General features: G+C 38.1%; 39 protein-coding genes, 1 tRNA gene, 1 riboswitch and 1 other annotated feature. Of the genes, 13 read left to right on the top strand and 27 right to left on the bottom strand.

The features are described 5' to 3' along the window. Positions 1-252: 252 nt before the first annotated feature. Positions 253-1,077, top strand: a complete 825-nt coding sequence (locus tag JEM49_RS02075; RefSeq protein ID WP_098036432.1) for an aminoglycoside N(3)-acetyltransferase — start codon at positions 253-255, stop codon at positions 1,075-1,077. 213 nt (positions 1,078-1,290) lie between these two features. On the opposite strand, the gene JEM49_RS02070 is transcribed toward JEM49_RS02075, so the two are convergent. Both JEM49_RS02070 and JEM49_RS02065 read right to left on the bottom strand, forming a co-directional pair. Continuing rightward, complete coding sequence (locus JEM49_RS02070) at positions 1,291-1,509, bottom strand: DUF3923 family protein (RefSeq protein ID WP_098036433.1); 219 nt, start codon at positions 1,507-1,509, stop codon at positions 1,291-1,293. 99 nt (positions 1,510-1,608) lie between these two features. Continuing rightward, positions 1,609-1,681, bottom strand: a tRNA-Thr gene (locus JEM49_RS02065). Between the two features lie 163 nt (positions 1,682-1,844). Here JEM49_RS02065 and JEM49_RS02060 point away from each other — a divergent pair. Together JEM49_RS02060 and JEM49_RS02055 are read left to right on the top strand one after the other, a co-directional pair. Next, positions 1,845-2,549, top strand: a complete 705-nt coding sequence (locus JEM49_RS02060) for an MgtC/SapB family protein (protein ID WP_201873420.1) — start codon at positions 1,845-1,847, stop codon at positions 2,547-2,549. 83 nt (positions 2,550-2,632) lie between these two features. After that, positions 2,633-3,862: a DUF2974 domain-containing protein gene (locus tag JEM49_RS02055; RefSeq protein ID WP_098036444.1), complete on the top strand. Its 1,230-nt coding sequence runs from the start codon at positions 2,633-2,635 to the stop codon at positions 3,860-3,862. A 61-nt stretch (positions 3,863-3,923) separates the two neighbouring features. Here JEM49_RS02055 and JEM49_RS02050 read toward each other — a convergent pair whose 3' ends face one another. The 17 genes from JEM49_RS02050 to dnaA all read right to left on the bottom strand — a co-directional run bounded on the left by JEM49_RS02050 (position 3,924) and on the right by dnaA (position 21,841). Then, positions 3,924-4,184: a GlsB/YeaQ/YmgE family stress response membrane protein gene (locus JEM49_RS02050; protein WP_201873419.1), complete on the bottom strand. Its 261-nt coding sequence runs from the start codon at positions 4,182-4,184 to the stop codon at positions 3,924-3,926. Positions 4,185-4,235: 51 nt separating this feature from the next. Beyond that, complete coding sequence (locus tag JEM49_RS02045) at positions 4,236-4,406, bottom strand: CsbD family protein (protein ID WP_201873418.1); 171 nt, start codon at positions 4,404-4,406, stop codon at positions 4,236-4,238. A gap of 152 nt (positions 4,407-4,558) precedes the next feature. Continuing rightward, on the bottom strand, positions 4,559-5,437 hold the full coding sequence (locus JEM49_RS02040) for an ROK family protein (RefSeq protein WP_098045750.1): 879 nt from the start codon (positions 5,435-5,437) through the stop codon (positions 4,559-4,561). Positions 5,438-5,554: 117 nt separating this feature from the next. Then, complete coding sequence (locus JEM49_RS02035; protein WP_201873417.1) at positions 5,555-6,484, bottom strand: DegV family protein; 930 nt, start codon at positions 6,482-6,484, stop codon at positions 5,555-5,557. A gap of 104 nt (positions 6,485-6,588) precedes the next feature. Beyond that, on the bottom strand, positions 6,589-7,536 hold the full coding sequence (locus JEM49_RS02030) for a phosphate/phosphite/phosphonate ABC transporter substrate-binding protein (protein ID WP_013436851.1): 948 nt from the start codon (positions 7,534-7,536) through the stop codon (positions 6,589-6,591). A gap of 225 nt (positions 7,537-7,761) precedes the next feature. Beyond that, a complete protein-coding gene (gene dnaB / locus JEM49_RS02025; RefSeq protein WP_057730720.1) occupies positions 7,762-9,156 on the bottom strand; it encodes a replicative DNA helicase in 1,395 nt (464 codons plus the stop codon). A gap of 31 nt (positions 9,157-9,187) precedes the next feature. Continuing rightward, positions 9,188-9,643: a 50S ribosomal protein L9 gene (gene rplI, locus JEM49_RS02020; RefSeq protein ID WP_201873416.1), complete on the bottom strand. Its 456-nt coding sequence runs from the start codon at positions 9,641-9,643 to the stop codon at positions 9,188-9,190. Positions 9,644-9,654: 11 nt separating this feature from the next. Then, positions 9,655-11,676 carry a DHH family phosphoesterase gene (locus JEM49_RS02015; protein WP_191451355.1) on the bottom strand — a complete coding sequence of 674 codons (2,022 nt, stop codon included), beginning with the start codon at positions 11,674-11,676 and terminating at the stop codon, positions 9,655-9,657. A 135-nt stretch (positions 11,677-11,811) separates the two neighbouring features. Continuing rightward, a complete protein-coding gene (rpsR, locus tag JEM49_RS02010; protein WP_003549366.1) occupies positions 11,812-12,048 on the bottom strand; it encodes a 30S ribosomal protein S18 in 237 nt (78 codons plus the stop codon). A gap of 27 nt (positions 12,049-12,075) precedes the next feature. Beyond that, positions 12,076-12,597, bottom strand: coding sequence for a single-stranded DNA-binding protein (gene ssb / locus JEM49_RS02005; protein WP_087235765.1), 522 nt, complete (start codon positions 12,595-12,597; stop codon positions 12,076-12,078). 45 nt (positions 12,598-12,642) lie between these two features. Further along, the gene (rpsF, locus tag JEM49_RS02000; protein ID WP_025006345.1) at positions 12,643-12,939 is read right to left on the bottom strand and encodes a 30S ribosomal protein S6; all 297 of its coding nucleotides are present in this window, start codon (positions 12,937-12,939) and stop codon (positions 12,643-12,645) included. Positions 12,940-13,153: 214 nt separating this feature from the next. Then, complete coding sequence (gene gyrA, locus JEM49_RS01995) at positions 13,154-15,637, bottom strand: DNA gyrase subunit A (RefSeq protein ID WP_201873415.1); 2,484 nt, start codon at positions 15,635-15,637, stop codon at positions 13,154-13,156. A 10-nt stretch (positions 15,638-15,647) separates the two neighbouring features. Next, complete coding sequence (gene gyrB / locus JEM49_RS01990) at positions 15,648-17,612, bottom strand: DNA topoisomerase (ATP-hydrolyzing) subunit B (RefSeq protein WP_201873414.1); 1,965 nt, start codon at positions 17,610-17,612, stop codon at positions 15,648-15,650. Then, positions 17,613-18,740, bottom strand: a complete 1,128-nt coding sequence (gene recF, locus JEM49_RS01985) for a DNA replication/repair protein RecF (protein ID WP_025006344.1) — start codon at positions 18,738-18,740, stop codon at positions 17,613-17,615. After that, positions 18,740-18,964 carry a S4 domain-containing protein YaaA gene (gene yaaA / locus JEM49_RS01980; protein WP_025006343.1) on the bottom strand — a complete coding sequence of 75 codons (225 nt, stop codon included), beginning with the start codon at positions 18,962-18,964 and terminating at the stop codon, positions 18,740-18,742. Before yaaA ends, recF begins: the two co-directional genes overlap by 1 nt. 222 nt (positions 18,965-19,186) lie before the next feature. Then, a complete protein-coding gene (dnaN, locus tag JEM49_RS01975) occupies positions 19,187-20,317 on the bottom strand; it encodes a DNA polymerase III subunit beta (RefSeq protein WP_098043987.1) in 1,131 nt (376 codons plus the stop codon). Between the two features lie 156 nt (positions 20,318-20,473). Continuing rightward, positions 20,474-21,841 (bottom strand): chromosomal replication initiator protein DnaA, encoded by a 1,368-nt coding sequence (dnaA, locus tag JEM49_RS01970; RefSeq protein ID WP_087176515.1) that lies wholly within the window; start codon positions 21,839-21,841, stop codon positions 20,474-20,476. 474 nt (positions 21,842-22,315) lie between these two features. Here dnaA and rpmH point away from each other — a divergent pair, with 474 nt between their 5' ends. The 10 genes from rpmH to JEM49_RS01920 all read left to right on the top strand — a co-directional run bounded on the left by rpmH (position 22,316) and on the right by JEM49_RS01920 (position 34,000). Then, the gene (rpmH, locus tag JEM49_RS01965; protein ID WP_003549412.1) at positions 22,316-22,456 is read left to right on the top strand and encodes a 50S ribosomal protein L34; all 141 of its coding nucleotides are present in this window, start codon (positions 22,316-22,318) and stop codon (positions 22,454-22,456) included. Positions 22,457-22,515: 59 nt separating this feature from the next. Continuing rightward, positions 22,516-22,884 (top strand): ribonuclease P protein component, encoded by a 369-nt coding sequence (gene rnpA, locus JEM49_RS01960; protein ID WP_025006194.1) that lies wholly within the window; start codon positions 22,516-22,518, stop codon positions 22,882-22,884. Beyond that, entirely contained in the window at positions 22,865-23,761 is an 897-nt protein-coding gene (locus JEM49_RS01955; RefSeq protein ID WP_191451350.1) for a YidC/Oxa1 family membrane protein insertase, read from the top strand. Before rnpA ends, JEM49_RS01955 begins: the two co-directional genes overlap by 20 nt. Positions 23,762-23,871: 110 nt before the next feature. Next, entirely contained in the window at positions 23,872-25,257 is a 1,386-nt protein-coding gene (mnmE, locus tag JEM49_RS01950) for a tRNA uridine-5-carboxymethylaminomethyl(34) synthesis GTPase MnmE (protein ID WP_087176518.1), read from the top strand. Between the two features lie 9 nt (positions 25,258-25,266). Then, positions 25,267-27,165 (top strand): tRNA uridine-5-carboxymethylaminomethyl(34) synthesis enzyme MnmG, encoded by a 1,899-nt coding sequence (mnmG, locus tag JEM49_RS01945; protein ID WP_201873413.1) that lies wholly within the window; start codon positions 25,267-25,269, stop codon positions 27,163-27,165. Positions 27,166-27,538: 373 nt separating this feature from the next. Beyond that, positions 27,539-29,347, top strand: a complete 1,809-nt coding sequence (spxB, locus tag JEM49_RS01940) for a pyruvate oxidase (protein WP_201873412.1) — start codon at positions 27,539-27,541, stop codon at positions 29,345-29,347. 173 nt (positions 29,348-29,520) lie between these two features. Beyond that, the gene (gene gndA / locus JEM49_RS01935; RefSeq protein ID WP_201873411.1) at positions 29,521-30,924 is read left to right on the top strand and encodes an NADP-dependent phosphogluconate dehydrogenase; all 1,404 of its coding nucleotides are present in this window, start codon (positions 29,521-29,523) and stop codon (positions 30,922-30,924) included. Positions 30,925-31,024: 100 nt separating this feature from the next. Continuing rightward, a complete protein-coding gene (locus JEM49_RS01930) occupies positions 31,025-32,584 on the top strand; it encodes a ClC family H(+)/Cl(-) exchange transporter (RefSeq protein WP_201873410.1) in 1,560 nt (519 codons plus the stop codon). A 95-nt stretch (positions 32,585-32,679) separates the two neighbouring features. Continuing rightward, positions 32,680-33,783 (top strand): hypothetical protein, encoded by a 1,104-nt coding sequence (locus JEM49_RS01925; RefSeq protein ID WP_201873408.1) that lies wholly within the window; start codon positions 32,680-32,682, stop codon positions 33,781-33,783. A gap of 64 nt (positions 33,784-33,847) precedes the next feature. Beyond that, entirely contained in the window at positions 33,848-34,000 is a 153-nt protein-coding gene (locus JEM49_RS01920) for an SPJ_0845 family protein (protein ID WP_013642612.1), read from the top strand. 40 nt (positions 34,001-34,040) lie between these two features. Here the strand turns inward: JEM49_RS01920 and JEM49_RS01915 are convergent, their stop codons facing one another. The 8 genes from JEM49_RS01915 to JEM49_RS01880 all read right to left on the bottom strand — a co-directional run bounded on the left by JEM49_RS01915 (position 34,041) and on the right by JEM49_RS01880 (position 42,298). Beyond that, positions 34,041-35,399 (bottom strand): MFS transporter, encoded by a 1,359-nt coding sequence (locus tag JEM49_RS01915; RefSeq protein WP_098036456.1) that lies wholly within the window; start codon positions 35,397-35,399, stop codon positions 34,041-34,043. A 127-nt stretch (positions 35,400-35,526) separates the two neighbouring features. Next, positions 35,527-37,449: a copper-translocating P-type ATPase gene (locus JEM49_RS01910; RefSeq protein WP_201873405.1), complete on the bottom strand. Its 1,923-nt coding sequence runs from the start codon at positions 37,447-37,449 to the stop codon at positions 35,527-35,529. After that, positions 37,449-37,736 carry a cupredoxin domain-containing protein gene (locus JEM49_RS01905; RefSeq protein ID WP_025006203.1) on the bottom strand — a complete coding sequence of 96 codons (288 nt, stop codon included), beginning with the start codon at positions 37,734-37,736 and terminating at the stop codon, positions 37,449-37,451. The genes JEM49_RS01910 and JEM49_RS01905 overlap by 1 nt, the downstream gene beginning before the upstream one ends. Further along, positions 37,736-38,113 carry a cupredoxin domain-containing protein gene (locus JEM49_RS01900; RefSeq protein WP_201873403.1) on the bottom strand — a complete coding sequence of 126 codons (378 nt, stop codon included), beginning with the start codon at positions 38,111-38,113 and terminating at the stop codon, positions 37,736-37,738. Before JEM49_RS01900 ends, JEM49_RS01905 begins: the two co-directional genes overlap by 1 nt. 15 nt (positions 38,114-38,128) lie before the next feature. Beyond that, on the bottom strand, positions 38,129-38,569 hold the full coding sequence (locus JEM49_RS01895) for a CopY/TcrY family copper transport repressor (RefSeq protein ID WP_201873401.1): 441 nt from the start codon (positions 38,567-38,569) through the stop codon (positions 38,129-38,131). A 106-nt stretch (positions 38,570-38,675) separates the two neighbouring features. Beyond that, positions 38,676-40,304, bottom strand: a complete 1,629-nt coding sequence (locus tag JEM49_RS01890) for a peptide ABC transporter substrate-binding protein (protein WP_201873400.1) — start codon at positions 40,302-40,304, stop codon at positions 38,676-38,678. 73 nt (positions 40,305-40,377) lie between these two features. Continuing rightward, positions 40,378-40,613, bottom strand: a binding site (T-box leader). Positions 40,614-40,686: 73 nt separating this feature from the next. After that, positions 40,687-40,950 (bottom strand): hypothetical protein, encoded by a 264-nt coding sequence (locus tag JEM49_RS01885; protein WP_446720520.1) that lies wholly within the window; start codon positions 40,948-40,950, stop codon positions 40,687-40,689. 37 nt (positions 40,951-40,987) lie between these two features. Then, positions 40,988-42,298 carry an NCS2 family permease gene (locus JEM49_RS01880; RefSeq protein ID WP_201873398.1) on the bottom strand — a complete coding sequence of 437 codons (1,311 nt, stop codon included), beginning with the start codon at positions 42,296-42,298 and terminating at the stop codon, positions 40,988-40,990. A 77-nt stretch (positions 42,299-42,375) separates the two neighbouring features. Continuing rightward, positions 42,376-42,473, bottom strand: a riboswitch (purine riboswitch). Positions 42,474-42,594 lie beyond the last annotated feature (121 nt).

Here is a 42,594-nt window from a genome sequence, read left to right as displayed (position 1 = left end):
CCTTAGAATCTTACTTTGACTAAATAAAGAATAAAAAATCGATCTATGAGAAAGATCTATTTACACAAAAGATTTGACAGTTTCAGTTATTTTTATCTATTATTTAAAAATGTTAAAATACCACTATTGATTATTCGAAAGGTAAATTAAGATGAGTAATAAAAAGAATAAAATTAACAATGCTGAAATTAAGACAAGAGTAATTATTTTCAGACCAAGTCAATAACATCTTATCTAGAAAAGGAATAAATTATGTCTGAAAATTTAATCGAAACTGTTGTTACAAAAAACGATTTAAAAGAAGCTTTCGCAAAATTGGGAGTTAAAAGCACAGATTCTTGCATGGTTCATACTGCCATGAGTAAGTTTCAATATTTACCCGGTGGGCCTAAAACAATTGTTAGAGCACTTGAAGAAACTTTATCCGTTGGCACACTAATGATGCCGTCACAGGTTTCAACGAATTGTGATCCAGCAACTTGGGAGTATCCACCCGTTCGTCAAGATTTAATTCAGGTGGTTAGAGATAATATGCCACCATATGATCCAAGGACCTCAGCTACAGAAGGTATGGGCATAACGCCAGAATACTTTAGGAATTTACCTGATGTAGTTCGCAGCACGCATCCCTATTTGCCAGTTGCTATCTGGGGTAAAAATGCGGCTGAAATTGCCGCACGTCAGCCTTTAAACCTGCCATATGGGATCAACAGTCCACTTGATTATTTGTACAAGAACGATGGCAAAATTATTTTCTTAGGTACCGATTACGAAACCTGCACAATACTTCACTACGCAGAATCTACGATTCATCGCAAAACTGAAACCTGTTCTGCAGCAACCAGTATCGACCAAGATGGAAAAACGATTTGGACAAATTATCAAAACATAGATTTAGATTCTTATGACGATTTCAACGAATTAGGTGAAGTTTTTGAAAAAGAATTTCCTAATGAAGTTAAAGCACAAAAATTAGGTCAAGGAATTATCAAAGTAATCAACAGCAAATCCTTGATCGATTTTGCCCGTCAATGGTTTAATAAAAAAGATCATCAATTTGGTAATGCAGTAGATTAATGAAGATCAAAAAGAGCAACACGAGATTCTTTCTCATGTTGCTCTTCTTTATTTTCTATTCTTTTTGCGAAACTCCACTTTCCGCATCTGGCTTGACCTCATCAGTTTTTGAATAATCAAAATCGTCAAGAGTTACCGCACCATCTTCATAGTGTTTTCCATGACGCTCTTCAACCGGTATCCCTAAAGCAATCGACCATTCCTTTGTTTCTCTTAGTTTATATTTTCTTGCTTTCTTTTTAAAACAATAAACCAAATTAGATAGCCAATAATGACAGGAATTGCAAAAATTAGCCAGATCAGCAAAGTCATTTCTTTTAATTGAGCCGTTTGAGCTACTCCTGCTCCGTCAACATTCCTAAACCAGATAATTGCTGCAATTGCTATCCAGACCAGCAATACAATTAATCCGCTAGTTTTCCATGCTTTCATAATTCTCCTCCAAGAAAATTGTGCTATTAATAAATGTTTTATTTATAGTACAAAAAAAGATCTGATTTTTCAATCAGATCTTTTAAACGTATTTATTAATGCTGACTAGAGGATTCGAACCTCCGACCTCATCATTACTAGTGACGTGCTCTGCCAACTGAGCTAAGTCAGCAACTCTTCGTTGTCTCACCCGACAACAGTATTAATTAAACCATATGAATTAGACTTGTGCAAGCCTTTTTTGCAAAAAAGTTCAAAAAAGTTTTCAAAACTATCAAATCACTGATTATACGGTAAAATGAATGTGTAGTTTTAATGAAATAAGGAGTGATTTTATGCAAACTCTAGCACCAATTCCAACTGAATTAGATTGGTTGCTTAGAATCATTGTTGCTGCTTTTTGCGGTGGGATTATTGGTTATGAACGTGCTATTCAACGAAAAAGCGCGGGAGTCAGAACACACATCGTAGTCGCAATTGCTTCTGCACTCTTTATGATCGTATCTAAGTATGGATTTACAGATCTTTTAAATATGCGCGATATTGCGCTTGATCCTTCCAGAATTGCCGCACAAATCGTTACTGGTATTTCCTTCATTGGTGCCGGTACAATTTTAGTTAGAAAAGAACAAATTTCTGGTTTAACCACCGCGGCTGGTGTCTGGGCAACTGCTGCTATCGGAATGGCTATCGGGGCTGGCATGTACTTTATTGGAATTCTTTCTACAGCCCTTCTCTTTGTGATTCAAATGCTCTTCCACGATGATGTGATCATCAGCAAGATCACACCTCATGTTCGCTTTAATATCCAAATTGAAGCCATTAACCAGCATCATATTTTATCTAAGATAAAAAAGGAACTTGAGGAAAACAAAGTTGAAAACATCAATATAAAAATTCTAGATGTTAGCGATGAAAGTATTGTCTTCTACGTCGATGGCGTTATCAATAATAAAATTAATGAAAACAACATTGTGATGGCACTGCGCAAGTATCCTGATATTACTCGAATTAGTTACACACGCGGTGGACTTAACTAAATCTCGAGCAATTCTGCTTGAGATTTTCTTTTGAAGAAAGATCCTGTAAAATACATCAATATTAATACAGAAAGGACATATATATGTCAGGCACTCTTGATTATTTACGCTGGCGCGGTGACTTAACCTTCAAAGAAAAGCCTTTTAATAGCGTTGACGCCTCTTTATTTTCTTCTTTAATTTATTTACCAGTAGACAAATCAGCTAAGGGGCATACTTTAGCTGAAGTTGCAGAAAAACTGCGCGTTCTCCCATCTTTTCAAGTACAAATGCACGATGAGACAGGCGCACAAATTTGGCTTTTACCCAAAAGTCCACGCCTAGGCAACGTTGAAATCCTAAATTGGACCAATCGCTTAGAAAAAGATCCTTATCCGTTGCAATTTACTGCCGCTACTTTTCGTCTAAATGCCAATACTATTCTCATTGTTTATCGCGGCACCGATAGTTCTATCATTGGCTGGAATGAAGACATGACTATGAATTACATGCCTAAAATCTATGGTCAAGATGTCGCCACCGATTATCTTAGAGAAATGGCCGAAGAATTTCCTAATGATAAAATTTATCTTACTGGTCATTCAAAGGGCGGCAACTACGCAGAATATGCTCTAAGTGTCGTTGAACCTGAATTGCAGGATCGCATTATTAAAGCCATCAGTTTTGATGGTCCCGGCTTCTTTGGTGAAGTATGGCGTTCTCCCGGCTTTGTTCGTGCCCTACCTAAAATGAAGACATACCTACCTGAAGGATCTATTATTGGAGCGATGTTAGATCACCCTGAGCGAGTTTTAATTACTAAAAGCAATGCTTCTATGGTTCAGCAACACGATCCGCGCCGCTGGAGCGTTGGTCGCGATAGTTTCGTTTTAGCTGATGGTCTTACTTCTGGAGCCAGATCTTTGCGCCATTCTCTAATTGATTTCAATCACACAATTCCTGATATTCAACGAGGCGAATTGTGGGACACTATGTTTCAATCATTTGAAGAATTAAATATTACTGACGTCTTCCAAATAACTGCTCATAAGTTACTGGGAACTGTTCGCTTTAGCCGCGTAATTATGTCGCTTACCCCTGATACACGAAAATATATTTTGCACATGATCAACGAGATTATTAACGCAATTCGCGGAAACATTAGCTTACCATTTTCTGAAACAGATTTTGCTCTATATCCAAAAAGCAACGACTCAAATAAGAAGCCGATCTTTTACGAATTCTATGACACTTCAGTTCCAAGCATTTTGCCTGAAGAAATCAAAACTAGATTCAAGACTGAAAAAGATGCGGAAAACAAAAAATTAAAGTAAAAAAGTTTCACATGAAACAAAAAGGACATGCAAGTGCATGTCCTTTTTTAGTATTAAGTTTTTATTCAGTTTGTCGATTGAAAATACTCATGATGAATGAAACCAAAGCAACCAATATTATTGCTCCCAATATGGACGGCACTATTGCCATGCCAGCCATTTTTGGCCCCCATTCACCAAAGATTGCTTGTCCAAGAGTTGAGCCAACTAGCCCAGCTATCGTATTAGCTATAAAGCCCATCGACCCGCCTTTGCCAGTTATGAAACCAGCGGCTAGTCCTATTATGGCACCAACTATTAAAACCCAGATCCAATATAACATAGGATCACCTATTTTCTTTCCATGTAAGGTTTAATAAAACAAACTGCTATTTTAATGATCTTCAAGATCATCCTTTAACTCTTTAGCCTTTTCCTTTATTTTACCCTTAGCTTGTTGAGCTTTTCCTTGTACTTCGCGAGCCTTGTCGCCGGTAACTTTACCTTCGACCTCTTTCACTTTTCCGATAACCTTGTCTTTTAAGCCACTATCTGTTTTTTTCATAGGTAGGACTCCTTTCGGGAAAATAATGTGATAGGTTTTCTATGTTTTTAATATTACACTGATTTATATCCGATTACGTCAAAAAAGGCTCGCCTTACGTCTTTCTTAACAAGTTGAGCCTTTTTGTTGCATATTTATTTTTGATTCGTTTTTTACTTGAGCAAATTCTTAGCTAATTCAAAGTCGCCTAAGGTAGCTGAACCATTGTTAGCTACAGCTGGACGAACAATTAATTCGTTTAAATCTGGAGTAGCTACATAGTTGTTGTTAAATTCGTCAAAAAACTTTCTTACTTTAGTCAAATCGTCTTCGTTTAATACAGAACCACCCACGATCATCACATCTGGACGAGCAGTCATGTAAACGTTAAAGAGCATTTGTGCAATGTAGTATGCGGAATAAGTGAAGACCTTATTATCACGAGAAAGCTTTTCACCTGGGATACCAGTTCTGCCTTCAAGACTTGGACCAGCTGCCATCCCTTCTACACAGGCATCATTGTGAAATGGACAGTGACCTTCATAATCATCACCTGGGTAGCGACGGACAAGCATGTGTCCCATTTCAGGGTGGTTGTTAAGCCCAAGCATCTTTCCACCTTGAACGATACCGGCACCCACACCAGTACCTACAGTTGCATAGAAGTAACTCTTAGAATCGTCACGGCCGCGCGCAACATATTCACCATAGCATGATGCATTAACGTCAGTTGTCATTACTACAGGAATACCTAATTCTTTTTCAAAGAAGCCCTTAACATTAGTACCTGACCAACCTGGCTTTGGCGTATCCAAAATATAACCATAAGTTTTTGACTTAGGATTAATATCAATTGGACCAAAAGTACCAATGCCTAATGCATCAACTGGGTGCTTTTTAAAGAACTCTGCAGTCTTTTCCAAGGTTTCCTTATTGGTGGTAGTAGGAATACGGTCTCTTGCGACTTCCTTACCAGTTTCAACATCTTGTACTGCTACGATAAATTTAGTACCACCGGCTTCAATACTGCCGACATATTTCTTATCTGACATATTCTCATCCTTTTCGTAAAAATTTTTATCTCCAAATAGTTTTGTGCTGCACCTATTATAAAGAAAAAAGCCCTTATGTGTAAAGGCTTTCATGCATATGTAATTAAATTTCTTTACTTACGCATTATCTACGACTTCTTTTGAGTCAATTCCTTTGATGGGTTGACCATTTTCATCAAAATAATCATCCAACTCACGACACCAAATCATCGCCATAGTTCCTTGTCCAACGTGCACTCCAACGACTGGGCCAATGATGCTAGTATTGAATTCATACTTAGGGAACTTAGCTTGATAATCCTTGACCCACTCCGCTTTTTTATCTGGATCAAGCGAATCAAAAATCGTGCATTGAATCTTATATGGCATATTCTTAGTTAAATTATCAAAATCTGTTTGGATATGCTTATAAGCTCGCTTGGTTTGACGTTCTTTAGCAATTGCGGAAATGTGTCCTTCAGCTTGCACATCCATTGAAAGAATCGGCTTGATTTTTAATAAAGCACCTACAAAACTAGCTGCATTAGAAAGACGGCCCGTACGCTTCAAGTGGCTTAAATCGTCCACCATAAAGCGCACATCCATTGTTTTCTGCAAGTCAGTTAAATCATGCATGATTAAATCAACGTCTGCTCCGGCTGCGACAAGGCGTCCTGCAAGGATAGCATAATCTGCCTCACCAGCACACGTAATTTTGCTATCAAAAGGATGGACCTTAATTCTAGTTTCGGCTTCAGCGATACTATGCACAGTAGAATAGTAGCTTGAAATACCACTAGATAAGGTAATTACAATCACATCGGTGTAGCCCTCTTGGACATATTCATCAATCTTCTTTTGTAAATTACCGATTGATGGCTGTGAAGTTGAAGGTAATTCACTTTCATCAGCCAATTTTTTATAAAATTCTTCATAGCCAATATCGATCATATCACGGTAAGTCTTATCGCCCCACATAATTGGAATTGGCAAAACATCGATATGATACTTTTCTTGTTGCTCTTTAGTTAAGTAAGCTGAGCTATCGGTTAAAACAGCAATTTTCATAATCTTTCTCCTTTGATTGTTACTTATATTTTAACCGATATCACATAGCTTTGGGCAAAAAAATAACCTGCTTTTAAAAAAGCAGGTCTTTTTAATAATCAACTTTAGTTATTATTACTACTGCCGCCAGTAGCTTTGTTAACAATCTTTTGGTATTGACGCAAGCCATCGAAGTCTGAGTCTTTGGCACTTACATAGCCATAATGGTTGTAAATACTTTCAATGATTTGCTTACCCTTCTTAGACTTAGCAATGTTCTTGAATGCCTTAGAAAGTTTAGCTCTAAACTTCTTAGGCATGTCTTTTCTAACTGCGATGGTGTCGTTAGGAATCCACTTAGTGAAGTAGATTGGCACAACGTCAGTCATTGCCTTCTTATCGTCTTGAGCTGCGATGTTACGTGCATCTGAGAAGACGAATGCAGCATCAACGTCACCGTTCAATACTGAAAGAACTTCTTGATCATCACCTTTGATGTTAACAAGCTTACATTCCTTAGTAACATTTAAGCCCTTCTTGTAAAGTTCTGCAACTGGGTAAACGTAACCGGATGAAGAACTTGGATCACCGATAGCAATCTTTTTACCTTTAAGGTCCTTCCATGACTTGATTTTAGAACCCTTCTTAACCACGATCATACCGCGGTATTTGTGCATCAAAGTGTGGTTCATCTTACCAGATGGTTCATCATAGCCGTAACGTTCAGCTTGTAAAAGTACGTCCGCAATTCCGCGTTTATGAGCAAGGATGTAAGAATATGGTGGCATGAAACCAACGTCAACTTTCTTAGATGACATAGCTTCAACCAAACCACTGTAGTCTGTAGAAACTGTTACGTGAACTGGAATATGCAATTGCTTTTGTAAAAGCGTTCCAAGTGGCTTGGCCTTAGCTTCCATCTTGTTAGCTTGAGTACTTGGTACGAATTCGACATTCAATTCTTTTGGTTCATTTGATGAAGATGAACTACTCTTTTGATTGTTCGAACATGCCGCAAGTGAAACAGTAGCTAAAACTGCTAAAGCTCCAACTAATACTTTTTTAAACTTCATAAACTTGAAATTCCTCCAAAAAATTAATTAATAGGTTTCATCACATAAATAGGTATAACAGAATAAATGCTAGATTTCAATATAAAATACGAATTATATTATTTATATTTATGGCCATTGTTCTGATATTTATTTTATATTTGCTGTGATATCAACGTTCATCACTTAATATTCGGATTTTGAATACTCTTAATAAATAAAAAAGCACATGCTTTTAACATATGCTTAATTGCCATCAGGATTATCATGAGCATAATCCAGGTTCGAGAAGCGGTTATATGGCTTCGAGAACATTAATTTAACAGTCCCACGACTACCTGAACGGTTCTTTTCAATAATTACTTCAACTTCACCGTTATCGTCTTCAGATCCTACTTCGTTGCTGCTACCGCTATTTTCACCATCTTCGGGTTCATCGCGGTAATAGTCATCACGATATAAGAAAGATACAATATCGGCATCCTGTTCAATTGACCCAGATTCACGAATATCGGACAATACAGGCCGTTTATCCTGCCTCTGCTCAACCGACCGTGATAACTGGGAAAGGGCAATAACGGGCACGTGAAGCTCCTTAGCCAGCTTTTTCAATTGACGTGAGATTGCGGAAACTTCTTGTTGCCGTGATTCACTACGTGGACCTTCAATCAGCTGCAGGTAGTCGATTACAATTAGCCCCAGATTACCTTTTTCTTTGGCTAATCTTCTGGCTTTTGCACGGATTTCACTCATTTTAATACCCGGAGTATCATCGATAAAAATATCCGTGTTAGCAAGCGAGCCTGACGCAATTACTAACTTGCGCCATTCTTCTTCATCCAGCTGACCTGTTCTTAAATGCTGAGAATCTATTAGTCCTAAGGATGCTAACATTCTTTGAACTAACTGTTCTCCACTCATTTCTAGAGAAAACATCGCCACGGTTTTATCCGTATGCAGCCCCACAAACTGTGCCACATTCAATGCAAATGACGTCTTACCTACACCAGGCCGTGCAGCGATAATGATCAATTCATCATCATGAAAACCAGTCGTCATCTTATCCAGCTCAGCGAATCCTGTTGGCAATCCTGTAACCATGTTGCCGTCATCAGGGATATTATTAATATCCTTAATAGTGGAATTAACGATTTCTTTGATTGTTCTGAAACCACCACTATTATTTTCTGATGAGACATTCATAATTTCGCTTTCCGCGTCATCAAGAATATCAGTTACATCATCTGAACCATCAATTGCGTTAGAAATAATCTTTTGACTAGCAGAAATCAGTCTGCGCAATAACGCCTTTCGGTGCACAATCTGCGCATAGTAAGTAACGTGCGCAGCGGTGGGCGTTGCCAGTGCTAATTCTGAAACATAACTAATCCCACCAATGTCATCTAGCTGATTTCTCTTATTTAGTTCATCTTGAAGAGTCAGCGGATCAATTGCATCCCCGCGATCTGACAAATCCAGCATCGCTTGATAGATGATCTGATTTGCTCTTTCATAAAAATCTTCCGGTTGAACTACCGCACTCGCATCAGCAATTGCTTCTGGATCAATAAAAATCGCGCCCAGAACAGCCTTTTCGGCATCTGAGTCGTGTGGAATTTGTTGAGAAACAATATTATCCATCAATCACAACCACTTTTTATCAAAAATAAAATTAGTCTTGTTCAGTAACGTGTACACGAATAGTAGCTTCAACACCCTTGAACAACTTAGCGTGAACATTAGTGTAACCTAAAGTCTTGATTGGTTCTGGCAAGTTCAACTTGCGCTTATCAACCTTGATACCATATTGCTTTTCAAGGCCTTCTACAATCTTCTTGCTTGAAATTGAACCAAACAAACGTGAATCTGTACCAGCCTTTGACTTGAAGTTAACGATTGTATCGTCTTTTTCAAGCTCTGCCTTAATCTTTTCAGCTTCTGACTTTTCAGCTTCGTAAGCAGCCTTTTCGTTAGCTTCTACACGCTTTAAGGTATTCATGTTACCCCTGGTAGCTGCCTTAGCCAAGCCACGCTTGATTAAATAGTTTTGTGCATATCCATCTGGAACTTCCTTAACTTGTCCACGCTTACCACGACCTCTAACGTCTTGTGTAAAAATAACCTTCATTTTGTTCTCCTTTATTCATTTTCCTTTTCGTATTCATCAATTGCTTGAAGCAATTTTGCTCTTGCTTCTTCAATAGTAACACCTTTAATCTGAGTAGCCGCATTAGAAAGATGGCCGCCACCGCCCAGCTTTTCCATAATAATCTGCACATTAATCTTACCCATTGAACGTGCAGAAATACCGATAGTGTCTGGAGTGCGCCGAGTAATGGCAAAACTAGCACCCACATTTTCCAAATCAAGTGCCGTATCAGCTGCTTGAGCCGTGATAATTGGATCGATAATCTTATCATCAGGTCCACACAAAACAGCCATATGCGGCTTTACCATCTTCAATGTAGCAACCAAATGTGTTCTCTCAAGGAAACTATCAATATCTTCCTTGAGCAGTAAACTTACCACAGCTGAATCAGCGCCGATTGACCGCAAGTAACTTGCGGCATCAAAGGTTCGAGTCCCCGTTCTAAGCGAGAATTCTTTAGAATCGACTACGATACCGGCAAGCATTGCAGTTGCTTCTAGATCTGTTAAAACTCGCTTGCCTTGCGCTGGCTGTTGATACTCGATCATTTCAGTAACCAACTCACAGGCTGAAGAAGCATATGGTTCAACATAGGTAAGCATTGGATTCTCTGGAAACTCTTCACCACGTCTATGGTGATCAATTACGATAATTCTATTCTTCAAACGATCATACAAGGCTTGAGAATAAGTAATTGAATACTTAGAGTGATCAACCATAACCAACATTGATTTATCAGTTGCTTCAGCTAGAGCCTCCTCAGGACTGATAAAAATATCTTTATCCTGATTCTTCTGTTGCATTCTGATCACTAAGCGCCCTACGTCATAATTTGTTTTATTAGTATCTAAAACAAAATTAGCTTTTACGCCATGAAGGCGAGCCAACTTTACGACACCAATACCACTACCAACTGAGTCCATGTCTGGACGCTGATGTCCAACGACGAAAACACGGTCCGCATCTTTGAATAGTTCACTAATTGCTTGAGAGACCATTCTAGCTCTGACTCTAGTTCGCTTCTCCATTGGGTTGGATTTACCACCATAAAAGCGTGCATCCTTGCCCGGTTGACGAAGCACAACTTGATCCCCGCCTCGACCTAAGGCTAAATCAAGATTAGATTGTGCCTGGTTGGCAATTTCAGAGAGTGAATCGGAGCCGAAGGCAATCCCGACTGACAAGGTAAGCGGAGTGTTGTTACGGCTAGTTTCTTGTCGTACTTTATCTAAGACAGAGAACTTATCCTTTTCCATCTCAGCTAAATCTTGCATATGTACTAGCAGTAAAAAGTGATCTTCATCGATCCGCTTTAAATATGCCTTAAACTTCTTAGCATAATTACTTAACGTGTTTTGTACATATGAACTCATGCTGGTCAGTTCCTGATCATGCATTGTTTCGCTTAACTCATCATAATTATCAATAAAGATCTGTCCAATAGCCAGACGCTCAGCTTCATACTTATCTTCGATTTTTGCATAACGCGTAATATCTAGCAGATAAATTACGCCCAAATCATCTTGGACCACCATTTCAAAACGGTGTCCATCCCAATTAACTATATGGTTTTCTGAGGTTTTAGCTTCAATCGCTTCATTCAACAATTTATTCAGATCTGGATCTACAGCTTCAATTGTGTGACCTACTAAATCCGTATCTTTAAGATACAATTGCAAATAAGGATTCACCCATTGAATCTGATGATCAGAATCATAGAGCAAAATACCGAGTGGCATCTTGATCATGGCTTCTTGCTCACTACGTTTTATTCGGTAAGACAGATTAACGGCAAAATTAGTTGCCTTACCTGCCAAAATGTAGGTTCCATAAATGGCAAAAGCAACAGACATAATAAAAATTAGCACCATTGCTAAACCAAATAATGGACTCATAATCATCGCAATAATACTTCCCACTAAAGAAAGTACTAAAATGATTACTACGGAAGCTGTTAATCGCGAATCTTTAATAAATTCAGGCAATTCAAGCTTACGTAAAAAATCTTTCATGAAGATCCTTCCTATTACAAGGTAAAATATATCAGTATCAATTATACATTATTACGCGTTATGAATGAAAAAATGGCACTAAAAAAGGGCAGGAAATAATCCTGTCCTTTTGGTTTGTATTCGATCTAATTTTAATTAGTCTTCAGCAACAAATGGTAACAAGCCCATGATACGAGCTCTCTTAATAGCATTTGCAACTTTACGTTGGTTCTTAGCACTAGTGCCAGTAACACGACGTGGTAAAATCTTACCTCTTTCTGAGATAAAACGTTTCAACAGATCGACATCCTTGTAGTCAACGTAATCGATGTGGTTAGCTGCAATGTAGTCAACCTTACGACGACGACGGCCGCCTCTTCTTTGTTGAGCCATGTTCTAGAATCCTTTCTTTAAATATTTTTAGAATGGAAGATCATCATCAGAAATATCAATCGGATCGCCGGATCCTGCGAATGGATCTTGAGCGTTATTTGATTGATTATTAGTATTCTGAGTAGTATTTTGTGATCCACCATTATTTTGGAAGTTGTTAGTGCTTGGAGCACCAGCATTTCCAGTATTTGGTGTATAACCACCATTTTGACCGCGGGCTTCACGATCCTTGCGTGATTCGAGCAATGCGAAGTTATCAACAACAACTTCAGTTACATATACTCTTTGCCCATCTTTATTGTCATAACTTCTGGTTTGAATACGGCCATCAATACCAACTAATGAACCCTTTGAAGTAAAGTTACAGAAGTTTTCCGCAGATTTTCTCCAAATTACACAGCTGATAAAGTCCGCGCCCCTCTCACCTTGGCTATTTGTAAATTGACGGTCAACAGCAAGAGTAAACGTAGCAACCGAGATTCCACTCCCAGTAGTACGCAATTCAGGATCACGTGTTAAACGGCCAACAAGTACAACTCTATTAATCATACTTATGTCCTTCCTTTCCTAAATCACGAAAACAATAAATTAAAATTACTTGTCTAACTTAACGGTCATTGAACGTAAGATAGCGTTGTCAATCTTTGACAAACGGCTAAATTCGTTAACTGCGTCAGCGTTGTCAGCAGTGAAAGTCATAATGTGGTAAGTACCTTCACGATACTTATCAATTTCATATGCGAAACGACGCTTGCCCCAGTCTTTGGATTCTACCATAGTACCACCGTTATCAGCGATAACCTTGTCGTAGTTTTCTACGAGGGCCTTCTTTGATTCTTCATCAACATCAGGCTTGATAATGTAAGTTACTTCGTACTTTGTAGTTGCCATGACTAATGCACCTCCTTTTGGACTATATGGTTCTTGCTAAAATCAAGAACAAGGAGTAATTGAAATATTACTCGCAATTTCTAATTCTAGCATATAAATAAAAAATTACCAAACAGTTTTTCACGTGATCCTAAATAGTTTTTTACTGTTCACTATTTATTACGCAAAAAAGTTTGATAATTTTTTTAAAACTTCAAATTTTTTGATTTTTTAATTACTCATTATCGTCATTGTCATCTTCATCATCAACTTGATCTTGATCAGCTTCAGATGGAACAATGGTCAAACTTGCGACTTGACTATCGTCGTTAACTTTAATCAAGCGAACACCCATAGTACTACGTCCAGTTTGAGAAACATTCTTTGTCTTAAAGCGGATCATAATACCATCAGTAGTGATAACCATGATGTCCTTGCCCTTACTAATGACGATTACGCCAGCAAGTAGGCCATTCTTTTCAGTGATATTAGCAGTCTTGATACCTTTACCACCACGGCCCTTAACTGGATATTCTGCAGCTGGAGTACGTTTACCGTAGCCTTTTTCAGAAATGACTAATACCTGGTCGTCTGCACCTAATACACCAGAACCAACTACATAATCATGATCACGTAAGTTAATTCCGCGTACACCCGCAGCAGTTCTACCCATAGCACGAACATCATTTTCGTTAAAGGTTACTGCATAGCCTAAGTGAGTACCAATTAAGATGTTTTGCTTACCGTCCGTAGTAAGGACATTGCTTAATTCATCCCCGTCACGCAAGGTAAGAGCAATCAAACCACTATTTCTAATGTTAGAGAATTCACTGACATGAGTGCGTTTTACAGTACCCATCTTAGTGATGAAGAATAAGTAATTATCATCTGCTCCTTCTGGGACGCTGATCACAGTTTGGACTTTTTCGCCTTTTTCAAGTTGGAGCAAGTTAACTACTGGCAATCCCTTGGCCATACGACCATATTCTGGAATTTCATATGCCTTCTTTGAGTAAACTTTACCCGCATTAGTAAAGAACAAAAGCATGTCATGTGTACTTGAGTAAATTAAGTGTTCGATAAAGTCACCATCTTGAACACCCATACCCTTAATACCTTTACCACCACGGTTTTGGGTCTTAAATTCTTGAATTGGCATTCTCTTGATGTAACCATTGTGAGTTACAGTCAAAAGAATATTTTGTTTTTCAATTAAATCTTCATCTTCAATTGAAACAACTTCGCTGGCACCAATTTCGGTTCTACGCTTATCACCAAAACGCTTTTGGATATCGAGCAATTCATCGTAAATGATTTGGTCGATTCTTTCTGGCTTAGCAAGAATATCCTTGTAGTCTGCAATCTTAGCTTGCAACTCTCTATATTCGGCCTCAACCTTATCTCGTTCCAAGCCTGTTAAACGTACAAGACGCATATCCAAAATTGCTTGAGATTGCTTATCATCAAGACCGAAGCGACTAATTAAAGTTACCTTAGCGATATCACTTGATTGACTGTTACGGATAATATGAACAATTTCATCAATATTATCTAGAGCAATTCGCAACCCTTCAAGAATATGGGCTCTAGCCTCAGCCTTAGCTAATTCGAACTTGGTTCTACGAGTTACAACATCTTCTTGGTGGTCCAAGTAATATTGCAACATTTGCTTCAAAGTTAAGAAGTGTGGTGCACCATCAACGATGGCAACCATGTTCATGCCGAAGTTAGCCTGCATTTGAGTTTGTTTGAACAAATTATTCAAAACAACACTGGCACTGGCATCCCTACGAATATCAATAGTAATTCGCATACCAGTCTGGTCAGATTCATCACGAACACCAGTAATTCCATCGATGATCTTTTCACGTGCTAAGTCAGCAATCTTCTTAACTAATTCAGCCTTATTAACCATGAAAGGAATTTCGCTAACAATAATTCTTTCACGGCCACTCTTTTCTGTTTCGATATTCGTTTTGGCACGTACAACGATGTTGCCCTTACCAGTTTCATAAGCACGATAAATTCCACCGCGACCCATAATAATTCCACCAGTTGGGAAATCAGGGCCTGGAATAACCTTCATCAAATCCTTAGTAGTGGCATCAGGATTTTTCATCAACATGTGCAAACCACTAATTACTTCGCTCAAGTTATGAGGTGGGATATTAGTTGTCATACCAACAGCAATACCGTTAGCACCGTTAACTAACAAGTTAGGAATTCTAGCTGGCAATACTACTGGTTCATTTTCAGTATCATCATAGTTTCTTTGCCAGTCGATTGTGTTTTTATTGATATCACGAAGCATTTCAACAGCGATTTTGCTCATTCTTGCTTCGGTATAACGCATTGCGGCTGGTTCGTCCCCATCAACAGAACCGAAGTTACCGTGACCATCAACTAACATGTAACGGTATGAAAAGTCTTGTGCCATGTGCGCCATAGCTAAATAAATTGATGAGTCACCGTGTGGGTGGAATTTACCCATAACTTCCCCAACAATTCTGGCACTCTTCTTGTATGGCTTATCAGGCGTAACACCTAATTCGCTCATTCCATAAAGAATACGACGCTGTACAGGCTTCAAACCATCGCGAACATCAGGCAAAGCACGAGCTACAATAACTGACATTGCATAGTCCAGGAATGAACTACGCATCATGCTAGTTAAATCGACGTTTCTAATTCTACGATCTTGAGTTTGATTATCGTCCATCTAACCTCTCCTATGCATCCAAATTTTCAACATATTTAGCATTCTTTTGAATAAAGTCACGTCTTGGAGCAACTTCATTACCCATTAAAAGTTCAAAGACTGCATCCGCATCCTTGGCATATTCAGGACTTACTCGATCCAAACGTCTATTTTCTGGATTCATAGTAGTTTCCCATAATTGTTCTGGGTCCATTTCACCTAACCCCTTGTAACGCTGTACAACTGGCTTAGGACTTGGTTGCAAACTACCTAAGTAATCATGCAATTCTTCATCAGTATCAAGATATTTAATTACCTTACCCTGACGAACTTGATACAGAGGTGGACGAGCGATGTATACATATCCCTTTTCAATCATTGGACGCATGTAATTGTAAAACAGCGTCAAAAGCAAAGTTCTAATGTGAGCACCATCGACATCGGCATCAGTCATGATAATTAACTTATGGTAACGAGCCTTAGACACATCAAAATCTGCACCAAAGCCTGTACCCAAAGCTGTAAATAAAGATCTGATTTCTTGGTTAGCTAAAATACGATCCATTGAAGCTTTTTCAACGTTCAAGATCTTACCTCTGATTGGCAAAATTGCTTGGGTCAAACGAGATCTACCTTGTTTTGCTGAACCACCGGCTGAATTACCCTCAACGATAAATAATTCAGAAATACTTGGATCATTACTGGTATTGTCAGCTAATTTACCTGGCAAGTTTGCAATTTCCAAACCGGACTTTTTACGGGTAACTTCACGCGCACGCTTAGCAGCTGTTCTAGCACGTTCAGCAAGTTGTCCCTTTTCCACAATCTTGCGTCCAACAGATGGATTTTCCATTAAGAAACGGCTAAAAGTCTCAGAGAATGACTTATCTACTGCTGTTCTAGCATCTGAGTTACCCAACTTAGTCTTGGTCTGACCTTCAAACTGAGGACTTGGGTGCTTAACTGAAACAACAGCTGTCATTCCTTCACGGATATCTTCACCAGAAAGATTGTCATCCTTATCCTTTAAGATCTTAGCCTTGTGCGCATAGTCGTTGACTACACGAGTTAAAGCAGTCTTAAAACCAGCCTCGTGCATCCCACCTTCATAGGTGTGGATATTATTAGCGAAAGTCATCAAAGTGGTCTTATAGCCATTTGTATATTGCAAAGCAACTTCCACATCAATACCGTTATAAGTACTTTCAACATAGATTGGTTCATCAAATAATACTTCTTGTCCTTTGTTCAAAAAGGCAACGTATTCTTTAATACCACCTTCGTACTTGTATACGTCGGTTTCAGCACTATCTTTACGTTTATCAGTAAAAGTAAGCTTTAATCCCTTGTTTAAAAATGCAAGTTCACGAATTCTATTCTTTAAGATCTTGTCATCAAAAGTAGTAGTTTCAGTAAAAATATCAGGATCTGGATAGAAATGAACAATAGTACCATGTTGATCAAGTGGCACAGTACCAATTTGTTTCATATCATCCTTAACACGGCCGTGATCAAAATCAATGAAATACTTTTTACCATCACGCATGACAGTTACATCAAGCTTAGTGGACAAAGCATTTACAACAGATGCACCAACACCGTGCAAACCACCTGATACCTTGTATCCGCCACCGCCGAATTTACCACCGGCGTGAAGTACAGTAAATACGGTCTCTAATGCTGGACGACCTGTCTTTTTCTGAATATCTACTGGGATACCACGACCATCATCTTGAATAGTAACACTACCATCCTCATTAACAGTAATTTCAATCTTGGTAGCAAAACCAGCAAGTCGTTCATCAATACTGTTATCAATAATTTCCCACACTAAGTGGTGCAATCCCTGAGAACTAGTCGAACCGATATACATACCTGGTCGCTTACGAACAGCCTCCAGGCCGCCTAAGACTTGAATTTGACTGGCATTATACTTGTCGGCCTCTTTTTCATATTTTTTGACCTTATCAAGATTTTTCTTTGAATTATCAGCCATTTAATTCTCCTTCTCAAAACTAATTTTGCCAGATTGAATGTGGTACACACGTGGCTTCTTAATTATTTCCCAGGAAATTCCTTCCAGATCTGTTGTAGTGATAAAGGTCTGAGTCTTTCCATGAATATAATTAAGGAGTGCACTTTGACGAGTGTGATCTAGCTCACTCATCACATCATCTAATAACAACAATGGATATTCATCAGTTAATTGATGGATCAACTGAATTTCTGCCAACTTTACACTTAAAGCAATGGAACGTTGCTGTCCCTGGGAAGCATATAAATGGGCATTTTTACCATCGAGCTTAAACTCAATATCGTCTCGGTGCGGTCCAGACGTAGTAGTACCCTTCCGCATTTCAATCGCTTTATTGCGTTCAAAGTTTGCTAGTATTTTTTGATAAATCTCTTCAACAGTATCATCCGCTTCAATAGTAGAAACAGATGGGTGGTACGCTATTGCTAGCTTCTCACCACCCAAACTGATATGTGCATATGCATCGCTAGCATAGTGACTTAAATATCGCAAAAACTTAAAACGACGAAAAATCACTTCTGCAGCAATACCTGCAAGCTGATCTGACAATACATCCAAAAAGACCTGATCTTTTGTTTTTCCTTTGGCAAGTTGCTTTAAATAATTATTTTTTTGAAGCAAAACTTGCCGATACTTACTAGCAAAGTATAAATATTCCGCATTTATTTGACCGAATTCTTGGTCCATAAATCTTCTCCGCAAGGCTGGAGCACCCTTTATCAACTCCAAATCCTCCGGAGAAAATAAAATTGCATTTAATTGGCCAACGTACTTCGATAACTTAGCTTGCTCAACACGATTAATCCATACTTTTTTACCCTTTTGGGTGATCAAAACACGCAATGTTAGATCAACCTGGCTTTTTTGCACATGACCAAGCAAATTGGTGTATTCGCCACCAAAACCTATTAATTCTTTATCAGAATTGGTTCTATGGGATCTAGTCAACGCTAAAAAATAGATTGCTTCCAAAAGATTGGTTTTTCCCTGCGCATTTTTGCCAATAAAAATATTGACGTTAGGATCAAAATCGATATCAAGCTTTTTTAAATTACGAAAATTTTGAACTACAAAATGATCAAGATACATTACTCTTCCCGCCGAAATTCATATTCTTGCCCATTAACTAGCAAATGATCTCCAACGCGAATTTTTTTACCTCTACGATTCTCAAGTGCTCCATTTAAAGTTACTGGATTATCTTGGAGATAAAATTTAGCTTGTCCGCCTGACGAAACAACGCTCTCTTCTTTAAGGAATTGCCCTAAAGTTATACAGTCGCCAACAATTGTAAAATATTTGATGATGTTCACCTTCAATACTCTTTTTACCTATATAATTATATTAGTTTTTATAACAAATAACAAACTTAAACCGCTATTTAAGGCGTTTTCTGCGGTTTTTTTGCAAATAACCTGATCACACTATCCCGAATAAAAAATACTAGAGCGTCGATTTTTAGCATTTAACAGAAAAACAAATAAAAACTGCCCACGATGGGGCAGTTTTTTAATACCTAAATTTTGTGTACTTAATTAGTAGGTTCTAACTGGTGTAATTAATTGAACAAATTCAATATCATCTTTATCTGGATTAATGACGAATGGACGCAGTGGCTTAGTAAAACTCATTACTACAGAATCGGTAATAGAAGCTCTAAGTGCATCACGCATGTAATCAGGGTTGAATGAAATTTGTAAGTCATTTCCTTCCAAGTTCCTGAAACTTACATCTTCTTCTACATTACCAATTTCTGCGGATTTACCAGATAACTTTGCAGTTTGGTTCGTAGTATCCAAAGTTAAAGTTACTACGTTATTGCGGCCCGCGTGTGTTAACAAACTTGCACGTTCAAGTGCACTAGATAATTCTGAAATATCAAATTCAACACTAGTAGTTTTTTCAGTTGGAATTAAACGATCAGTGTCAGGATAATTGCCATCAAGCAAACGTGAATAGAATGAAAGATTGCCAATTACAAACAATGCTTGGTTATCACCAGGGCAAATTTTTACTTCTGGATCAGTTTCTCCAATAATTCTAGCTAATTCTTGCAAACTTTTACCAGGGATAATCAGATCGGTTTCTGCTTGAGGTCCGTTTTCTAAAGTAATAGTTCTCTGTGATAAACGGTGAGAATCAGTTGCGACTGCCTTAATGTTGGTTGGATTAAAGAAGAAACGAACACCTGTAAGAATAGCTCTCGTTTGATCGTTAGATGTGGCAAATTGCGTTTCATTAATAATTTCACGGAAAGTTTTGCCAGAAATAGTAAATGCGGCATTATCAGGGATTTCAGGTAAACGTGGATAATTATTTGCATCTAAGCCATTAATTGTAAATTCACTATTTTCAGATACGATTTGAGTTTGGAAACTTTCTTTTACTTCAAATGAAAAGTCTTTACCTGGTAATTTCTTAACAATTTCACTGAAGAATCTAGCAGGCAGAACAATTGAACCTGTAGATTCCACATTTAAGTCTTCGTTTACAGGTATCTTTATTTCAATTGAAATGTCTGTATCGCTACCTGTTAAGGTTAATTCTGTTTCAGTCAAGTCCAACTTAATACCACTAAGAATAGGAATAGTTGCTCTTGAGGAAATAGCCCGCATTACATTGTTCAAGTTTTCTATAAACAGATTACGATTAATTGTAAATTTCATTGTTGTCCTCCTAAGTTATTTATATTAATTATATGTTTAATTAGTAGTAGTAGGGCCTGTGAATTTTGTTGAAAACTCAGTAGAAGCCTTAAAATAACGGAATTGAAACGGTTAAAAACTATGTGTAAAACTCTTAAAGTTATCCACAGTGGATAATTAATGTTCAAGCATTTGTTTCAAATCAAACACAGCACTTTTTATTTCTGTATCTGTTTTTATTTGCTTATCGATTTTATCATATGCATGCATTACCGTGGTATGATCTTTGCCGCCAAATTCTTGTCCAATTTTTGGTAGACTAGCATCAGTTAACTCACGAGATAAGTACATCGCTATTTGTCTTGGTACTACAATCTGCCGTACACGCTTTTTACCCTTTAATTCGGCAGTTGAAGTTTGGAAATAATTTGCGACTACTTCCTGGATTTTAGATATCTGTAACCCGCGATTTTTTTGGACTAATTTTAGATCAACAAGAGCCTCTCGAGCTAAATTTGTATTTATGTCTGCTTTTTCAATAGTTGCATATGCTTGAACTTTAACAAGTGCACCTTCAAGTTCTCTAATATTAGTGTCTACTTGTGAGGCTATGTAATCGAGAGTGTTGTCATCAATGACTAAGCCCTCTGCTTCTGCCTTCCTGCGTAAAATTGCAATTCGTGTTTCAAGATCTGGAGGTGTAATTTCAACCTGTAACCCCCATGTAAATCGAGAAACTAAACGCTCGGACAAATCGGAAATTTCAGTTGGTAAGCGATCACTGGTCATCACGATTTGCTTTTGATCATTATATAGAGTCTCAAAGGTATGGAAGAATTCTTCTTGAATACCTTCTTTTTTTGCAAAAAATTGAATATCGTCGACTAACAGCAAGTCACAAGTTCTGTATTTTTCGCGGAATTGGTCTTGCGTTTTATTTTTTATGGAATTAATAAAATCATTAACGAAAGTTTCACTCTGTATATAGACTACTTTTGCATTAGGACGTTCGGCTAACATTTGGTGACCGATTGCCTGCATTAAGTGTGTTTTTCCAAGACCAACACCACCAAAAATAAAGAGTGGATTGTAAAAGCTACCAGGACTGTCTGCTACAGCCAATGCGGCGCCGGCAGCTAATTTGTTTCCCTCACCTTGAACGAAATTATCAAAGGTATATTTTTCGTTTAATTTTAAATTTTTGGTGAATTGTCTAGGTGCTCTTTTTTCTTGTTGTAGTTGAATATCATGTTTGGGCTCGGGTGTGACAATCCGTTCAGGACTTTCGTTATTTTCAGTTATCTGAAATACAGGTAATATTTCAATTCCGGCGTAACCATAGGCCGATTGAATCAGTTGTGAAGATAAATTTTTCTCCCAATACCCCTTTGCAACAGGATTTTGAACTAAGATTTTCAATTCATGTGTATTTTTATTGTAAGAAATAGGCTTAGTATTTTTAAACCATGCATTATAAGCAACTTCATTAAAACGAGCCCGCATCTCATCGTTAAAATGTTGCCAGAATTTTTCAATGTCGAACAATGTGCATTCCCCCAATAGTAAAAAGCACATTAAGTGTATCATTTTATATAAAAGTTTTCCACAAGAGTAAAAGTAATTAACATGATTAACAGTCTGTGGATTATTTTAATACTAATATGCACATTTTGACATGATTCAAATCGAAAAGCTACTTTATGCACAGTCGGCCTGTGGATTACTTTTGCTATTGTAGCAATAATTTAAGCTCATTACCATATGCGTTATCCACATGGTGTGAATTTAATTTTTAACACCCTGTGGGATGTGGAAAACATTGGGAATTATCTTGTGAATTACTTCGTGTGAAAAAATATTTATTTTTTTATCCACATAAAAATGCTGTTTAAGGGATTTATTTTTGAATGAATCATGAATGCTTTTTTAAATAAATACTTGGTTTTTGCGGCTATTCGTGCTATTCTTAATAAGAAATTGTGTGTTTAGCACAAAGATTTTATGGAGGTGCAGTTTACAATGACAACTAAGAGAACTTACCAACCTAAGAAGCGTCACCGTTCACGTGTTCATGGCTTTATGAAACGTATGAGCACATCAAATGGCCGTAAGGTTTTAGCAAGACGCCGTGCAAAAGGTAGAAAAGTCTTATCTGCTTAAACCACTGAATCCCAGTGGTTTTTTTAATCTACAATTACAATAGAGTGGAATGAAACGTTTTGAGAAAGTCTTATCGAGTAAAATCTGAAAAAGATTTCCAGCAAGTTTTCGAGTCTGGTAATTCAGTAGCTAACCGTGCTTTTGTCATCTATAAGGTAGAAAAAGCAGAAAATAAGCACTTTCGTGTAGGTATTTCTGTTGGCAAGAAGGTTGGGCATACTGCAGTTGCACGTAATCGACTCAAGCGTTATATTCGGGCCGTAATTGATGAAAAAAAGTTGGAGATTGATCCACATGCTGATTTTTTAATCATTACCCGGCCTTATGCTCGTAATTTTGATATGGTCAAAGTACGAAAAAACTTGCTTCATGCATTAGCTTTGGCTCATATTATTGAAGAAATGCCAGATGAAGTTGAGGAAAATTAGATTGAAGGACATTCTGACCAAGAGAAATGTCAAACGTCTTATTGCCGTTTTAGCTTTGATTACACTTGCTGTCGTTTTGACAGGATGTGCGACTCAAGGTGCAAACGGTCATGTTGCACCAGTTTCACATAACAGTGGCAATTGGTGGGACAGATGGATTGTTTATTACATGTCAGCTTTCATTTTGTGGTTAGCTAAGTTAATGGGCAATAGCTATGGATGGGCAATTATTGTCTTTACCATTATTGTTCGTGTTATCTTGTTGCCTTTGAATGCTATTTCTATTCGAAGCACAACAAAGATGCAAGGCATTCAACCACAAATTAATGAGTTACGTAAGAAATATCCAGGACGTGACACTGAATCAAGGACACTATTACAACAAGAAACTAATAAACTATATAAGGAAGCAGGAGTAAATCCGTATACTGGATGTTTACCCGTTTTGATCCAATTGCCTGTTATGTATGCTTTGTATGGCGCGATTTTACGTACGCCACAGTTGCAAACTGGTCGCTTTTTGTGGATGGATTTGAGTAAACCGGATCCTTATTACATAATGCCGATCTTGGCAATGGTTTTCACTTTCTTGTCTACCTACATTAGTCAGTTAGCTACGCCTAAGTCAGCTCAAAATGGGATGACAAAGGTAATGACTTACGGAATGGCAATCATGGTAGGTGTAATGGCATTGAACTTCCAATCAGCAATTACACTTTACTGGGTTATTTCCAACTTATTCCAGGCAGTTCAGACCTTTATCTTGCAAAATCCTATTAAATTTAAGAGAGAGCAAGAGGCTAAGGCAGAAGCCGAGCGCGAACGTAAACGTAAGATAAGAAAAACTTACAAGCGTTTAGGACGCAAAAAGAGATAAAAAGAATATCAATCTAAAATGATTTTTAGATAAAGTAGTCAAAGTGCTTTATCCATCATGTTTATTCGTGGTGGTATAATGCACTTTTTTTATTAAGAAAAGGTGAAATTATGGCTCAAACTTTAACAGAGTTCGATACAATTGCTGCAATTTCCACCCCTATTGGCGAAGGCGGAATTTCCATTGTACGGATGTCGGGTGAAGATGCAGTTAAAATTGCTAATGAAGTTTTTAAAGGTGCAGATTTGACTAAAGTACCAACACATACTATTCACTATGGTCATATTATTGATCCTGATACTGGTAAAACTATCGATGAATCAATGGTCACAGTATTGCGTGCGCCCAAGACTTTTACGCGTGAGGATATTGTTGAAATCAATTGTCACGGTGGGATCGTAGTTACAAATCATATTTTGCAACTTTTATTAAGTCATGGCGCTCGTATGGCTGATCCGGGTGAATTTACTAAGCGTGCCTTTGTTAATGGCAGAATTGATTTAACTCAGGCTGAAAGTGTGATGGACATTGTTCGTGCTAAAACAGATAAAGCGCGTCAAGTTGCTGTAGGGCAGCTTGCTGGGGGGCTTTTGCATAAAATTCAAGCTATGAGACAGGAGATTTTGGATACTCTGGCTAATGTAGAGGTAAATATTGATTATCCAGAGTATGATGCCGATACTGTTACTGCCAAGCAAATGTCTGATACTGCTAAATCAGTAATTAAGAAAATAGATCGACTATTGAAGACTGCGCAAGAGGGTAAAATCTTGCGTAATGGTCTTGCGACTGCAATTGTTGGACGCCCTAATGTGGGTAAGTCATCATTGCTTAATTATTTGACTCAAAGTGATAAAGCAATTGTAACCGATGTAGCCGGAACCACTAGAGATACCCTTGAAGAATATGTGTCTGTAAAAGGAGTACCGCTAGAATTAATTGATACTGCCGGAATTCACCATACGGACGATAAGGTTGAAAAAATCGGGGTAGAAAGATCAAAGAAGGCGCTAGATCGTGCTGATCTAGTACTTTTGTTGATAGATGCTAGTCAAGAATTAACAGCTGAAGATAGAGCTTTAATTGAAGAAACTAAGAACAAAAAGAGAATTATTGTCTTGAATAAGTCTGATTTAGGACAAAAGATAACAGTTGATGAAATGAAGAAGCAAACTGGCAGCGACGTTATTTTAACCTCAATTTTGAAAGAGCAAAATCTTGATAAATTAGAAGAATTAATCAATAAACTATTCTTTGCTGGTATCGAAAATTCTAATGATCAAGTAATGGTTACTAACCAGCGTCAAACATCACTTTTAGCTAAGGCTAAAAAAGAATTGCAGGATGTAGTGCAAGCAGTTGATGATGGCATCCCAGTAGATATCGCGCAAATTGATTTCACTGGAGCTTGGGATACTTTAGGCGAAATCACTGGAGAAAGCGCGCCAGATGAACTGGTAACGCAATTGTTTAGTCAATTCTGTTTAGGAAAGTAGGGGAAGAATATGATTAAAACATATGATTCAAATGAATATGATGTAATTATTGTTGGAGCAGGTCACGCAGGGTGTGAAGCAGCATTGGCAAGTGCACATATGGGGCAAAAGACCTTGCTTGTGACTATTGGTTTGGATATGGTTGCCTTTATGCCATGTAACCCATCAGTTGGTGGTCCTGCTAAAGGGACTGTGGTTCGTGAAATTGACGCTTTGGGCGGACAAATGGGTAAAAACATTGACGCTACTTATATTCAAATGAGAATGTTGAATACCGGTAAGGGTCCAGCCGTACGTGCTCTTCGTGCCCAAGCTGATAAGTGGCAATATCATGAGCATATGAAGGATACTATTGAAAATACGCCTAATTTAACTTTGCGTCAGGCAATTGTAGATCAATTAGTAGTAGAAGACGGCGTTTGCAAAGGTGTAATTACCAATACAGGTGCAAAATACCATGCTAAAAGCGTTGTGTTGACTACCGGTACTGCAGCACGCGGCAAAATTATTATTGGTGAACTTACTTATTCTTCAGGTCCTAACAACACAACTCCTTCAATCAAGTTGTCAGAAAACCTTGAAAAACTTGGTTTTAAGCTTCGTCGTTTTAAGACCGGTACTCCTCCACGTGTTAACGGTAATACGATTGACTACTCCAAGACTGAAGAAGAGCCTGGTGATCAAACTCCTCGTCATTTCTCATATGAAAGTAAAGACGTTGACTATTTAAAGAATCAAATCTCTTGCTGGATGACTTACACCAACAATGGTACCCATGAAATTATTCGTGATAATCTTGATCGAGCACCAATGTTTAGTGGGATTATCAAAGGGGTTGGCCCTCGTTATTGTCCTTCTATTGAAGATAAGGTGGTTCGTTTTGCCGATAAAGATCGTCATCAAATTTTCCTTGAACCAGAAGGTAGAACTACTAAAGAAGTTTATGTAGGCGACTTTTCAACTTCAATGCCTGAAGAAATTCAGCTTAAAATGGTTCACTCAGTTGCGGGACTTGAACACGCTGAGATGATGCGCCCAGGTTATGCAATTGAATATGATGTGGTTGAACCATGGCAATTAAAGCACACTCTTGAGACTAAGAACATCAAGCACTTATTTACTGCTGGACAGATGAATGGTACGTCAGGCTATGAAGAAGCCGCTGGGCAAGGTTTGATTGCTGGGATTAACGCTGCACTAAGCGCACAAGACAAGCCTGGCTTTACCTTGGGACGAAACGATGCTTATATCGGTGTTTTGATTGATGATTTGGTAACTAAGGGTACTAATGAACCATATCGTTTGCTCACTAGTCGTGCCGAATATCGCTTAATTTTGCGTCATGATAATGCAGATTTGCGCTTGACCGAATACGGTCACGAACTTGGTTTGATTTCTGATGAACGTTACGAAAAGTTTGAAGAAAAGAAACAAACTATTAGGGATGCAAAAGAAAGATTGCATGAAATTACTGTTCACTTGACTGATGATGTACAAGAATTTTTAAAGAGCATTGGACAAGAGCCGATGAAGGCAGGAGTTAAAGCTGATGTGTTCTTACGTCGTCCTAACGTGAAAATTGCGGATATTGAACATCTTACTGGTGAAACAATTCCTGGTGACCGTTACGTTAAGGAACAAGTCGAAATTGGGATCAAGTACGCTGGTTACATCAAGAAAGAAGAAACCAGAATTGCTCGTTTAAAGCGTCAAGAAGCTAAAAAGATTCCAGCTGATATTGATTATGAAATGATTGAGGGCTTAGCAACTGAGGCTCGTCAGAAATTTGAAAAGATTCGTCCTGAGACTTTAGCTCAGGCCGAACGTATTTCGGGGGTAAACCCAGCTGATTTAGCTATCTTGAGTGTTTATATTCAAAATGGTCGCTATTCCAAAGTAAACAAATAAAATGAATAAGTAAAAAGCATAGTTGACAAATACTGCCACTATGCTTTTTTCATGCCCTTTTGAAATAACTCGCAACCTAAAAAATGGACGATTGAATAAAAAGAAAAAATTTTTTCTTTAAATTTTGACTATAAGTAATAATAAATGTATATAAAATAAATGATTTTTAGTATAATAATGTTCATGAAATCACAATAGAAAACGCTACCAACGAGTGATATATAAGTCTAAATTTATCTATCTTTGTGAAATGATTATTTTTAAAAAGCGTTTTCATTTGCATAATAACAGCGCTTTTAACGTTTTAAAAATGTGAAAAAATGTGTTTTAATACATTATGAAAGAAACGAAAAATTAAGGAGATGTACTTATAATGACAAAAATTAATGGTTCTGATGCAATGCTTAAAGTTATTTATGATTGGGGAATTGACCACATCTATGGTTTCCCAGGTGGTTCATTCGACTCAAGTATGAATGCCATCTATGACTTCAGAGATAAGATGAAATTTATCGAAGTACGTCACGAAGAAGCTGGCGCACTTGCTGCTTCATCTGAATACAAAGTTACTGGTAAATTGGGTGTATGTTTTGGCTCAGCTGGTCCTGGTGCTGCCCACTTATTCAACGGCTTGTACGACGCTAAGTTTGACAAGACTCCAATGCTTGCCATCGTAGCTAATGTTCCAACTAGCAAACAAGACATCGACTTCTTCCAAGCTTTTGATGAAGATAAATGGTTCTTAAACGCTAGTGTATGGTGCCGTCAAGCTAAGACTGCAGAACAAATTCCTATTTTAACTGATGAAGCTATTCGTCAAGCTTATGCTCGTAAGGGTCCTGCAGTGATTATCATTCCTAAGGACTACGGTTGGCAAAAGATTGAGGATAACTTCCGTGTAAACAAGGATGCTCATCCAGAGCCAAACTACCCAGCACCAACTAAGACTTCAGTTGATGAAGCTGTTAAGCTTTTGAAGGAAGCTAAGAATCCAACCATGTACATTGGTTTAGGCGCTAAAGATGCCGGTAATGAAGTTAAGGAATTTGCCGAAAAATTCAAGACTCCAATTATGTCATCATACTTAGGCAAAGGTATCGTAGAAGACAAGTTTCCAGCATACATGGGTACCATCGGTCGTATTGGACCAAAGGCCGCACAAGAAGTTCAAGGTGCAACTGACTTAGTTGTTTGGGTTGGCAATAACTCACCATTCTCAGTATTATGGTTCCCTAAGGATGCCAAGGTAATTCAAATTGATGTTGATCCAGCTAAGTTTGGCAAGCGTCACTCAACTGATGTATCAATGTTAGCTGATGCTAAGAAGGCATTGAGAGCAATTATTGACGCTGGTGAAACTAGAAGCGAATCACCACTTTACAAGGCTGCTATTGCAGACCGTGAGAATTGGGATGCTTGGCAAGATAGCTTTAAGAATTCAGATGAAATGCCTGTACGTCCAGAACCAATCTGGGATGTAATCAACAAGAAGGCTGATGACAATGCTATCTTTGCAATCGATGTTGGTAACGTTAACGTTGACTCATGCCGTCTTTTGAACTTGCATGATGATCAAAAGTGGACTACTTCAGGCTTGCACGCAACAATGGGCTACGGTGCTCCAGCTGCCTTAATGGCTGCAACTGTTTACCCAGACCGTGAAGTATGGCAATTAGCTGGTGATGGTGGCTTTGCTATGATGAACCAAGAATTACTCACTATGGCACGCTACAACATGCATGTTTTGAACATTATCTTCACTAATGAAACTTTAGGTTACATTCAAGCTGAACAAGAGGATGAATCTAACCAACCATTATCAGGCGTTATTATCCCTGACAACGACTGGGCTAAGGTTGCTGAAGGTATGAACGTGAAGGGCGTTACTGTACGCACTAAGAAAGAATTCGAAGAAGCAGTTGACGAATTCAAGAAGATGGATGGCCCAATGTTGATTGATGTTAAGTACACCCACGAAATGCCTTACTCAACTGAATTGAACTCACTTGACGATCCTGCATTCGTCAAGAAGTATCAAGCCGAAGACTTGAAGCCATTCAGCTACTTTGCTGAAAAGTATGGCTTGGAAGCTGACGCTGCAACAGGTGCATCTCAACATGAAGAATCAGAACCAGAAGAAGATACTGCTCCTGATACAGTTTCCGGTGCGTCACAACACTAATTTCTAATTAGTTTTAATTCAATTGACCAAAAAAGCGAGATGAAAATCTCGCTTTTTTTGTGGCAATATTTCCCAGGGAATGACTAAAGAACGGTCTTTTAATTTCGCTTTTTTGTCTTTAAAAAGTATAATAAAACATGATGAATTTTGATTAAATGGAGGATGTTAAAGATATGCAACAATTCGGCGTTATCGGTTTATCCGTTATGGGTAAAAACCTCGCTTTAAACGTTAGAAATCACGGCTTCTCAGTTTCTGGCTTTTCAATTGATAAATCAGAAGTTGATGCTTTTGCAAAATATGAAGATGATAAGTTGAAGCCATGTTATACATGGGAAGAATTTGTTAATTCACTCGAAAAGCCACGCAAGATTTTGATTCAAATTATGGCGGGCGATCCAGTGGATCAAACTTTGCAAAAATTGCTGCCACTTTTGGATAAAGGTGATATTTTAATTGATGGTGGTAATTCAAATTACCACGACACTAACCGTCGTTTCCACGAAATGGAAAAGCATGGCATTCACTTCATCGGAATGGGTGTTTCCGGTGGTGAAGAAGGTGCCTTGAATGGTCCTGCTTTGATGCCCGGTGGTGATGAACCAGCTTATAAGGAAGTTGCTCCAATTCTTGAAGCAATCGCCGCTAAGAATACTGAAGGCAAGCCATGTGTCTACTACATGGGGCCTGAAGGTGCTGGTCACTATGTCAAGATGGTACATAACGGTATCGAATACGGAATTATGCAAGAATTCTCAGAAGTTTACAACTTGCTCCGTGATGTTGCCCACAAGAGCGATGACGAAATGTCAAAAATCTTTGATAAGTGGAACCATGGCAAGGTAGAAGCATATCTTAGTGAAATTACTTCAAAGGTTTTGACTCAAAAAGATGATTTGACTCCAGATCACGTGATTGACCACATTTTGAATGTTGCTTCTTACAAGGGTACTGGTAACTGGATGCTTGAAGATGGTGTTGCCCTTGGTGCACCTGTAACGGTAATCGCTGAAGCAGTTATGGCTCGTTTCATGAGTAAGCAAGCTCATTTAGCAGTGAAGAGCGGTATTAAGCAAGCTAAGTTTGAGTACAAGGGTGCAATTCCTGACGATTTAGTGGATGAATTCGAAAAGACTTTGCAATTAGCTCAAGCTGTCGCATACGCACAAGGCTTCCAACAATTAACCATGGCTGCCGAAGCTTATGATTGGGACTTGCGCTACAAGTCAATTGCTCAAGATTGGGAAGCAGGCTGCATCATTCGTTCTGCAATGCTTAAAGATATCGAAAATGCGTATTCTAAGGGCAACAAGCTCATGAACTTGTTCCAAGATGACTACTTCAGAAAGTTAATGGAAGAAAACCTTCCAGCTTTGAGAAAGTCAGTTGAATTCGCTACTAAGGCTGGCGTACCAACTCCAACTTTAAGTGCAGCTCTTAACTACTTAGAATCAATCTTTAACCCAGATTTACCAGCTAACCTTATTCAAGGTCAACGTGACTACTTTGGTGCACATACTTACCAAAGAAATGATCGTGAAGGTACATTCCATACTGAATGGTATGAAGAAAAATAATAAATCTGTTTCACATGAAACCAAAAACCAGCTAAATCTTAGCTGGTTTTTTATTGTACAATAGAGTTTGTCGTGATTGTTCAATTAAAGAGAGGGTTATATGAAAGACGAGGGAAATAAAACCAATATAAAACTACTTTTACAAGCGTTAGTAGTTGGTATCTTTACTGGTATAGTAGTTGGGCTATTTAGATTTGGAATTGAAAAAACGTCAGGTTTTTGGCTGCATTTATTTCAATTAGCTCACAGCAATCCATTATGGTTTATTGTGATTATTATAGGCTTTATCGCCGTAGCCGTAATTGCAGGGTATTTTGTAAAACAATATCCTCATGTTGGAGGATCAGGTATTCCTGAAGTAAAATTACAGCTTCAAGGAAAGTTATCTCTGCAATGGTTCCCAATCTTATGGCGTAAGCTAATAGGGGGTATTCTGGTAATTGGTACAGGCTTGTTCTTGGGACCAGAAGGCCCTTCATTACAACTCGGCTCAACCATCGGCCAGGGTGTAGGCCAAGGCTTTAAGCAAAATAAGCTTAATTCACGAATTTTGTTAGCAACCGGTGCCGCTAGTGGTCTATCTGCTGCATTTGGTGCACCTCTTAGTGGAGCATTGTTTGTATTAGAAGAAGTTTTCCATAATTTCTCTCCACTTGTTTGGATGAATGCATTAGCTGGAGCAATTGCTTCCAACTTTGTGGTTTCCAATTTATTCGGTATCCATCCAGCGCTTGGAATTTTATATAATCATTCATTTCCAATTGTGCTCTATTGGCACTTGATTATTTTAGGGATCTTATTAGGTGTTCTAGGCCATTTATACAAAGTCGGACTGTTTAGTTTGAAAAAAGTTTATGCAAAAATCACGTTTTTGCCTCACTGGCTTCATGGCTTAATCCCTTTGGCAATCTTAATTCCAATAGCCTACTTCTGGCCATTAATTACAGGTCCTGGTAATCGCTTGATTTTGGCAATGCCCCATATAATTACACAAAGTGGATGGGGATTAGTTGGCCTGTTGGCGTTCTATTATGTCATGAGAATTGTCTTTTCAATCGTGGCCTATGACTCTGGTTTACCAAGTGGTATCTTTTTGCCAATTTTGACCATGGGTGCTTTAATTGGTGCTACTTATGGTTTGTTCATGGTTCAACTTGGACTATTGCCTCAGCGTTTAGTAGTTAACTTAGTAATCTTTTCAATGGCTGGCTATTTCGCCGCAATTATTCGCGCACCATTTACCGCAATTATTTTGATTACTGAAATGGTTGGCTCATTGCTACATTTAATGCCACTTGCTGTTGTAGCATTTATTGCGCTGCTAGTTGATGAACTTCTTGGCGGAAAACCAATTTACGGCCTCTTAGCGGCCGCTATGGACAAGCATAGTGATCGTAAGGTTAATTATACTGGCCAAGCTGATCGAATGGTTCTACCGGTTTATGAGAGCTCTAGATTAGTTGACAAAAAGGTATCCGAGATTAAGTGGCCTGAAGATACGCGTGTAAGTACTATTCGCCGTGATGGGGATGAAATTATTCCTAATGGACAAACGGTTATTCGCGGTGGCGATATGTTAATTCTAGAATTTGACTCAAGTCAACGTGGTGTAGTTTATAGTAAGATGAAACAGCTGCAAGGCGTTGAACTTGATGGGTAAATGAGATTAAGCGGCATCAATAGATGCCGCTTTTTTTCTTGCAGAAAAATGTTTCTTAGTGGATACTTGAACTTATACAGAAAAGAGGGATAGACGTGAACAAATTAGTGCAAGTTACATTGAATGCTGATCAAGAAAAATATAATTTGGATGGGGATGAGAGCATTACTTTTATTGATGCAAACTCCTACTATATTGGTCAAATTGTGGCACGTGAACATGGTTGGATCGTTTTAGAATTAGTTGATCAAACTGGCAATCAAGGCGGAATTGTTTTTATCAAGGAAGATCAAATAGCCAAAATAGAGGACGACACACCAGTGTTGCATTATTATGCGACAACTGAAATTAAGGATCCATTTGACATGGGGCACTTAAATAGTTCAGTAAAGAACTGGGATTTCACTGATATTTATGACTTACTGATCAATGTTGCTGATGCGCAGCCTTTTGTAACTTTTGAGGTTGATACCGGCGTAACTTACACTGGTTTGATTACACAGCTTGATAAAAAAGAAGTCCGTATTTTAGAAAAGAACGACACTTCTATTGAACATTTTGCTACGGTTATTCCTCTTCAAGATATTGTTTGTGTTGACGTAAACAGCATAGATAATAATTTATTTATTCATTATTTGAAGCAAAAGCAAAATTATGAGTTTAATGAATTAAAATTAGTAGAAATTTATTTTGATTATACTTTCGATGATCAATTTGGTAATTTTGTGATTGGCAAAGTGCTTAAGTATGATGAAGATAATATTTTGCTTGAGAGTTTAAATGAATTGGGACAAGTAGAATCTATTGTCGTGATAGCTCGGAGTCATGTTGCGCACGTTACGGAAGAATCAGAAAGACTGAACTATTTTAATTATTTAGTAAATTGGCAACAGAAAAATCATAGCTTTGATCCTGACTATTTGGAACGATCACTTAATCTTAATGGCCCGATAAAGTCAATCACCGAGGTAGTTGAGAATTGGCCTGATGGTCATGTGATAAAAATCAGTGATTCTATTTATCATTATCCAGATCGATTGGGTTTAATTGCTGATCGTGGCGATGAAGGCTTTGATTTAAAAATCTTAACTGAATATGATTTAGGCGAGATTAGTGACCATAATTATGATGATCTAATTAGTGTTGATTTGGCTGGCTCAGAAATGATAAAAATGCAGCGTTTCATTGATCATAAATAATTAAATAAGTTGCTAGTAGCTTATTAATTTTTATATAATGAGGAAAACGAAAGGAAGATGAGTTATGGGATTAACTTTTGACAACCCTAATAATTTACAAAAGATGCTTGATCGTTTTGCGACCGTTCCAGATCCAAAAAAGACGCCAAAACACAAGGATCCAGAAGAATTGCTTGATAAGGATTCTAAAGATAAAAAGAAGAAAGATAAGAAGTAAAAAAGACAGATGCGAAGATGCATCTGTCTTTTTATGATAATTAATTATTATTTTGTTCAGCTTTAATAAATTTCGGTGATGTTTCTGGTGCCCAGATAAGACAAACGATAAATGCGAAGAGCAATACAATTGCACAAACTAACATAGCTAATTTTGCACCACCAATATTGGTTAGAACCGGTAATAAAAATGTACCAGCGGCTGCACCAAAACGGCTAATTGTAATGCACGTACCAACTCCTGTCCCACGTACTTTAATGCCAAATAATTCAGTGGGATATGGGTAATCAAGCACTAATCCTGATGAAAGGATAATCGCAAAAATAGTGAAAATGGATAATTTAATCATTGAATCTAACCCAGGTACTAAAGCCATAATACCAATTAAAACAGCTGAAGTTAAAAAATTGCCAACTAAAAATGTACGGCGACTAATTTTATTAAAAATAAAGATACCGAATAGAACGCCGACAAACATACCGCCATTGTAAATGATTCCGGAGATGCTGCCACCTGTAATATTCATGCTGCTAAGCAAAATTGGTAAGAAAATACTAATACCAAAGAATGAAAATGCTTGGCAAGCATAAAAGATACCACCAACTAAAGTGCGGCGTAAATATTTCTTAGAGAATAAAATTCCCCAGGCAATATCTTTAGGCGCTTTCTTTTTCATAAATCGTTTAGGCAAGCGCCATTTGTGTCCCATGTGTTTACTAATGATTTTGTTTGCTTTCTTAACTTTACCTTTACTTGCGAGCCAAGTAGGAGAAGCGGGAAGCGGAAAGAAACTTCGGAATAAAGCGGTAATAATTGCTGGAACGGCACCGGTAGCTATAATCAGTTGCCAAGTATAAGCGCCCAAGCCAGTAATGAGAGTACCAACTATATAGGATAAGATGAAACCGATTGTCCAATAGATCAATAAATGACTTTGGCGCTTACTATCCTCACCTTTAGGTAACCATTCTGTTAATAAAGCATTACCAACAGTATAATCAACAGCAATCATTAATCCGATTCCGATTCTAATGATGAAGGTCAATAATAAATTGGCTGTCAATAAGTGAATTAGGGTTAATCCTGCCAGAATATACATATTGATCATTAATAACTGACGGCGACCAATTTTATCAGAAAGTCGTCCTATTAAAAGACTACCAGCTAATCCAATCAATGAACCAGCTCCGATTAAACCGGTCCATAAATCGCTAATGTCAATATATTTAGCGGCATTTGAAAGTGCTGTACCACTGATGCCCAAGGCATAGCCACAGGCTATTTGACCTAAGATAACAGCAATCATTACTCTTAAATGAACCGGCATCAACGGAGCACGTTTATAATTCTTTTTAGTTTTGATAATTTTTTCGCGTGTAGTTTGGGTATTATTTTCCATAAGAGCAAGCACAGCTTGCTTATTCATCAACTCCTTTATTAATACAATAATATAATGTTAACAAAAAATTAAAAAAACTGCAAAAAGACAAAATAAAAACCAGATGTTAAATCTGGTTTTTCGTTCATTAAGCACCTGCAATTTTTGTTTTATTCAATAGCAATGAACTAGTTACAACTGAAACTGAACTGAAGGCCATAGCAAGTCCTGCTAGTTCTGGGCTAAGAGTTAAACCTAATCCCATAAATAGACCGGCAGCAATAGGAATACCAATAGTGTTGTAAATCAGGGCCCAGAACAGATTTAATTTAATTCTATTGAAAGTCTTCTTAGAAATCTCTAGTGCCTTCACAACGCCCATTAAATCGTTTTGGACGAGGACGATACCACCTGATTCAATTGCGATATCTGTCCCTGATCCCATAGCAATACCAACATTAGCCGTAGACAAAGCAGGAGCATCATTGATCCCATCACCAACAAATGTTACTATTCTACCAGCATCCTGCAGCTTCTTGATTTCATTAGCTTTTTCAGTTGGTAGAACACCAGCAATTACTTGGTCAATGCCGACTTCTTTACCAATGGCTTCGGCAACATTTTGATTATCACCGGTAAGCATGACGGTTCTTAAACCACGCTTCTTAAGTTCTGCAATGGCCTTTTTTGAACTAGGCTTAGGTACATCTTGAATGGCAACTAAGCCAATAATATCTTGACCTAGACCAACGTAAACAACAGTTTTAGCTTCTTTTTGTAACTGGATAGCCTTTTTCTTCATTTCCTGGGAAATAATGATATCTTCAAGCAGTTTATCGCTACCTACAAAAGCTTCTTGCTTACCATAATTAGCCTTAACGCCCTTACCCTCAATTGCAGCAAAATTCTTTACGGCTGCTAGGGCAATATTATCTAATTTAGCTTTTTTAACAATAGCTGTAGCAAGAGGGTGTTCTGAGTTTTCTTCAAGGCTAGCAGCGATCGTTAATACTTGGTTTTCATCACCAATGATATCGGTAACTTGAGGCTTACCAACAGTGATCGTACCGGTTTTATCAAAAACAACAGTATCAATATCGCTAACTTCTTCAAGGACTTCACCGTTCTTAATTAAAACGCCCATCTTAGCGCTACGTGCAGTACCAACCATTAAAGCTGTTGGAGTTGCTAAACCCAATGCACACGGACATGCTATCACTACTACAGAAACGGCAAAGAGCATGGCATTAACGATTGTAGCGCCTAAGAATACGTACCAGATAACGAAGGTAATAATCGCGATGATTAAAACAGCCGGTACAAAGATGTTAGAAATCTTATCTGTTAAGTTCTGGATAGGTGCATGGCTAGTTTGCGCTTTTTTCACCAAATCGACAATTTGAGCAAGCATAGTATCGCTGCCGACCTTAGTTGCCTTAAAGGTAAAAGTCCCATTGGTGTTAATAGTTGAACCAACAACTTCGTCACCCTTTTTCTTAGTAACAGGCATGCTTTCACCGGTAACCATTGATTCGTTAATAGTAGTTGAACCGTCAACAATCACGCCATCTACCGGAACTTTTTCACCTGGCTTAACGCGAATAATGTCGCCTGGCTTCACCTGATCAAGTGGCACCTTAACAAATTCACCGTTACGCTCAACTTCGGCATCCTTTGCTTGCAAATCGATCAATTTGGCTAGGGCATTAGATGCATTGTTGTGCATCTTTTCTTCCATTGCATCCCCAAGTAAAACGAAGACCGTTACAAACGCAGCACTTTCAAAGTAAACTTCACGGCCAGTAAACATGGCAAAAATACTGTAGAAATAGGCAACAGAAGTACCAACTGCAACCAGAGTGTTCATGTTTGCCTGGTGATGCTTAAAAGCAGCCCAAGCACTAGACCAGTAAGGCGCAGCCGAGATTGCCATAATAATAGTGGTCGTGATAAAAGCGATCCAATTATATCCCGGCATCATCCAGTGAAACGGCATGGCAAACATTTGGATGAGCATTGGGATTGAAAGGATAAAGGAAATCCAGAACCGCTTAATGTTAGAAAGCTTCATTATTTGACCACCACTTTACCATGAAACATGTCCATGCCACATGCGTAGTTGTAAGTGCCAGGTTTATCAGTTGGAATATCGATCGTTACTTCTTTTTGACCGTCGAGTTTAGTATCGAAATTCAGATCCTTTGAGACAACTTCATTCATACAGCCCATGTTGTCTGATGGGATAAATTTTAATTGAGCTGGCTTACCTTGCTTAAAGGTAACAACTTCTGGCTTGTAGCCATGATTCTTAGCATTAACAACAACTTTTTTAGTTTGATTCTTTGAAAAAATACTCATTATTTAACAACAACCTTTCCATGAAACATATCCATACCACAAGCAAAGTTATAAATGCCTTTCTTGTCAGTGGGAATATCAATAGTAGTAACTTTTTGCTTAGTTAAATCTTTATTTACGCCAAGTTGTTCAAAGACTACATGAGATAAACATGCAGTTGAATCCTTCATATCGAAGTTAACCTTTGCAGGAACTCCTTGTTTTAAAACAACGGTAGAAGGGGAATAGCCGCCTTTAACAACGATATTTGCTTCTTGAACGCCTTGATCAACACTGGCAGTACCAACGGCTTCTTGGTGTTTGCCGAAGAACCACCAGAGGATAAAGCCGATTAAGACAACCGCTACAATCAGCGTGATGATTTGAGCTATAGTCATTTTTAACTTCTCCTTTTAGCACATCTTTTCATTGCCTGGTAGGCAATTGCATGGCACCATGTAAGGCGCATCTTTTTCTTTAGTAGCAATAATTTCTTTTATTTTAGATAAATCACTCTTTGAAATAGGTGAGTTGGCGATTAACTGTAATAGAACTTCGCCTTTGTGCATATCGCACATGCGGTTTAACAGCTCCTGTGCGGCTTCCGCCATTACCTGCGTCTGATTGACCTTAGCAGTATAAACGAAGCGTCTACCTTCCTTTTTCGTGCTCAGCAGGTTCTTTTTAACCAAACGTCGCAATAAAGTTTTGATTGTCGATTCGGACCAATCTTTTTTAGCTTGCAGTTCTTCAATGATCTTGGTCGAGCTGACAGGCTCAAGGGTCCAAATGATACGCATGGCTTCCCACTCACTGTCGGAAATCGTGCTTTCTTTTTCTTGAAGTTTAACCATTTCTTTTCCCCCTCTATTGTTTACAAATGTAACTATACAACTAAAATCTACATTTGTAAACAACAAAGCTATAAAAAAAGAAAGACGTGTGTCTTTCTTAAGATTATTAGCCTAAATAAACGTTCTTAAAGTCGTATGGTACACCGGTTGGATTAAAGGATACATTCTTAACATCAGTTTTAAGAAGTTGAGGGTGGGCTACTTGAACTAATGGAATGGTACCTTGATCTTTCATTAAGATCTTTTCAGCGGCTACTAATCTGCTCCAACGTTTAACAGGATTATTACCGTAGACATTTTCAGATTGATCTAACAATTTGTTGAATTGATTGTTGTTCCAACCGTTGTTAAGGTAGCTTGATCCTTTTTGGAAAACATCTAAGAAGTTGATAGGATCGCCGAAAACAGCTTGCCAGTTCTTTAAGGTGATTTCGTAGTTTCCTGCAGTTTGACGAGAAATCAATTGAGTAAATAGAATACTTTGCACTGAAATATTGACGTTAGGCAAACGATCTAATTGGCTTTGTAAGAATTCGGCAGTTTGCTTTGAAGTATCGTCATCACTAGCTAATAAGGTGACATTGATGGACTTGGTTCCAGTTTCTTTATAGCCTTGTTTCAATAATGATTTTGCCTTCTGTAAGTCATAACTTACACCGCTCTTTACGTAGGCATCATCTTCAAATTGAGCGCCAGTTTTTGGATTGGTACCCATGCCTGATGGAACAAAGCCCTTAGCTGGAATAGAACCATCCTTTAAAATGTTGTTAGCCAATTGCTGACGATTGATTGCGTATGAGAATGCTTGTCTAATTTTAAGATCTTTGAATGCTTTGACTTTATTTTGATTTAATTCAAGACGACGAATAGCTGAAGAAAGTCTTGCATGGTAGCCGGCCTTATTCTTGTTGGAAGCTACTTGTTGACCGGTTAAGCCTGTTTCGTCAGCTTTTCCGGCTTGGAAGAGGTTGTAGCTAGCGGTAGTTGATTCACTAACTTGTTCGTTAACTTTGCTTAATTTCACATCTTTAGCATCCCAGTAATTCTTATTTTTAGCTAAAGTCCAAGTTTTATTATTTCCTGTCCATTTAGTTAAAGTGAATGGACCTGAAGAAACGGTGTATTTAGCTTGAGTACCGTAAAGCTTGCCGTACTTTTGAACTACTTTTTGGTTTTGTGGGAAGAATAGTGGCCAAGCAAGTAAATTCTTGAAGTAACTGAGTGGGCGAGTGAGCTCTATACGCAAATGATATTTAGAAGGTGCGGTTACTCCAAGAGTAGATGGCTTCTTCTTTCCGCTGTTGATTGCTTGCGCGTTCTTAATTTGATAGAGGTAAAAGGCCATTTGTGATTTGGTAGCTGGTGTAACAGTTCTTTGATATGAATAAACGAAATCTTTGGCAGTAAGTGGATCGCCATTTGACCATTTAGCGTTTTTACGCAAGACGAAATCATAAACTCTTCCGCCCTTAGATGTTTTAACGGATTTAGCTAAAGATAATCTAGGCTTGTTGTTTTTGTCTAAACGATAAAGACCGTCACCAGTGTTTAATAAAGCTTGAAAACTAGTAGTATCCGTAGCTAAAGATGGATCTTGAGTTGATAATTGAGTGGTTTCTGACCAATTTAAAACTTGCTTTTTCTTTTGAGAGGCTGATTGATTGCCACAAGCTGCAAGAGTTAATGCTGAAACGATAATTGTACTTGTTGCTAAAATCTTCTTTGATATTTTCATTACTAAACTCCTTTACGATAGACGAGAATTAAGCAATGAAAAAGAAAAAACGCCTTACTAGATCATGTCGATCTAATAGGGCGTTTATCACGCGGTACCACCTATTCTTTATGGAAGTTCCATCTCGGTTCATGTACGGCCAAAAAGGCGATACACTACCGCGATAGAGGGCGGACCCTGAATCTGCTAAATATCGCAGGTTCATGCTCGAAGGCCATTTTCAAAAATAAAAACAGACATTTCTTCTCACCAAACTAGAAACTCTCTGTAGAAAGTTTTATTTTTTACTTTCCTTGTCATTGCTTAATTTGTCTTTAATGTAGCTATCATAATATAGCCTAGGAAATGATTTGTCAACTGTAAATTTGAAAATTTAATTTAACTAGTGACTAAAAAGTCCAACAACCAACAGCACTACTATGATCCAAATTATATCAATCAAATAAATTAAAATCTTAGTCCACATCTTTGAATAAAACTGACTAGTTTGAAATAGGAGATATAAAGTAAATCCAGCAAGAATGATTGCCATTGTAGTTCCTGATGAGTTATGGATATTGAAGTAAAAGTAAATTCCTGTAATAGCTGAGAACAGTAAAGTTTCTAAAATCCATAATGTTTTCTTATTTTTCATAAAATTATCCATAAAAAATCCGCCTCGTAAAGAAGCGGATATACTTTTTCTATAAATTAGTAACCAGGAAGAAGACAATGAATACCACGAATAGAATATACATCATCGGGGTAACTTCCTTAGCGCGCTTAGATGCGATCATTGTGATTGGGTAGGCGATCAAACCTAAAGCCAGACCATCTGAAATACTGTAAGTCAATGGCATCCCGACAACTGTCAAGAATGCAGGGAAAGCAATCTCAAACTTGTCCCAGTCGATCTTCTTCAAGTTGCTTGCCATCAATACACCAACGATGATCAAAGCTGGAGCAGTTACAGTGGTTGGGATAACGGCAAGAAGTGGACTGAAGATCATACTGATGATGAAGAAAATACCAACGAAGATCGCGGTTAAACCAGTTCTACCGCCCATAGCGATACCAGCGCTTGATTCTACTGAAGTACCAAGTGGAGCAGTACCACAAACAGCACCTTCAACCATAGCAGTTGAGTCAGCTAAGAAAGCACGACCGATACGTGGAATCTTGCCATCTTTATCAACCATGCCAGCTTGTTCGGTCATTCCAATTAAAGTACCTGCAGTATCAAAGAAAGTTACTAACAAGAAGGTTAAAACAACCATCCAAAGCTGTGCTGTATTAATGTCTTTTAAGTGGAAGACGGCTTGGCCAAAGGTTGGGGCAATGCTTGGTGCGCCCGCAATGATGTCGTGTGGCAATGGAATTTGACCGATAATCATGCCAAAAATAGCGGTAATGATCATGCCCACAAAAATTGAGCCAGGCACTCTCAAAGCCATTAAGATCACAGTCAAAACCAAGCCAAATAACGTAATCCAAACAGCTGAGTTGCTAAACTTGCCCAAAGTAACCAACGTAGAATCGCTATTAACGATTAATTGACCATTTTTCAAACCGATAAAAGCAATAAATAAACCGATACCAGCAGAAATAGCATATTTCATATCTTGTGGAATCGCATTAACCACCATTTCACGTAATTTGAAAACGGTAATCAAGATAAACAAAATAGATGCTACTAAAACGGCAGCTAAAGCTGTTTCCCAGGAAATATGCATCCCTACACAAACGTTATATGCGAAGAAAGCACCACTACCCAAAGTTGGAGCTAAGGCAATAGGGTAGTTTGCAATAAAGCCCATTAGGAAACAACCAATTGCTGTAGCGATGGCCGTTACAGTGAAGGCTGCGCCTTTAGGAATACCAGCTGCGTGTAAAATATTAGGGTTAACAAACAAGATGTAGGAGAGGCTGACAAACGTAGTTAATGCGGCAATTAATTCGCGTTTAACGTTAGTGTTAGCTTCTTCTAAATGAAAGACTTTATTTAAAAAATCCATTGCGCCTCCAAAATAAAAACAAAAAGAAAAAAGACATAGCTTACCCAAAGTCATGGGTAAAAGATGTCCTTAATAAAATTATGACGTCTGATACCTATAGTCCTGAATTTATGGCTCAGGGTAGATACTGTCGACCTTATTTCGACGATATATAGATAACTTGATTGTTAAGTATTCTAGCAGAAATACGTGGCCTACGCAAATTTCTCGGGAAACAAAACATACTAATCTAGTGTTGGATGATTACTCGACGGAGTAGTCGTTCAACACTTTTTCTTTTACTATGTAAAGTGGAG

This window comes from Lactobacillus sp. A27, assembly GCF_016742815.1.
GTDB classification, from domain to species: domain Bacteria; phylum Bacillota; class Bacilli; order Lactobacillales; family Lactobacillaceae; genus Lactobacillus; species Lactobacillus gallinarum.
The sequence above is the reverse complement of the archived record's forward strand: the minus strand, read 5'-3'. Positions and strand labels throughout refer to the sequence as shown.

Bases quoted from the DNA above. Each gene is read 5' to 3' on its own strand.
- JEM49_RS02075 (WP_098036432.1), top strand. From the start codon at position 253: ATGTCTGAAAATTTAATCGAAACTGTTGTTACAAAAAACGATTTAAAA.
- JEM49_RS02070 (WP_098036433.1), bottom strand. From the start codon at position 1,509: ATGAAAGCATGGAAAACTAGCGGATTAATTGTATTGCTGGTCTGGATA.
- JEM49_RS02060 (WP_201873420.1), top strand. From the start codon at position 1,845: ATGCAAACTCTAGCACCAATTCCAACTGAATTAGATTGGTTGCTTAGA.
- JEM49_RS02055 (WP_098036444.1), top strand. From the start codon at position 2,633: ATGTCAGGCACTCTTGATTATTTACGCTGGCGCGGTGACTTAACCTTC.
- JEM49_RS02050 (WP_201873419.1), bottom strand. From the start codon at position 4,184: ATGTTATATTGGATCTGGGTTTTAATAGTTGGTGCCATAATAGGACTA.
- JEM49_RS02045 (WP_201873418.1), bottom strand. From the start codon at position 4,406: ATGAAAAAAACAGATAGTGGCTTAAAAGACAAGGTTATCGGAAAAGTG.
- JEM49_RS02040 (WP_098045750.1), bottom strand. From the start codon at position 5,437: ATGTCAGATAAGAAATATGTCGGCAGTATTGAAGCCGGTGGTACTAAA.
- JEM49_RS02035 (WP_201873417.1), bottom strand. From the start codon at position 6,484: ATGAAAATTGCTGTTTTAACCGATAGCTCAGCTTACTTAACTAAAGAG.
- JEM49_RS02030 (WP_013436851.1), bottom strand. From the start codon at position 7,536: ATGAAGTTTAAAAAAGTATTAGTTGGAGCTTTAGCAGTTTTAGCTACT.
- dnaB (WP_057730720.1), bottom strand. From the start codon at position 9,156: ATGGATAATATTGTTTCTCAACAAATTCCACACGACTCAGATGCCGAA.
- rplI (WP_201873416.1), bottom strand. From the start codon at position 9,643: ATGAAGGTTATTTTTACACAAGACGTTAGAGGTCGTGGTAAGCGTGGA.
- JEM49_RS02015 (WP_191451355.1), bottom strand. From the start codon at position 11,676: ATGAAAGATTTTTTACGTAAGCTTGAATTGCCTGAATTTATTAAAGAT.
- rpsR (WP_003549366.1), bottom strand. From the start codon at position 12,048: ATGGCTCAACAAAGAAGAGGCGGCCGTCGTCGTCGTAAGGTTGACTAC.
- ssb (WP_087235765.1), bottom strand. From the start codon at position 12,597: ATGATTAATAGAGTTGTACTTGTTGGCCGTTTAACACGTGATCCTGAA.
- rpsF (WP_025006345.1), bottom strand. From the start codon at position 12,939: ATGGCAACTACAAAGTACGAAGTAACTTACATTATCAAGCCTGATGTT.
- gyrA (WP_201873415.1), bottom strand. From the start codon at position 15,637: ATGGACGATAATCAAACTCAAGATCGTAGAATTAGAAACGTCGATTTA.
- gyrB (WP_201873414.1), bottom strand. From the start codon at position 17,612: ATGGCTGATAATTCAAAGAAAAATCTTGATAAGGTCAAAAAATATGAA.
- recF (WP_025006344.1), bottom strand. From the start codon at position 18,740: ATGTATCTTGATCATTTTGTAGTTCAAAATTTTCGTAATTTAAAAAAG.
- dnaN (WP_098043987.1), bottom strand. From the start codon at position 20,317: ATGAAATTTACAATTAATCGTAATCTGTTTATAGAAAACTTGAACAAT.
- rpmH (WP_003549412.1), top strand. From the start codon at position 22,316: ATGACAACTAAGAGAACTTACCAACCTAAGAAGCGTCACCGTTCACGT.
- JEM49_RS01955 (WP_191451350.1), top strand. From the start codon at position 22,865: ATGAAGTTGAGGAAAATTAGATTGAAGGACATTCTGACCAAGAGAAAT.
- mnmE (WP_087176518.1), top strand. From the start codon at position 23,872: ATGGCTCAAACTTTAACAGAGTTCGATACAATTGCTGCAATTTCCACC.
- mnmG (WP_201873413.1), top strand. From the start codon at position 25,267: ATGATTAAAACATATGATTCAAATGAATATGATGTAATTATTGTTGGA.
- spxB (WP_201873412.1), top strand. From the start codon at position 27,539: ATGACAAAAATTAATGGTTCTGATGCAATGCTTAAAGTTATTTATGAT.
- gndA (WP_201873411.1), top strand. From the start codon at position 29,521: ATGCAACAATTCGGCGTTATCGGTTTATCCGTTATGGGTAAAAACCTC.
- JEM49_RS01930 (WP_201873410.1), top strand. From the start codon at position 31,025: ATGAAAGACGAGGGAAATAAAACCAATATAAAACTACTTTTACAAGCG.
- JEM49_RS01920 (WP_013642612.1), top strand. From the start codon at position 33,848: ATGGGATTAACTTTTGACAACCCTAATAATTTACAAAAGATGCTTGAT.
- JEM49_RS01915 (WP_098036456.1), bottom strand. From the start codon at position 35,399: ATGGAAAATAATACCCAAACTACACGCGAAAAAATTATCAAAACTAAA.
- JEM49_RS01910 (WP_201873405.1), bottom strand. From the start codon at position 37,449: ATGAAGCTTTCTAACATTAAGCGGTTCTGGATTTCCTTTATCCTTTCA.
- JEM49_RS01905 (WP_025006203.1), bottom strand. From the start codon at position 37,736: ATGAGTATTTTTTCAAAGAATCAAACTAAAAAAGTTGTTGTTAATGCT.
- JEM49_RS01900 (WP_201873403.1), bottom strand. From the start codon at position 38,113: ATGACTATAGCTCAAATCATCACGCTGATTGTAGCGGTTGTCTTAATC.
- JEM49_RS01895 (WP_201873401.1), bottom strand. From the start codon at position 38,569: ATGGTTAAACTTCAAGAAAAAGAAAGCACGATTTCCGACAGTGAGTGG.
- JEM49_RS01890 (WP_201873400.1), bottom strand. From the start codon at position 40,304: ATGAAAATATCAAAGAAGATTTTAGCAACAAGTACAATTATCGTTTCA.
- JEM49_RS01885 (WP_446720520.1), bottom strand. From the start codon at position 40,950: ATGGATAATTTTATGAAAAATAAGAAAACATTATGGATTTTAGAAACT.
- JEM49_RS01880 (WP_201873398.1), bottom strand. From the start codon at position 42,298: ATGGATTTTTTAAATAAAGTCTTTCATTTAGAAGAAGCTAACACTAAC.